This window comes from Dyella sp. (assembly GCF_036746095.1).
Classification (GTDB): Bacteria; Pseudomonadota; Gammaproteobacteria; order Xanthomonadales; family Rhodanobacteraceae; genus Dyella_B.
This window is the reverse complement of record NZ_DAIOEU010000006.1, coordinates 57,672-115,342: the sequence shown is the minus strand read 5'-3', so window position 1 is coordinate 115,342 and position 57,671 is coordinate 57,672. Positions and strand designations below refer to the sequence as shown.

General features: G+C 61.7%; 48 protein-coding genes (2 of these 48 cut by a window edge). 37 read left to right on the top strand and 11 right to left on the bottom strand.

Annotated elements, in window-relative coordinates:
• Both V7M64_RS04890 and V7M64_RS04885 read right to left on the bottom strand, forming a co-directional pair.
• Positions 1–1,319: the 5' portion of an alpha-amylase family glycosyl hydrolase gene (locus tag V7M64_RS04890; protein ID WP_333677457.1), read on the bottom strand. Its footprint begins 250 nt before the window's first position; the window shows 1,319 of its 1,569 coding nt (coding positions 1–1,319); its start codon is at positions 1,317–1,319; the stop codon falls past the left edge of the window.
• Between the two features lie 176 nt (positions 1,320–1,495).
• Positions 1,496–4,384: a TonB-dependent receptor gene (locus V7M64_RS04885; protein ID WP_333677456.1), complete on the bottom strand. Its 2,889-nt coding sequence runs from the start codon at positions 4,382–4,384 to the stop codon at positions 1,496–1,498.
• Between the two features lie 635 nt (positions 4,385–5,019).
• Between V7M64_RS04885 and V7M64_RS04880 the strand changes: the two genes are divergently transcribed.
• The 17 genes from V7M64_RS04880 (at position 5,020) to V7M64_RS04800 (ending at position 29,264) form a co-directional block, all read left to right on the top strand.
• Complete coding sequence (locus V7M64_RS04880) at positions 5,020–6,636, top strand: alpha-glucosidase family protein (protein ID WP_333677454.1); 1,617 nt, start codon at positions 5,020–5,022, stop codon at positions 6,634–6,636.
• Positions 6,637–7,005: 369 nt separating this feature from the next.
• Positions 7,006–8,031, top strand: coding sequence for a hypothetical protein (locus V7M64_RS04875; RefSeq protein ID WP_333677452.1), 1,026 nt, complete (start codon positions 7,006–7,008; stop codon positions 8,029–8,031).
• Positions 8,032–8,535: 504 nt separating this feature from the next.
• A complete protein-coding gene (locus tag V7M64_RS04870; RefSeq protein WP_333677451.1) occupies positions 8,536–10,038 on the top strand; it encodes a hypothetical protein in 1,503 nt (500 codons plus the stop codon).
• Between the two features lie 256 nt (positions 10,039–10,294).
• Positions 10,295–11,614: a hypothetical protein gene (locus V7M64_RS04865; protein ID WP_333677450.1), complete on the top strand. Its 1,320-nt coding sequence runs from the start codon at positions 10,295–10,297 to the stop codon at positions 11,612–11,614.
• A 275-nt stretch (positions 11,615–11,889) separates the two neighbouring features.
• Positions 11,890–13,209 (top strand): hypothetical protein, encoded by a 1,320-nt coding sequence (locus V7M64_RS04860; RefSeq protein ID WP_333677449.1) that lies wholly within the window; start codon positions 11,890–11,892, stop codon positions 13,207–13,209.
• 125 nt (positions 13,210–13,334) lie between these two features.
• Positions 13,335–13,553 (top strand): hypothetical protein, encoded by a 219-nt coding sequence (locus V7M64_RS04855; RefSeq protein WP_333677448.1) that lies wholly within the window; start codon positions 13,335–13,337, stop codon positions 13,551–13,553.
• Between the two features lie 184 nt (positions 13,554–13,737).
• Entirely contained in the window at positions 13,738–16,017 is a 2,280-nt protein-coding gene (locus V7M64_RS04850; protein ID WP_333677447.1) for a 3'-5' exonuclease, read from the top strand.
• A 12-nt stretch (positions 16,018–16,029) separates the two neighbouring features.
• Positions 16,030–16,596, top strand: coding sequence for an FUSC family protein (locus V7M64_RS04845; protein WP_333677445.1), 567 nt, complete (start codon positions 16,030–16,032; stop codon positions 16,594–16,596).
• Positions 16,597–16,713: 117 nt separating this feature from the next.
• Entirely contained in the window at positions 16,714–18,591 is a 1,878-nt protein-coding gene (locus V7M64_RS04840) for a 3'-5' exonuclease (RefSeq protein ID WP_333677444.1), read from the top strand.
• Positions 18,592–18,921: 330 nt separating this feature from the next.
• A complete protein-coding gene (gene kdpF, locus V7M64_RS04835) occupies positions 18,922–19,014 on the top strand; it encodes a K(+)-transporting ATPase subunit F (RefSeq protein WP_115479695.1) in 93 nt (30 codons plus the stop codon).
• The gene (gene kdpA / locus V7M64_RS04830) at positions 19,011–20,813 is read left to right on the top strand and encodes a potassium-transporting ATPase subunit KdpA (protein ID WP_333677441.1); all 1,803 of its coding nucleotides are present in this window, start codon (positions 19,011–19,013) and stop codon (positions 20,811–20,813) included. The genes kdpF and kdpA overlap by 4 nt, the downstream gene beginning before the upstream one ends.
• A gap of 193 nt (positions 20,814–21,006) precedes the next feature.
• A complete protein-coding gene (gene kdpB / locus V7M64_RS04825) occupies positions 21,007–23,079 on the top strand; it encodes a potassium-transporting ATPase subunit KdpB (RefSeq protein WP_333677439.1) in 2,073 nt (690 codons plus the stop codon).
• Between the two features lie 12 nt (positions 23,080–23,091).
• Positions 23,092–23,289 (top strand): hypothetical protein, encoded by a 198-nt coding sequence (locus tag V7M64_RS04820; RefSeq protein ID WP_333677437.1) that lies wholly within the window; start codon positions 23,092–23,094, stop codon positions 23,287–23,289.
• A 64-nt stretch (positions 23,290–23,353) separates the two neighbouring features.
• The gene (locus V7M64_RS04815) at positions 23,354–24,829 is read left to right on the top strand and encodes an outer membrane beta-barrel protein (RefSeq protein WP_333677436.1); all 1,476 of its coding nucleotides are present in this window, start codon (positions 23,354–23,356) and stop codon (positions 24,827–24,829) included.
• A 10-nt stretch (positions 24,830–24,839) separates the two neighbouring features.
• Positions 24,840–25,412, top strand: a complete 573-nt coding sequence (gene kdpC / locus V7M64_RS04810; RefSeq protein ID WP_333677434.1) for a potassium-transporting ATPase subunit KdpC — start codon at positions 24,840–24,842, stop codon at positions 25,410–25,412.
• A 233-nt stretch (positions 25,413–25,645) separates the two neighbouring features.
• Positions 25,646–28,318: a sensor histidine kinase KdpD gene (locus V7M64_RS04805; RefSeq protein WP_333677432.1), complete on the top strand. Its 2,673-nt coding sequence runs from the start codon at positions 25,646–25,648 to the stop codon at positions 28,316–28,318.
• Between the two features lie 247 nt (positions 28,319–28,565).
• A complete protein-coding gene (locus V7M64_RS04800; protein ID WP_333677430.1) occupies positions 28,566–29,264 on the top strand; it encodes a response regulator in 699 nt (232 codons plus the stop codon).
• A 70-nt stretch (positions 29,265–29,334) separates the two neighbouring features.
• Here the strand turns inward: V7M64_RS04800 and V7M64_RS04795 are convergent, their stop codons facing one another.
• Genes V7M64_RS04795 through V7M64_RS04785 form a run of 3 tightly spaced genes read right to left on the bottom strand, consistent with a single transcriptional unit; the run spans position 29,335 to position 32,543 of the window.
• Positions 29,335–30,594 (bottom strand): heme biosynthesis HemY N-terminal domain-containing protein, encoded by a 1,260-nt coding sequence (locus tag V7M64_RS04795; RefSeq protein WP_333677429.1) that lies wholly within the window; start codon positions 30,592–30,594, stop codon positions 29,335–29,337.
• A complete protein-coding gene (locus V7M64_RS04790) occupies positions 30,591–31,706 on the bottom strand; it encodes a uroporphyrinogen-III C-methyltransferase (RefSeq protein ID WP_333677428.1) in 1,116 nt (371 codons plus the stop codon). The genes V7M64_RS04795 and V7M64_RS04790 overlap by 4 nt, the downstream gene beginning before the upstream one ends.
• A 9-nt stretch (positions 31,707–31,715) precedes the next feature.
• The gene (locus tag V7M64_RS04785; protein ID WP_333677425.1) at positions 31,716–32,543 is read right to left on the bottom strand and encodes a uroporphyrinogen-III synthase; all 828 of its coding nucleotides are present in this window, start codon (positions 32,541–32,543) and stop codon (positions 31,716–31,718) included.
• Positions 32,544–32,618: 75 nt separating this feature from the next.
• Here V7M64_RS04785 and V7M64_RS04780 point away from each other — a divergent pair, with 75 nt between their 5' ends.
• The 3 genes from V7M64_RS04780 (at position 32,619) to V7M64_RS04770 (ending at position 34,071) form a co-directional block, all read left to right on the top strand.
• Positions 32,619–33,104 (top strand): YiiD C-terminal domain-containing protein, encoded by a 486-nt coding sequence (locus tag V7M64_RS04780; RefSeq protein WP_333677423.1) that lies wholly within the window; start codon positions 32,619–32,621, stop codon positions 33,102–33,104.
• A gap of 28 nt (positions 33,105–33,132) precedes the next feature.
• Positions 33,133–33,543 carry a hypothetical protein gene (locus V7M64_RS04775; RefSeq protein WP_333677421.1) on the top strand — a complete coding sequence of 137 codons (411 nt, stop codon included), beginning with the start codon at positions 33,133–33,135 and terminating at the stop codon, positions 33,541–33,543.
• Between the two features lie 84 nt (positions 33,544–33,627).
• Positions 33,628–34,071 (top strand): rhodanese-like domain-containing protein, encoded by a 444-nt coding sequence (locus V7M64_RS04770; RefSeq protein ID WP_333677420.1) that lies wholly within the window; start codon positions 33,628–33,630, stop codon positions 34,069–34,071.
• Positions 34,072–34,205: 134 nt separating this feature from the next.
• Here the strand turns inward: V7M64_RS04770 and V7M64_RS04765 are convergent, their stop codons facing one another.
• Complete coding sequence (locus V7M64_RS04765) at positions 34,206–35,273, bottom strand: 2Fe-2S iron-sulfur cluster-binding protein (RefSeq protein WP_333677418.1); 1,068 nt, start codon at positions 35,271–35,273, stop codon at positions 34,206–34,208.
• A 71-nt stretch (positions 35,274–35,344) separates the two neighbouring features.
• Here V7M64_RS04765 and V7M64_RS04760 point away from each other — a divergent pair, with 71 nt between their 5' ends.
• The 4 genes from V7M64_RS04760 (at position 35,345) to V7M64_RS04745 (ending at position 38,481) form a co-directional block, all read left to right on the top strand.
• Complete coding sequence (locus V7M64_RS04760) at positions 35,345–35,785, top strand: hotdog fold thioesterase (RefSeq protein ID WP_333677416.1); 441 nt, start codon at positions 35,345–35,347, stop codon at positions 35,783–35,785.
• A 2-nt stretch (positions 35,786–35,787) separates the two neighbouring features.
• The gene (locus V7M64_RS04755) at positions 35,788–36,735 is read left to right on the top strand and encodes a serine/threonine protein kinase (protein WP_333677473.1); all 948 of its coding nucleotides are present in this window, start codon (positions 35,788–35,790) and stop codon (positions 36,733–36,735) included.
• 23 nt (positions 36,736–36,758) lie between these two features.
• On the top strand, positions 36,759–37,190 hold the full coding sequence (locus V7M64_RS04750) for a hypothetical protein (protein WP_333677415.1): 432 nt from the start codon (positions 36,759–36,761) through the stop codon (positions 37,188–37,190).
• Positions 37,191–37,308: 118 nt separating this feature from the next.
• Positions 37,309–38,481: a class I SAM-dependent rRNA methyltransferase gene (locus V7M64_RS04745; RefSeq protein WP_333677414.1), complete on the top strand. Its 1,173-nt coding sequence runs from the start codon at positions 37,309–37,311 to the stop codon at positions 38,479–38,481.
• 6 nt (positions 38,482–38,487) lie between these two features.
• Here the strand turns inward: V7M64_RS04745 and V7M64_RS04740 are convergent, their stop codons facing one another.
• A complete protein-coding gene (locus V7M64_RS04740; RefSeq protein ID WP_333677413.1) occupies positions 38,488–39,123 on the bottom strand; it encodes a Pr6Pr family membrane protein in 636 nt (211 codons plus the stop codon).
• A gap of 104 nt (positions 39,124–39,227) precedes the next feature.
• Between V7M64_RS04740 and rmuC the strand changes: the two genes are divergently transcribed.
• Positions 39,228–40,586 (top strand): DNA recombination protein RmuC, encoded by a 1,359-nt coding sequence (gene rmuC / locus V7M64_RS04735; protein WP_333677410.1) that lies wholly within the window; start codon positions 39,228–39,230, stop codon positions 40,584–40,586.
• A 148-nt stretch (positions 40,587–40,734) separates the two neighbouring features.
• On the opposite strand, the gene V7M64_RS04730 is transcribed toward rmuC, so the two are convergent.
• Positions 40,735–41,550 carry a shikimate 5-dehydrogenase gene (locus V7M64_RS04730; protein WP_333677409.1) on the bottom strand — a complete coding sequence of 272 codons (816 nt, stop codon included), beginning with the start codon at positions 41,548–41,550 and terminating at the stop codon, positions 40,735–40,737.
• 95 nt (positions 41,551–41,645) lie between these two features.
• On the opposite strand from V7M64_RS04730, the gene folE reads away from it, so the two are divergent.
• The 12 genes from folE (at position 41,646) to V7M64_RS04670 (ending at position 55,076) form a co-directional block, all read left to right on the top strand.
• The gene (gene folE / locus V7M64_RS04725) at positions 41,646–42,245 is read left to right on the top strand and encodes a GTP cyclohydrolase I FolE (RefSeq protein ID WP_333677408.1); all 600 of its coding nucleotides are present in this window, start codon (positions 41,646–41,648) and stop codon (positions 42,243–42,245) included.
• The gene (locus V7M64_RS04720) at positions 42,245–42,571 is read left to right on the top strand and encodes a hypothetical protein (RefSeq protein ID WP_333677406.1); all 327 of its coding nucleotides are present in this window, start codon (positions 42,245–42,247) and stop codon (positions 42,569–42,571) included. Before folE ends, V7M64_RS04720 begins: the two co-directional genes overlap by 1 nt.
• Positions 42,572–42,705: 134 nt before the next feature.
• Entirely contained in the window at positions 42,706–44,052 is a 1,347-nt protein-coding gene (locus tag V7M64_RS04715) for a TCR/Tet family MFS transporter (protein WP_333677404.1), read from the top strand.
• Complete coding sequence (locus V7M64_RS04710; RefSeq protein WP_333677403.1) at positions 44,049–44,555, top strand: DUF1993 domain-containing protein; 507 nt, start codon at positions 44,049–44,051, stop codon at positions 44,553–44,555. The genes V7M64_RS04715 and V7M64_RS04710 overlap by 4 nt, the downstream gene beginning before the upstream one ends.
• A gap of 393 nt (positions 44,556–44,948) precedes the next feature.
• Positions 44,949–47,981 (top strand): TonB-dependent receptor, encoded by a 3,033-nt coding sequence (locus V7M64_RS04705; RefSeq protein WP_333677402.1) that lies wholly within the window; start codon positions 44,949–44,951, stop codon positions 47,979–47,981.
• A 135-nt stretch (positions 47,982–48,116) separates the two neighbouring features.
• The gene (locus V7M64_RS04700; RefSeq protein WP_333677401.1) at positions 48,117–48,770 is read left to right on the top strand and encodes a DsbA family oxidoreductase; all 654 of its coding nucleotides are present in this window, start codon (positions 48,117–48,119) and stop codon (positions 48,768–48,770) included.
• A 234-nt stretch (positions 48,771–49,004) separates the two neighbouring features.
• Positions 49,005–50,654 (top strand): NAD(P)/FAD-dependent oxidoreductase, encoded by a 1,650-nt coding sequence (locus V7M64_RS04695; RefSeq protein ID WP_333677400.1) that lies wholly within the window; start codon positions 49,005–49,007, stop codon positions 50,652–50,654.
• On the top strand, positions 50,644–52,746 hold the full coding sequence (gene dinG, locus V7M64_RS04690) for an ATP-dependent DNA helicase DinG (protein WP_333677399.1): 2,103 nt from the start codon (positions 50,644–50,646) through the stop codon (positions 52,744–52,746). Before V7M64_RS04695 ends, dinG begins: the two co-directional genes overlap by 11 nt.
• A complete protein-coding gene (locus V7M64_RS04685) occupies positions 52,743–53,303 on the top strand; it encodes a HutD family protein (protein WP_333677397.1) in 561 nt (186 codons plus the stop codon). The genes dinG and V7M64_RS04685 overlap by 4 nt, the downstream gene beginning before the upstream one ends.
• Positions 53,304–53,577: 274 nt before the next feature.
• Positions 53,578–54,156, top strand: coding sequence for an NnrU family protein (locus V7M64_RS04680; protein ID WP_333677395.1), 579 nt, complete (start codon positions 53,578–53,580; stop codon positions 54,154–54,156).
• Positions 54,157–54,233: 77 nt separating this feature from the next.
• A complete protein-coding gene (locus V7M64_RS04675; RefSeq protein WP_188797477.1) occupies positions 54,234–54,431 on the top strand; it encodes a hypothetical protein in 198 nt (65 codons plus the stop codon).
• 210 nt (positions 54,432–54,641) lie between these two features.
• Positions 54,642–55,076, top strand: a complete 435-nt coding sequence (locus V7M64_RS04670) for a YchJ family metal-binding protein (protein WP_333677391.1) — start codon at positions 54,642–54,644, stop codon at positions 55,074–55,076.
• 30 nt (positions 55,077–55,106) lie between these two features.
• Here V7M64_RS04670 and V7M64_RS04665 read toward each other — a convergent pair whose 3' ends face one another.
• The 3 genes from V7M64_RS04665 to V7M64_RS04655 all read right to left on the bottom strand — a co-directional run.
• On the bottom strand, positions 55,107–55,862 hold the full coding sequence (locus V7M64_RS04665; RefSeq protein WP_333677389.1) for an NRDE family protein: 756 nt from the start codon (positions 55,860–55,862) through the stop codon (positions 55,107–55,109).
• 445 nt (positions 55,863–56,307) lie between these two features.
• Entirely contained in the window at positions 56,308–57,186 is an 879-nt protein-coding gene (locus V7M64_RS04660) for a methylglyoxal synthase (RefSeq protein ID WP_333677387.1), read from the bottom strand.
• 221 nt (positions 57,187–57,407) lie between these two features.
• On the bottom strand, positions 57,408–57,671 hold the 3' end of the coding sequence (locus V7M64_RS04655; RefSeq protein WP_333677385.1) for a TonB-dependent receptor. Its footprint extends 2,538 nt past the window's final position; only the last 264 of its 2,802 coding nucleotides appear in the window; its start codon lies off the right edge, out of view; it ends in the stop codon at positions 57,408–57,410.

Here is a 57,671-nt window from a genome sequence, read left to right as displayed (position 1 = left end):
GAGCGCCAGCCGATCAACTTGCGATAGAGGTTCAACAGCGACGCAGGATCGGCATCCTGTGCCTGTACCGAAACCGACGCATCATCGCTTGTGCTCCAATCTTTCCAGCTGGCCGTGCCCGGCCCCTTGCCGCTGCGGTACCAGCGCATCGGCTCGCGGATGTTCTCGTCGGGCTTGCTGCCCTGCATGCCGAGTTCTTCGCCGTAGTAAATAAAAGGATGGCCAGGTAGGGTCAGCAGCAGGGCGGCGGCAAGGCGCATGTGCGCCATGTTGTCGTCCAGCTGGCTCATCACGCGTTGCTGGTCGTGGTTGGAGAGGAACGGCGCATCGTCGAATACGCCATGGTCATGCTGGCGATACGCCGCATAGGTGAATTCCAGGCCACGGCCGATGCCAAGATTGCGCTCCTGGCTGACGCTTTGGATCAACTGCGTCGCCAACGGAAAATCAAAGACGGTATTGAGCGGCCCCATGTATGGCGTCAGGTCATCCGGGTTCTGCCGCGCCACTTCACCCACCAGCCACACATGCGGATCGGTCGCCTCCAGCGCATGGCGATATTCGGTCCACCAGCGCACGTTCTTCTGCAACGCGATCGGATCGCTCATGTCGCTGCGCAGGTCGTCGTAGATATGCTGTGCGGCGTCCAGGCGGAACCCGTCCACCCCTTGCCGCAACCAGAAGCGGCCCACGTCGATCATGGCCTTGCGCACGGCGGGGTTGTCGTAATTGAGATCCGGCATGGCGCCGGTGAACGTCCCTTCGTAATACGCACCGTTCGATGCACGATGCCACGCCGGGCCGCCCACGGCGCTGATCGCCTGCAAGTCCGTACCAGGCTTGGCCCACAGATACCAGTCGTGATGCGGATTCTTGGGATCCAAGGCTGCCTTGAACCAGGGATGCTGGTCGCTGGTGTGATTGATCACCATGTCCATCACCACCTTGATGCCGCGCTTGTGCGCCTCGGCCAGTAGCGTGTTGAAATCCTTCAGCGTGCCGTACTGCCGATTGATGCCTTCGTAATCGGTGATGTCGTAGCCGTGATAAGTCGGCGACGGATTGATCGGCATCAGCCAGATGCCGCTGATACCCAGCGACTTGATGTAATCGAGCTTGGCGGTAACGCCGTTGAGATCGCCGATGCCGTCGCCGTTGGTGTCGTAGAACGCGCGAACGAAGATTTCGTAGTAGACGCCGGAATCCTGCGCTGCCGGCTTCGCTGAATCCGCTTTGTCTTGCGCGAAGGACGGGACCGACCATAGCGCCAGCATGGCGCCGATCGCGAAGGAACGGAAAACCGCTCTGAATTTAGACATAGGGTCGCCTCCCGGGAATGGAGTGTCGCTGTCACGGCACGGCCGCGCAACGAGTCGGGGAAACGACGAGGCAAACGGGATCGCGCCGGGAAAAGGCCCGGTCCTGCAATCGTCCACAGGACCGGGGAGGGAGCGCCTGGCGCCGCTCGGAGGCGCCAGGCCAAACACTTGAGCACTTAGATCTTGACGTTGAAGCCCGCGTAAAGCGTACGTCCGAAATACTGGATCGTGCCGGTTTCAGAGGAATTGCCGAAATACGTGCGGGTCGGCTGGTTGGTCAGGTTCAGCACCTGGAACAACACCGAGACATTCTTGGTGACGTTGTATGCCGTCTGCAGGTCCCACACCATTTCCGGCGCGAAGTACACGATCTGATTGGTGACTGCGATCTGCGAGTCGGAGACGAACTTCGAGCGGTAGTTGCCGGTGAGATTGGCCGAGAACAGACCGTTGTCGAAGAAGATCTGTGCACTTGCTACGTTACGCGACAAGCCCGGCAGTGCCTGGACCTGCGGCGGACCACCCAATGTGGAAGTCGCACCGAAGGGACTCTGCGTGAAAGCATAGTTGGCGCCGAAGCCCAGCCCGGACCAGATGCCCGGCAGGAAGTGCGTCTTTTGGAACGAGAATTCCAGACCGCGAATCATGCTGCCTTGCGCGTTATAGGCGGTCGTGTACGAGCCATTCAAATAGGGCTGGCCGGTCGAAGGATTGTTGGGCACCGTGATGCCGGCCGACGCAAAGTTGAAGTCGTTATACGTCACGTTCGTCTGCACGAATGTGTCGACGTGCTTGACGAACACGCCAGCCGTGAACAGACCGCTGGAATTGTCGAAGTAGTGCTCGTAATCCAGGTCGTACTGCATGGCGGTCAGCGGACGCAGCAGCGGGCTTGTGCCGCCCCAGACGTTGTACTGGCCGTTCGTGACGTAAGAGCCTGCGCCGGCCAGCATCGAATCGATCGGCGGACGCGACAACACCTTGGCGACCGAGAAGCGGGTCTGGTCGTTGTCGGTCCAGTGATAGATCAGGTTCAACGACGGCAGCCACTTGGTGTATGACATGCCAACGTTGATCGGGATGAAGTCGGTGGCAACGTAGCCGAACCCGTCCGTCATCGGCACGCCCTGGCCGGGCTCCACCTGCTGGATACCGGAGCTGCCTTGCGAGGTGTGCGACACGCGCAAACCGATATTGCCGGTCAACTCATGGTTCCACAGCGTAGTGTCGATATCACCCATCAAGAACAGATCGCGCACCTTCTCATGCACCGTGCCGCTCTGGATGCCCGACCAGCTGTTGTTGTCCAAGTCGAGCTGGGGATTGGGACGGACGCCGTACTGAGAAAGAATCGCCGGCGCATTGAGTTTCAGGAAACACGGCAGGCCGCTGAACTTGCCTTTCCAGCAAACTTCCTGCGTATCCGCACTGCTGAGCGGCAACGGCGGCTCGCCGGTTACCGGGTAGGAATTCCACTCTGAACCATAGACCCACACGGTACGGTTGGCCTGGAACGTGTGGTTGTTGAGGTAGATGCCAGCCTGGATATCGGTGAAGATCGGATTGCTTTCCAGGTCGTACTGCACGGCAGTGCGGAAGGCCCTGTAGCGATCGTGATAGATGTACGGATAGACGCCGTAACGCGATAGCGCCATATCGTTGGGATTGGTGTAGACATCAGGATTGGAAACCGTTGCCGAACCGACGTTGAGCCCATTGAGCGCGTACGTCACCGATTGGTTCATCAGGGTTGGATTGGCTGTGCCCAAGCCGTTGTAGGCGTCGGCCGTGGTGTCCACGTTGATCTCGTTGCTCTCTGCATGCGAAAGCGACAAATCGGATTCGACGTGCCAGGGACCGCTGTTCCATTTCAGATTCAGGCCGCCGGAGAACACGCCCGTCTTGGTGGTGTAGTTGTCGGCCGTCGTCTCGTTGGAAAACTGCACGTTGCTCTGGTTCGGATTGGTGCTGACGGTACCGCCAAGCAGGGTGTTGCCGACACCGAGAATCGGGTTGGTGATGACCGCGTTATTTTGGTAAAAGTTCTGCGACCGGAAACCGTAGCCGAAGTAGTCGTTGTCGAACTTCGAGTAATACATGTCGCCGGTGATCTGCAGATGATCCGTCGGCTTCCACACAACAGTCGACAGATAACCCGTGCGGCGCTCGGTACCGCCATCTTGTTGCAGCTGGATACCTTCCGGCACGTAGGCCTGGGCGCTGTTGGGATTATTTGGGTTGAGCGACTGCAATCCGCCGAACGCCTCGCCCACGAACTGTTCGGAAATATGCGGCTGGTAAAGCTGTGCAAAGCCAAGGCCGATACCCAGCGTGTTATCGAGGAACTTGCCTTGGTAGGCAACGCTGGCGCGATAGCCGACCGGGTTGTCGCCGACGATGTCGTGCGCCTGGCCGTCATAGCTGCCGCGCGCATCGATGTTCAGCGATTGGTCCTTGGTATTCTCCAGCGGATTGGCCGTCTGCATCGCGATCGTGCAACCCACGCCACCTTCGATCAGCGATGCCTGCGAGGATTTGTAGACCGTCGCCATGTTGATCAGCTCAGACGGATACTGATCGAACTGGATGTAGTTGCTGCCGCTGGTGGCAGGCTGCTCGCGGCCGTCCAACGTGGTTTCGATGAAGTTGCCGGACAAGCCACGGCAGTTGATCTGCGAGGCTTGGCCCGCAATACGCTCCGCCGAAACACCGGGCAGGCGCGTCAACGCATCGGCGATCGATTGGTCAGGCAGGCCGCCGATATCGGCAGCTGTCACGACGTTCTGGATCGTGTCGGCGTAACGCTGATAGTCGATCGACTTCTCGACACTGCTGCTGAAGCCGGTCACGGTCACCGTCGACAGGCTCTTGGCCAGCTCCTTCTGGCTCTTCGAATTGGTCGTCGCCTGGCTGCTGCCGGCGTCAGTGCTGGCCGTGCTCTGCTGCTGCGACGTACCGGGCGTCGTCTGCGCCCCTGTGTCACCGGTCGCGGCCTGCACCCCAAAAGCCATGGTAAGGCCCGCCGAAGCCAGAGCCATCACCAGCAAATTACGCTTGAGTATCACTTTCCCCTCCTCCCCAAAACCATTTTTTGTAGGCGCATCTTCTTGACCGCTTGCCGCGACGTCGCTTGCTGTCGGCTGCAACGGCAACTTGCATGCAGGCTTCAGGCCTGCCGCGTGGAATGCATGGTAGGGCGCGCTTTTCCAAGCAGAGCACATCATGCATACGTATTCATATCCGCCCATGCATGACGCTCATCGCAGCGCAGCAAAGGCCTGCCGTGCGCCTGCGTGAAGCTGTCGAAGCCCCGGAAAACGGCGGTAATACGAGAATTCCATGCGAGATTCAGTCAGCCATGCACCCAGGCGCGAGCATTTGCCCCACGATCCATGCCGCAACCGCAGCACGAATGAATACGTATGCACATCCTGCGAGCACGCAGAACTGCGCGACTAAGCTGCACCACGCCGACAAGCTTTGCTTTCTACCCGGGAATGTCCGCCTGGTGGATGGGGAACCCTTGTGTCGCCGTCATTCCCGCGCAAGCGGGAATCCATTTATCCTCCAGCGGAAAACAACATGGATTCCCGCTTGCGCGGGAATGACGGCAAGAAAGGGCTACGCCTCATCAGGTTTTTCATCAAGGGAACGAAGCAGGTCCGGCGAGTTTCGGATTCACTAAGGAAAGCGTTTTCACATGACCGATGCATCCTGGTGGCGCGGCGCCGTCATCTATCAGATCTATCCACGCAGTTTCCTGGATACCAATGGCGACGGCGTGGGCGACCTGCCGGGCATCATCCAGCGTCTTGACTACGTGGCGAGCCTGGGCGTGGATGCGATCTGGATCGCGCCGTTCTTCCGTTCGCCGATGGCCGATTTCGGCTACGACATTGCCGATTACCGCGACGTCGACCCATTGTTCGGCACGCTGGCGGATTTCGATCGCCTGCTCGACAAGGCGCATGGCCTGGGCTTGAAGGTGATGATCGACCAGGTGCTCAGCCACACCTCCGACCAGCATGCGTGGTTCAAGCAGAGCCGCGAAAGCGCCAGTAATGCGAAAGCGGATTGGTACGTGTGGGCCGATGCCAAGCCCGATGGCAGTCCGCCCAACAACTGGCTGTCGATCTTCGGCGGCTCGGCGTGGCAGTGGGAGCCGCGGCGCGGCCAGTATTACCTGCACAACTTTCTCGCCTCGCAACCGGATCTTAATTTCCATAACCCGCACGTGCGCGCAGCGGTGCTGGACAACGTGCGCTTCTGGCTCGACAAGGGCGTGGATGGCTTGCGCCTGGATGCGATCAATTTCTGCTTCCACGACAAGCAGCTGCGCGACAATCCGCCCAAGCCGAAGGAAAAACGCGTCGGCCGCGGCTTCAGCCCGGACAATCCGTACGCGTTCCAGTATCACCTTTACAACAACACGCAGCCGGAAAATCTCGATTTCCTGCAGGACTTGCGTGAGTTGCTCGATCGCTATCCCAGCGCGGTGACGCTCGGCGAAATTTCCTCGGAGGATTCGCTGGCGACGATGGCCGAATACACGCGCGGCCACCGCCTGCATATGGGCTACAGCTTCGAATTGCTCAGCAGCGACTACAGCGCCGCGTACATTCGCCAGACGGTCGCGCAGCTGGAAGCGCAAATGAGCGAAGGCTGGCCGTGCTGGGCCATTTCCAATCACGACGTGGAACGCGTGCTCACGCGCTGGGGCAATGGCAATGCCTCGCCGCGCCTGGCAAACCTGCTTACCGCGATGCTGTGTTCGTTGCGCGGTTCGGTGTGCGTGTATCAGGGCGAAGAACTCGGCCTGACCGAAGCCGAGGTGCCATTCGAGGCACTGCGCGATCCCTATGGCATTACGTTCTGGCCGAACTTCAAGGGCCGCGATGGCTGCCGCACGCCGATGCCGTGGAACGACAGCTCCTTCGCCGGCTTCAGCAGCGTGGCGCCGTGGCTGCCAGTCGACGAAACGCACAAAGCGCTGGCCGTGTCGCACCAGGAAGCCGATCCAAATTCCGTGCTGCAGGGATTCCGCCGTTTCATGCGCTGGCGTGCAGCGCAACCTGCGCTTCGACACGGCGATATCCGTTTCCTGGACGTGCCCGAGCCGGTGCTGGCCTTCGTGCGCAACGATGGCAGCGAACAGGTGCTGGCGGTGTTCAATCTCGGCAAGCAGGCGCAGACGGTCGCGTTGCAGGAGTTCGGCGCCGCCACGCCGCTGGAAGGGCATGGCTTGCAGCAAGGCGTATGGCAAGACGGGCGGCTTGAATTGCCCGGCCATGGCGTCCTGTTCGCGCGGCTCCCATAGGCTGGATGAAATCCAGGCTTTCTTGAACTCTCCATGCTGGAAATTCACGTCGCCCCACGCGGGCTTTTTCCCAAGAATCAAACCACTTAACCGTCTAAATTCACGGCTTCGTCACGTTTCCGAGCCTAGGCTTTCACGCGTGTAAACCGCCGGATACAGGGGCCGGCGGGCAGGTCTGCACCGCATCCCCTTGGATCACTTGGCGACGCCTCCGACCAGGCGCCGGATGAACGCTATACGTGATATCGCTGCCCGGGCCGGCTGCTTTCCGCCCGCAATTCAAATATCGGCAGCGGATCAAGACGGATTTTCTTGCAGCACTTTGCCGGTCATGCCGTTGCGCCCGTTTCTCTCACGGAGAGAGCCGCCATGAATTACAGCGAATACCTGAGGCCCGTCAGTTCAGCATTTGCAGCGCCTGCCGAGCGCGCATCGACCGGATTGCACATGCCGACCCTGCACTATCCCTGGGCCAGCGCCTGCTCGCCGCACGCGCCGTTCGTGGAAGCCCGCATGCATCAATGGCTGGTGCAATACGGCCTGATTCCCAATGAGCATTACCGCGCACGCCTGGCGCGGGCGAAATTCGGCTGGCTGGCGGCGCGCTGCCATCCCTATGCGTCGATGGAACGCTTGCAGACGATCGCCAATTTCTACGCCTGGTATTTCCTGGTCGACGACTGGTTCGTGGGCAATACCGAAAAGGTCTCCACGTACACCATTTCCAATCTCACCGCGGTCATCGACGTACTCGACGCCGGCCGTACCAGCGGCGAGCCGGTCTATGGCGAAGCCGCCTGGGCGGACATGTGCCGGGATTTACGCTTGAGCATGTCGGGCGCGCAGTTCGAACGCTTCGCTCATACCATGCATTTGTGGGTAGGCATGGCCGGCTTGCGCATGCTTGAACACACGCATGCGCAAGCGCCTCGGCCGCATCGGCGCGAAGCCATCCTGCGCCACGCCGGCGGCTTGTATCCCTGCCTTTACCTGATCGATTTCGCCAATGACCTGCCCTTGCCGCAGGAAGAATACGATCGGTTGAACGTGCAGCAGTTGCGCCGGCATACCAACCGCATCGTGTGCTGGAGCAGCGACGTGCAGCACCTGGGCATGGACGTCCGCCAATCGGCGCCCCGCCGCAACACGGTGGCACGCTACACCAGCCAGGGTTATTCGCTGCAACACGGTGTGGACCGCGTCAGCGAGCGCATCCGCATGGAACTGGACACCTTCATGCGCACCGCCGCAGCAGTCAAGGAAAGCGCCGGCCCTGCGCTATCGAACTACATCAGCGGACTGAAGCACTGGATGAGCGGCTACCGCGATTGGCTGGCCGCGCAGCACAGCACCCGGCCCTTTGCGGAACCGGAGGCGGTCATCAGCGCCTGGTAGCACGCCATTTGCGATGCGGTGCAAAAACGCCTTAAACCAACTCGGGCGGCACGCTCGAGGTTCGCGAGGAGGGTCCCCCTCCCCGCATGCTGGGGAGGCGAGGGATAGCCATGGCGTCCAACAACTCCGCCAGATGTGCTGCGCGGCGCGCGGCGGACTGGCTACCCGTTCCAGCCGCTCGCCTGCAGACCTGCTGGGCGTCGCGCCTCATCTTTTAAATTCAGCACGTTGGGGCCGCACTGCATGCGCGGCGGCGTGTGCGTGCATGGACCGGAGCATCCTTATCGGATGCATGTGCAACCAAAAGTCGACTCGCTGAAAGCTAACGTGGTTAAAATCTTGTAGTTCGGCCGGGCGCGCGCCTACCCCTGCCCGGGCGGTTTCAATCGTTTCAAGGAACCGTCCTGCCACGCGCCCTCCATGCCTCCGTCACTTGCGCGCGGCAAGCGTGCATGGCGAAGGCGTGGCGTCCGAGTTGTTCCGACACCATCGAGGACCCAGCTTTTGAATACAGCGAACGATACGGCAGCACGACGCAATCCTGGCGTGAGCGGCATGAGCCTGTACGTGCCCCGCCCGCGCGTCTCCCTGCGTGACTGGTGCGAATGGACGGGAAATTCCTGGGACAAAGTGCAGGCCGTGGTCGGCCGCAGCTTCCGCCAGCCGGCGCCGTATGAAGATGCATACACCATGGCGGCCACCGCCGTGCTGCGCCTGATCCAGCAATACGACATCGATCCGCGCAACGTCGGCCAGCTCGCGCTGGGCACCGAAAGCAGCAAGGACAACTCTGCCGGCGCCGTGATCGTGCGCGGCATGGTCGATCGCGAACTCGAACGCCTGGGGCTGCCGCGCCTGTCGCGCCAGATGGAAGTGCCCGAGTTCAAGCACGCCTGCCTCGGCGGCGTCTATGCGCTGAAGAGCGCGCTGCGCTACGTGGCGTTCGATGCCAACGGCCGCCAGGCGATCGTGGTGTGCAGCGATATCGCCGCCTATGAGCGCGGTTCCAGCGGCGAGCAGACGCAAGGCGCCGGCGCCGTGGCGATGCTGGTGGAAGCGCAGCCGAAGCTGTTCGAGGTGGATCTGGCGCACGCAGGCAGCGCATCGGATTTCCGCGGCCCGGATTTCCGCAAGCCGTTGCTGCGTTACTTCCATCATGAATACGGCCAGCGCCATCGCCGCCTACACGATTTCCCAATCTTCAGCGGCAAGTACTCCACCTTCGCCTACCTCGATGAAGTGGGCCAGGCGACGGATGCGATGATCCAACGGCTGGGTGTGTCGGATCTTGAATTCCTCGACGACGCCAAAGGCCTGTTCTTCCATCGCCCGTACCACATGATGCCGCTGCAGGCGCTGGCCTTTATCTACGCCCGCGCCCTGGCACGCGCACCGCAACCCAACGCCGATTTCCAGGCGCTGTGCGAGCAGGCCGGCGTATCGGCCGAAGGCGTGATCGCCGAATGCCGCAACACGCCGGACCTGTTCGGCGAATTCCTCAGCCAGGGCGCCCATGCCGAAGCGCCGCAAGATGCGCATCCGCTCACCACCAAGCTCTCGGGCGTGGCGCGCAAGAGTCCCGCGTTCCAGCAATTGCTGGCCACGCGCGTGAACCTGGGTACCGATTGGGCGATGGAACTGGGCAATCTCTATACCGCCGCACTGCCGGCATGGATTGCCGCCGGCTTCGAACAGGCACTGGAAAACAACGTCGAGTGGACCGACGCCAAGCTGTACGCCATCGGCTACGGCAGCGGCGATGCCTCCGAGGCCATTCCGTTGCGTGTGGTGCCGGGTTGGCGCGCAGCCGCGGCGAAGATCGGCTTCCGTGCCGCGCTGGCCGAGTCCACGGATCTCACCCGCGAGCAGTACGAAGCGATGCACGACGGCCAGGACGTGGCGCTGGATTGTCCGCCGGTCAACCAGTTCGTGATCGCCCGCACCGGCGATACCTATGAGGCGGCGTTCCAGGACCTGGGCGTGGATTACTACGAGTTCGCGCAGTAATTCGGTGCATCGCGTCGGTTGGGGGAAGCGAACGCGAACCCCAACCTTGGCATGTCGACCAAAGTCATCAAGTTAGGGTTTACACCCGACCTACAAATACACCGGCCTTTGGCTAGACTCCGCCCGTCCCTCACCACGCGGCGCCGGCATGTTCAAGCTCAAAGGCATCTTGCCCCTCCAGGCCGGCGACCAGGCGTTGGCTTGCATAACGTCGGGGATCGGCTTGGCGCGGATCACTTTGGACGGGAAATCGGGCATGTTGAAGCGACAGGCGCTTGCCGCCGCCATGGTGGGACTGCTTGCGGCGAGCGGCGCCGCGCACGCGGATGGCGACATCTTCAGCGACGGCCACGTGGACGGCGACCTGCGCCTCTACAACTTCAACCGCCTCTACGCCAGCAAGACCACGCCGAACACCAGCGCGTTTTCCGTAGCGGCGCTGATCAATGCGCAAACCGGCAGCTTCCTCACCGGCTTCAGCATCGGCGGTTCGTTCGCCACGGCCAATTCGCTGGGCACGCATTCGAACGAACTGGCGAAGATCGACACCACGCTGGCCGGCCCTAACAACTCGATCGGCACCTTCAGCCAGGCCTATCTGCAATACCAGCACGGCATCTTCCTGTTTCGCGGCGGCTATCAATACCTGACCGACGATCCGTGGATGGGCAACAACGATTCGCGCATCATTCCCTCGTCGTACAACGCACTGAAAGTGCAGATCACGCCGCTTGCCGGCTGGAGCCTGTTCGCCATCCGCGAATACAGCTGGAAGAGCCGCACCTCGGGCGGCATGTTTCCGGACAACCTGTACTACTCGTCCAAGTACGACGGCGATTCGATGTACGGCAACAACGGTTCTCTGCCCTTGCATGCGCGCTCCGCGCCCGGCACCTGGGAAGGTGGCAGCACGTACGTGCATGGCGGCTTGAATGCGCAGCTGCGCTATTACGACTTCATGCACTTCGCGCGCACCGCCTATGCGGTAGGCAGCTACGTGTTCGACACCGGCACGGGCTTCAATCCAGTCGTCGGTGCGCAGTACGTGGCGCAAAACGCAGGCACGGACAACCGCTTTGCCGAAACCAACACCAAGCTGTTCGGCGTGGCCGGCGACCACGTGAAAAGCCGCGCCATCGGCGGCGATCTGGGGTTGGTGATTCCCAACGGCCGCTTCGACCTCTACTACAACAAGGTGGCGCGCGAAGAGGGCGCAGTGGGTGGCGGCGCACTGATTTCACCCTACACCGCCAACTACGGCACCGATCCGCTGTTCACCACCTCGATGATCCGCGGCCTGGTCGAAGCCGGCCCCGGCCGCGCCTGGAAAGGCAAGTTCACCTACGACCTGTTCGACAAGCAGCTGCAGCTGACGGCCGCGTATGCGAAATACATGACCGATTACCGCGGCAACAGCCACGACCTGTATGTCGACGTGATCTACCATTTGGACGGCTATTTGCGCGGCCTGACACTGCGCGACCGCTGGGAACTGTCCAACGGCGGCATCGACAACCTCAACCCGACCAACAAGACCTTCGTCTACAACCGGGTGATGATCGATTACAAGTTCTAAGTGCATCGGGCTGCCCGGCGCTGCCGCGGCCCGCGAAGCGGCCTTTGGTGCTCCAAATCCCCTATTAAGACGCATCGCACAAATGGCGTGGCGGCACTCGGACAGCCAAAAAGACCCTAAAAATGTCCCATAAAGACAGCATTCCTCCCTTTGGACCCCTTGCGATTTTGTGCAAACGCACATAAGAATGCCGTAACGCCCCTGCGGGAGAGGGAGCGGCCGGTGACGGCCAGCATCAGGGGCGTCCAGTGCCATTACAACCAGGGGAGTCTCGCATGTCCAAACGATGGGCAGTGGCTATCGTTTTAGCCGGTTTTGCCGTGGCCAGCACCCATGCATGGTCGGACGATGACATTTTCAGCAGCGGCCATGTGGATGGCGACCTGCGTCTCTACCATTACGATCGCCTTTACGCCAGCAAGACCACGCCGAACGCCAGCGCGTTTTCCATCGGCGCGCTGATCAACGCGCAGACGGGCGACTTCCTTACTGGCTTCAGCGTGGGCGCCTCGTTCGCCACCGCCAATTCGCTCGGCACGCATGCGGAGCAGCTGGCAAAAATCGACACGACCCTCGCTGGCCCGAGCAATTCCATCGGCACCTTCAGCCAGGCCTATCTGCAATACCAGCGCGGCATCTTCCTGTTTCGCGGCGGCTATCAATACCTGGCCGACGATCCGTGGATGGGCAACAACGATGCGCGCGTCATTCCTTCCTCGTACAACGCGTTGAAAGTGCAGGTCACGCCGCTGACGGGCTGGAACCTCTTCGCCGTGCGCGAGTACAGCTGGAAAAGCCGCACATCCGAGGGCATGAATGCGGACAACCTGTATTACCCGTCCAAATACGACGGCGATTCGATGTACGGCAACAACGGCTCGCTGCCGCTGCATGCGCGCTCCGCGCCGGGCACCTGGGAAAGCGGCACGACCTACGTCGGCCATGGAGTCAATGCGCAGTTGCGCTACTACGACTTCATGCACTTCGCGCGCACCGCTTTCGCCATGGGTAGCTACGTGTTCGATACCGGCAGCGGTTTCAATCCAGTGGTCGGCGCGCAATACCTCGCGCAGGACTATGGCGCGGACAATCGCTTTACCGAAACCGGCACCAGGCTGTTCGGTATCGCGGGCAATCACGTCAAGAGCCGCGTCGTCGGCGGCGACGTGGGGGTAGTGATTCCCCATGGCCGCTTCGACCTCTTCTACAACAAGGTGGCGCATGAGGAAGGCGCCGCCGGTGGCGGTGCATTGATCTCGCCTTTCACTACCAATTACGCCAGCGACCCGCTGTACACCACCTCGATGATCCGCGGCCTGATCGAATCCGGCCCGGGACATGCATGGAAAGGCAAATTCACTTACGACCTCATCGACAAGAAGCTCGAACTAGCCACCGCCTACGCCAAATATTTCACCTACTACCGCGGCAACAGCCACGATCTTTATGTCGACGTGATCTACCACCTGGATGGCGTGCTCAAGGGCCTGACGCTGCGCAACCGCTGGGAGCTGTCCAATGGCGGCATCAACAACCTCAACCCGACCAACAAGGCCTTCGTCTACAACCGGCTGATGATCGACTACAAGTTTTAAGGCAACACTGATCAAGTATCGCCTTAATCAGGTTTTAAGCGCGCATGAAAGGAAGGCGGCCACCGCCTTCCTTTTGCCCGATGCCAGCACCTATGATCGGGCCACCTTTTTTCGCGGAGCGAACCATGCGCGCCATTCTGATCATCCTGGGACTCGTGCTGCTGGTCGGCGGCCTGTGGGTCGTGTTCGGCCACGGCAGCTATACGCAGACCGACACCCTGCTGCAGATCGGCTCGGCCAAGTTCACGGCCAAGCATGACAAGGCGATTCCGGAGTGGGTCGGTATCAGCGGCATCGTGGTGGGAGCGTTGCTGGCGATGGGTGGGTTGTTTTCGAAGCGCTGAGTGCACGCAATCGCCGTCCAAGGAGGGTTGCCTGCGTACTCCCCCGCGGCCGTCATCCCCGCGAAAGCGGGAATCCATTTCCATGGATGCATCAAGTCAAAATGGATTCCCGCTTTCGCGGGAATGACGGCAAAAGAACGGCCTGAACAGGAACATCTCATCCCCACCCGCTACAATCCCGCGGATGGATGTCTCCCACCTGATCGACTCGCTCAACGACGCGCAACGTGAAGCCGTCTGCGCATCACCCGGCCATTACCTGGTCCTCGCCGGTGCCGGCTCCGGCAAGACCCGCGTGCTTACCAACCGCATCGGCTGGCTCAACCAGGTCGAGCGCGTGCCGCCGTGGGCGATCCTTGCCGTCACCTTCACCAACAAGGCCGCAGGCGAAATGCGCGCGCGCCTGGACAACCTGATTCCGGGCGGCACGCAAGGCCTCACGGTCGGCACCTTCCACGGCATCGCCCACCGCCTGCTGCGCCGCCACTGGCGTGAAGCCGGCCTGCCGGAAAGCTTCCAGATTCTCGACGCCGACGATCAGCAGCGCATGGTGAAACGCGTGATCGCCGGGCTAGGGCTGGACGAAGCCCGCTTTCCGCCGCGCCAGGCCGCCTGGCAGATCAACAGCTGGAAGGACGAGGGCAAGCGCCCGGAGAACATCGAGCATCACCAACATCCGGTCACGCGCACACTGGTGCAGATCTACCAGGCTTATGAAGACGGCTGCCAGCGCGCCGGCCTGGTGGATTTCGCCGAGCTGCTGCTGCGTGCGCACGAGCTATGGCTGAAGCAACCCGCCGTGCTGGAGCATTACCAGCAGCGCTGGCGCTATTTGCTGATCGACGAATTCCAGGACACCAACGCGCTGCAATACGCGTGGATTCGCGTACTGGCCGGCCGTAGCGGCCAGGTGTTCGTGGTGGGCGACGACGACCAGGCCATCTACGGCTGGCGCGGCGCCAAGGTGGAAAACGTGCAGCAGTTCCTGCGCGATTTCCCTGGCGCGCGCACGATCAAGCTGGAGCAGAACTACCGCTCCACCTCCACCATCCTGAAAGCCGCCAATAGCGTGATCGAACGCAACGGCAACCGTCTCGGCAAGCAGTTATGGACGGCTGGCGAGGAAGGCGAGCGCATCGCCGTGTATGCCGCGTACAACGAACAGGACGAAGCGCGCTTCGTGATCGAACGCATTCGCGAATACATCGCCGAGCATGGCGATGCGAAGGATTGCGCCATTCTCTATCGCTCCAATGCGCAGTCGCGCAACTTCGAAGAACAGCTGATCCAGCACGACGTTCCCTATCGCGTCTATGGCGGCCTGCGCTTCTTCGAGCGCGCGGAAATCAAGGATGCGCTGTCGTACCTGCGCCTTACCGCCAATCGCCATGATGATGCGGCATTCGAGCGCGCGGTGAATACACCGCCGCGTGGTATCGGCGACCGCACACTCGACGTGCTGCGCCGACGCGCACGCGGCGAAGCTACGTCGATGTGGGAGGCTGCGCTGAGCGAGCTTACCAACAGCAATGAATTGGCTGGCCGTGCGAAGAATGCGGTAAAGGTGTTTCTGGCCATGATCAATGACATGGCGCGCGCTTTCGCCCCCTCTCCCCTCCGGGGAGAGGGCTGGGGTGAGGGGCAGCTCTTGCCCGAAGCCCCCGCTCCGGACAGCCCTCCACCCAACCCTCTCCCCGGAGGGGAAAGGGCTTTGAACCTCGCCGAACAGATCGACCACGCCATCAGCCAATCGGGCCTGCGCGACTTCTACGAAAAAGACAGCCGCGGCAACGCCGAGTCGCGCGTGGAAAACCTGGACGAACTGGTCAACGTGGCCAGCCGTTTCGAACTCACGCTCGACGATATTGAAGCAGGCCTGAGCGAGCTCTCCGCGTTTCTTTCGCACGCCGCGCTGGAAGCCGGCGAAGGCCAGGGCGAATCCTGGGACAACTGCGTGCAACTGATGACGCTGCATTCGGCCAAGGGCCTGGAGTTTCCGCTGGTGTTCCTGGTCGGCGTGGAAGAAGGCCTGTTCCCCAGCCAGCGTTCCGTCGAAGACGAAGGCCGACTGGAAGAAGAACGTCGCCTTGCCTACGTCGGCATCACGCGCGCGCGCCAGCGCCTGTTCATCACGCATGCCGAATCGCGTCGCATGCACGGTACGGAAATGCTTTCGCGTCCCTCGCGGTTCCTCGCCGAAATACCGCCTTCGTTGCTCGATGAAGTACGTCCGCGCGTGCAGGTAAGCCGTCCGCTCTATGCCGGCCGCTTCAACGAACCGGCGCCTTCGTTGCAAGAAGACTTGCCGGTCAAGCTCGGCCAGCGCGTCAGCCATCCCAGCTTCGGCGAAGGCGTGGTGGTGAGTGCCGAAGGCAGCGGAGCACACACGCGGCTGCAAATCAATTTCGAAAGCGCCGGCAGCAAATGGCTGGTGGCGGCTTACGCCAAGCTCACGCCGCTGTAGGATGCTGCAGCGATGAACGAGCGTCCCATTCGCGAACTGCGACGCGAACTCGGCAGCTTCCATCAGCAGCTGCAGGACCTCTATCAACGCCTGCCGTGGAGTCACCGCCTGGTCAACGGCTTGTCCCTGGCCATGCAGGCCCTGGCCGCCGCCAGCCTCGGTTACGGACTGGGCTTGCTGCTGCATACGCAACAGGCGTTCTGGGGCGCGCTCACCGCCATCGCGGTCACGCAGCAGAGCTACATCGATACGCGCAAGTCGTCGATCGACCAGGTGCTTGGCGCGGTAATTGGCGCCACCATCGCCATCATCGGCTCGTACCTGGCGCAGGACAATTACCCCGTCTACGCCATCACCATGGCCATCTCCATCGTGCTGTGCTGGCTGTTCAACCTCGGCAGCGCCGGCAAGTTGAGCGCCACCACCGTCACCATCGTGATGCTGGTGCCGCACAACGGCCCGTTCTGGACCATCGCGCTCACGCGTCTGGGTGAAGTCACTATCGGTATAGCCAGCGCCTTGCTGGTGACGTGGATCGCTAACCGTTTGGAAAAGCTCTGGCAACGCAAGGCTACGTAACTGTGTAAGCTGGGATGCAATCTCAGAATCGTCTTGCCCATGAATGCTGTGATTGCATCCCAGCCTACTTGCTGTTCTATGATCGACAGAAACATGGGTCGAATCAGGAACGCACGGATGGCCAAATTTATTCCCAGCCGCAGCAACAGTCTTGGACGCATGACGCCTGGAGAGAGGCGCTTTTCCGAACGACTGGATCAGAAGCTCGAAGACAATTACCTGGTGTGGTACGACGTACCGATCGGCGGCCAACAGCGCCATCCTGACTTTGTCATCGTCCATCCCGAACAAGGACTGTGGGTGTTGGAGGTCAAGGATTGGAAGCCGGAAAACATCATTCAGGCCGACAAGACGCAGTTCACCTTGATTGACCACGGGAAGGCGGTCAAGAAGAACAACCCCCTGGAGCAGGCACGCCAGCACGCCTTGCGCGTCAAGGAGCAACTGGAACGCGACCCTGCACTAATCAATCCGGAGGATCACCACCACGCTGGCAATCTAATCATGCCATGGACCTATGGCGTGGTGCTGACCAATATCAAGCGCAAACAATTCACTGACGGTGGTCTGGAAGATCTCATTCCCGCACATCGAGTGATTTGCAGCGATGAAATGTACGAGAGTACCGATGCTGAAGCTTTTCAGAAACGGCTGCACGAGATGTTCCCCTATATTTTTCCCTGCAAGCTGGCGCTACCGCAGATGGATCGCATCCGCTGGCACCTGTTTCCAGAGCTGCGCATGGAACCCGGCGAGGGACAATTCGGCTTGCCCTTTGGCAGCGATGCCAATGCGGCGGCACTCGTGGATATCCCGGACATCGTTCGCATTATGGACATGCAGCAGGAGCAGCTAGCTCGCACCATCGGCGACGAACACCGCGTTATCCATGGTGTGGCGGGTTCCGGTAAAACCATGATCCTGGGCTTTCGCGCCATGCATTTGGCGCGCACAGCATCCAAGCCAATCCTGATCCTGTGTTATGCCAAACCCCTGGCTGCGCGATTGGAGCAGCTCATGGGCGAACGCGGCCTAGCGGGCAAGGTGCAGGTGTACAATTTTCACAAATGGTGCAGCAGGATGCTTAGAACTTACGGCGTGCTGCCGCCGCCGCAAGGGCAAACCAGTGCGGACTTTTTTGAAGCGCAGGTTGAACGCGTCATCCATGGCGTCGAGCACCAACAAATCCCACGCTACCAATACGGTGCCGTGCTAATAGATGAAGGCCATGACTTCCAACCGGAGTGGTACCGTCTGATCGTACAGATGATTGACCCTGCCACCAACTCACTATTGGTGCTTTACGACGACGCGCAGAACATCTACGGCAAAGCCAATCGGCCGGCATTCACCTGGAAGAGTGTTGGAGTACAAGCACAGGGACGTACCACCATCCTCCGCATCAATTACCGCAACACCACGGAGATCCTCGCTGTGGCGTATCGCTTCGCACGAGCACTGTTCGAGGAACGCTCCGGCGATAGCGAAGATGTACCGTTGATCGCTCCCGAAAGCGCCGGTCGACGCGGTCCTGTTCCCACCCTGATCCGAACCGATGACTCAGCACACGAATGGCGGGCTGTAGTGGAGCGCATCCGCGATGAACAGCACCACGGACGTATGCTCTCCGCGATAGCGGTTCTTTTTTTTAGTAAATGGCAAGGTGAAAAAATTCATCAGGTATTGGAGCAGGCGGGCATCACGAGTCATCTTGCAGATGACGCCGGAAAGACCTCGCTATTCACCTCCGGCAACAATGTCAAACTGATCAGCATGCATTCCAGCAAGGGCTTGGAGTTTCCCGTCGTCATCATCCCCGGCTTAGGCCGGTTGCCGCGATCAGAGCAAGACGAAGCGGAGGACGCCCGCCTGCTCTATGTGGCCATGACCCGCGCCACCGAGCAATTAATCCTGATTCACCATGAAGAATCGGTATTCACCGCCCGTATCCGCGCCTCAATCAACGACATCCAGGCACAGCTTGCAGGCATGTAGGTTGGGGTGAGGCGCGGCCGAACCCAACACGGTTACACCCGACAATGTTGGGGTTCGCGCTCCGCTCACCCCAACCTACGTCCGTACTGAATTCCCTCGCGGCACAAAAATTTACGCGTTCTTTATGCAACGCCCCCTTTTCGCTACCCGCTTCTTATACGCCCCTGCCTAAAGTGCGCAGCTCAAGAGGCATCGAGCGACACCATGGATTTTGTCTATCTACTTTTCGGCTTCGTGCTGGCGGCGGCCACGCTTGGCTTTCTGTTGCTCTGCGACCGCCTGGGGCCACGTTGACCGTATTCGCGGCGACTTCATAACGGAGCACATCCCATGAACTTCTTCTACGGATTGGCTGCCGCGATCGCGGTGGCTTTGACGGTTTACCTGTGCGTGGCCCTGCTGAAGCCGGAGTGGTTCGAATGACTGCCAACGACTATCTGCAGATTGGCATCTACCTGGTGGTGCTGTTGCTGCTCATCAAGCCGATGGGCAGCTATATGGCGCAGGTGTTTGCCGATGAGCCGAACCGGATCACGCGCATCGGTGCCGGTTTCGAGCGCCTGCTGTATCGCCTGTGTGGCATCGACGCCCGCGAAGACATGGGGTGGAAGACGTACGCCATCGCCATGCTGCTGTTCAACGTGTGCGGCATGGTGCTTGTTTACGCGTTCCAGCGCCTGCAGGGTCATCTGCCGCTGAATCCGCAGCATTTTCCGGCGCTGAGTCCGGACTTGTCGATCAACACCGCCATCAGCTTCGTCAGCAACACCAACTGGCAGGCTTATTCCGGCGAGTCGGCGATGAGCTATCTCACGCAGATGGCGGCGCTGGCGGTGCAGAACTTTTTGTCGGCCGCGACCGGCATTGCGGTGGCCATTGCCGTCATCCGCGGCTTTGCGCGCAAGACGGTCAAAGGCATCGGCAATTTCTGGGTGGATTTGACGCGCACCACGTTGTACTTGCTGCTGCCGATCTCGTTCGTGCTTGCCTTGCTGCTGGTGTCGCAAGGCGTGATCCAGAATTTCAAAGCCTACGTGGATGTGCCGGTGGTGCAGACCAGCACCTATGCCAATCCCGTGACCGATGCAACTGGCAATGCGGTCAAGGATGCCTCAGGCAACGCCGTGACCAAACCTGCGCCGCTCACCACCGAGACGCTGCCGATGGGGCCAGCCGCATCGCAGATCGCAATCAAGATGCTGGGCACCAATGGCGGCGGTTTCTTCGGCGCGAACTCGGCGCATCCGTATGAGAACCCCACGCCGCTCTCCAATTTTCTCGAAATGCTGGCGATCCTCCTGATCCCCGGCGGCTTGTGCCTCACCTTCGGCGAGATGGTGGGCGACAAGCGTCAAGGCTGGGCGATCCTCGCCACCATGCTGGTGATCTTCATTCCGCTCACGCTTGGAGTAACAGCTGCGGAACAGGCCGGCAATCCCATCCTGCACGCACTGCCGATCGACCAGCACGCTTCGGCGCTGCAATCGGGCGGCAATATGGAAGGCAAGGAAACACGCTTCGGCATCGCGGCCAGCAGCCTGTTTACCGCCATCACCACGGCTGCATCGTGTGGCGCGGTGAACAACATGCACGATTCGCTTACGCCGCTCGGCGGGCTGGTGCCGATGTGGCTGATGCAGTTGGGTGAAGTGATTTTCGGCGGCGTCGGCTCCGGTTTCTACGGCATGCTGGCGTTTTCGGTGGTGGCGGTGTTCATCGCCGGCCTGATGGTGGGCCGCACGCCGGAATACATCGGCAAGAAGATCGAAGCGTATGAAATGAAGATGGCCAGCCTGGCCGTGCTGATTCCCTGCGCGCTGGTGGTGATTTGCACGGCCATTGCGGTGATGACGCCAGCAGCCACCGCGACGGTAGGCAATCCCGGCGCGCATGGCTTCAGCGAAATCCTCTACGCCGTCACCTCCGCGAGCAACAACAACGGCAGTGCGTTCGGCGGCCTGTCGGCGAACATCCCCTTCTGGAACGTGATGCTGAGCGTGTGCATGTTCTGGTCGCGCTACATGCTGGCGATTGCGATGCTGGCGATGGCCGGTTCGCTGGCTGCGAAGAAACACGTACCCGTTTCGGCCGGCACGCTGCCGACGCACACACCTTTGTTTGTGACGCTGCTTACCAGCGTGGTGATCGTGGTGGGCGCCTTGACCTTCCTGCCTGCATTGGCACTCGGGCCGATTGCCGAGTACCTGATGTCGGTGCATTGATGCTCTTACTCCCTTCCCCTGCTTTTGTGAAACGTCGAGACGCTCAACTCGTCATTCCAGCGAAAGCTGGAATCCAGTGCCTTAGCTCCAAAGCAAAGTCACTGGACCCCAGCTTTCGCTGGGGTGACGGATCGGGGGTGCCGCCACTACCGCGATTGGGAAAGGAATCAAAGAAAACCGGAGCTTTCAGAACATGACTTCCCACGCCCATGCAGTCCGCACGTTCGACCGTACGCTGATCCTGAAAGCGGTAACGGACGCCTTCCGCAAACTTTCACCGCGCATGCAATTCCGCAATCCGGTGATGTTCGTGGTGTTCGTGTGCAGCGTGCTCACCACGTTGCTATGGATCCAGGCGCTGACCGGCCACGGCGAAGCGCCCACCGGCTTCATCTTCTGGGTGACGGTGTGGCTGTGGTTCACGCTGCTATTCGCCAATTTCGCCGAAGCGCTGGCCGAAGGCCGCGGCAAGGCGCAAGCGGCCGCGTTGCGCAGCACGCGCAAGGACGTGATGGCAAAGAAGCTGGCCGAGCCGAAGCGCGATGCAGCGATAGCGTTCATGCCATCGAGCGAACTACGCGCCGGACATATCGTGCTGGTCGAGGCCAACGAACAGATCCCCGGCGATGGCGAGGTGCTTATCGGCGCGGCGAGCGTCGACGAAAGTGCCATCACCGGCGAATCCGCGCCGGTGATCCGCGAAGGCGGCGGCGACCGCAGCGCCGTCACCGGCGGTACGCGCGTGCTGTCGGACTGGCTGGTGATCAGGATCACGCAGAACCCCGGCGAGAGTTTTCTCGATCGCATGATCGCGATGGTGGAAGGCGCCGCGCGCCGCAAGACGCCGAACGAGATCGCGCTAACCATCCTGCTGGCCAAGTTCACGCTGATCTTCCTGCTCGCCTGCGCCACCTTGCTGCCCTACTCCATCTACAGCGTGCAAGCAGCCGGCAAGGGCAACCCGATCACACTCACCGTGCTGATCGCCTTGCTGGTATGCCTGATCCCCACCACCATCGGCGCGCTGCTGTCGGCGATCGGCATTGCCGGCATGGATCGCATGATCCGCGCCAACGTCATCGCCACTTCCGGCCGTGCGGTGGAAGCGGCTGGCGACGTGGACGTGCTGTTGCTGGACAAGACCGGCACCATCACGCTCGGCAATCGCCAGGCTTTCGCGTTCCACGCGGCGCCGGGTATCGAGGAGCGCACACTGGCTGACGTGGCCCAACTGGCTTCGCTCGCAGACGAAACACCGGAAGGCCGCAGCGTGGTCGTGCTGGCGAAGGAGCGCTTCAACCTGCGCGAGCGTGAACTGGAATCCATGCACGCGGAGTTCGTGCCCTTCACCGCGCAAACGCGCATGAGCGGCGTGGACATCGGCGAGCGCCGCATCCGCAAAGGTGCGCTGGATGCGGTGGAGCGTTACCTCGACAGTCTTGGCAGCCATCTGCCGCCAGCCGTGAAGCGCATGGCCGAAGACATCGCACGCCGTGGCGCCACGCCACTGATCGTGACCGAAGGCGATCGGGCGCTGGGTGTGATCGAGCTCAAAGACATCGTGAAGGGCGGCATCAAGGAACGCTTCGCCGAGCTGCGCCGCATGGGCATCAAGACTGTGATGGTGACCGGTGACAACCCGCTCACCGCAGCAGCTATCGCCGCCGAAGCCGGCGTGGACGATTTCCTCGCCGAAGCGACGCCGGAAGCCAAGCTGAAACTGATCCGCCAGATGCAGGCCGAAAGCCGCCTGGTGGCGATGTGCGGCGACGGCACCAACGATGCACCGGCGCTTGCGCAAGCCGACGTGGCGGTTGCCATGAACACCGGCACGCAGGCGGCAAAGGAAGCCGGCAACATGGTGGATCTGGATTCCAACCCCACCAAGCTGATCGAAGTGGTGGAGATCGGCAAGCAGATGCTGATAACGCGCGGCTCGCTCACCACGTTCTCGATCGCCAACGACGTGGCCAAGTATTTCGCGATCATTCCGGCAGCGTTCGCCACCACCTACCCCGCGCTCAACGCACTGAACGTGATGAAGCTCGCCACGCCGCAAAGCGCAATTCTGTCGGCGGTGATCTTCAACGCGCTGATCATCATCTTCCTGATTCCGCTCGCGCTGAAAGGCGTGAAATACCGGCCGCTGGGTGCGGGCCAGCTCTTGCGCCGGAACCTGCTGATGTATGGCTTGGGCGGCATCGTGGTGCCGTTCCTCGGCATCAAGTTCATCGACATGCTGCTGGTCCTGTTTGGTCTCGCCTGAGGAGGCGTTGCTATGCAAACCGTAAAACTCTCCCTGTCACTGCCGGATGCCACTCACCCGAACATGCAGCTGCATGTTTGTGCCGAGGAGACGGACTGTGATGTGGTGATCGAACTGCCGGTACGCGCCAGAGGGGGCGTCACTCGCACGACGGATACGCCCATGACGGCAGAAGACGACTACGTGCTCGGCGGTTACGCCGGTATCTGATATCCCCACATCGGCATCGCTTGCTGGGCGATGCCGTCCAGTAACGACGCTTCGAGAGGAAGGTATGTATTACAAGAAGGCTCTAGCTGCAGCGATTCTGTTGACTGCTGCACCGGTGTTTTCGCAAGCGATGGCGCAATCCACCGACGTCAGCAACATGCCCGCAAGCAGCAGTCTGCCGGCATCGCGAGTTGCCACGGCCAGCAGTGATTGCAGCCGCGGTTTCTTCTCGCGGTTTGCGGCGGCCTACCGCGAGGATGCCCAACCAAGCAACACCAGCTCCCCCGCACTTGCACGCCGTGCAATGGATGCACCTTTTGATTCGCCCCCCTTCCCCAACGGGGAATGGCAGATGGGCGGTGTGCCCGCGCCGATCGGCGTGCCGGATACCAACAGCACCTATCCGTTGGAGAAAGCGCTTGGCTGCACCAGGCTCGGCCAGTGGATGCAGCGCAACCGCATCGAGATCTTCGGTTGGTTGACGCCAGCGGCCAACGCGAGCACGTCCAACTTCTCGAACTATCCGCTTTCCTACAACACGCGCCCCAATCGCGTGGAATTGGATCAGTTCGTCACCAACATCATGCGTGTCGAAGACACCGTTCAAACCGATCACATCGATTGGGGTTTCGACATTTCCAATCTCTACGGCTACGACTATCACTACACCGTCAGCAAGGGTGTCTTCAGCAACCAGCTGCTGAACAACCCCGCGCCGAACCAGCCGCTCAACGGCAAGATCTACGGCGATGACCCGATGCTGTTCTACTTCGACCTCTACATTCCGTGGGTCGCGCAGGGGATGGTTGTCCGTGCGGGACGCTGGCTGTCCTTGCCGGATATCGAGGCGCAGTTTTCGCCGCAGAACTACCTGATGACGCACTCGATCCTGTACACGGCGGATCCATATACGCAGACCGGGGTGATGACCACCACGCGGCTCAGCCAGCAGTGGACGTTCCAGATCGGCATCAACGCCAGCAACGACACGGCGCCGTGGAACCGTTCGGCACGCCCCTCGCTGCAGACCTGCGTGCGCTGGGTGTCGGCCGACAACAACGACATGCTCTATCCCTGCATCAACAACTGGAACAAATCGGATTACAACTACAACAACGTCCAGATGTACGTGGCCACCTGGGGCCATCGCTTCAGCCAGCATTTCCACATGTTGACCGAGGCCTACCGCATGTATGGCCGTAACATCCCGGGCTTTGGCCCGGGATGGACGCGCGAGGCCGCTTCGTCGCTGCCCGGCACGGCGGGCGAGTTCGGTATCGTCAATTATCTGAACTTCGAGTTGGACCCGACCAACATGCTGTCGGTCCGCAACGAGTTCTACAACGATGAAAAGGGCCAGCGCACCGGCTACGCCACGCGCTACAGCAGCCATACTATTGGCCTGACGCACTGGGTTTCGCAGGACCTGGAACTGCAGCCGGAACTGCGCTACGAGCATGCGTACGACACGAATGCGTACAACGCGGGCAGGAAGAGTTACCAGGCAGTGTTCCTGGTCGACGCGATCATTCACTACTGAGGCAATCGCCATGAGCCGACTTGTTCGCAACGCCGTATCGATGTTGCTGGTGATGACCGTCATCACCGGCTTCGCCTACCCGCTGCTCGCCACCGGCGTGGCGCAGGTGCTGTTTCCGCATCAGGCCAACGGCAGCCTGATCGAGAAGAACGGCAAGCCGGTCGGTTCCGCATTGATCGGCCAATCCTTCGACGACCCCAAGTATTTCTGGGGGCGTCCTTCCGCCACTGCACCACAGCCGTACAACGGCACGGCGTCGAACGGCTCCAACCAGGGGCCGACCAACCCGGCGTTGCGCGATGCCGTACAACAGCGCATCGATGCCTTGCGCAAGGTCGATCCAGGCAATACCGCGCCAGTGCCGGCGGATCTGGTGATGGCATCTGGCAGTGGGCTTGATCCGGAGATCAGTCCGGCGGCGGTGCAATACCAAGTGGCGCGTGTGGCGCGTGTGCGTCATCTGGATGTTGCGCAGGTGCAGGAGTTGGTGGCGCAGTCCACGCAAGGCCGGCAGCTTGGTTTTCTGGGCGAGCCGCGGGTGAATGTGTTGGCGTTGAATTTGGCGTTGGATGGGGTGAAGTAGGTTGGCGTGCGAACCGCCATGTGTCCAAATGCCACCTGATCCATAAGCTCCCTCTCCCCTTTGGGGAGAGGGCCGGGGTGAGGGGCGAATCTTGCGAAAGACCTACATCACTGCTGTAGTGAAGATCATCAAAAACTGCGAGAAACTTAGGTTTATGGCAAGCCCCACCCCTCACCCCAACCCTCTCCCCGGCAGGGAGAGGGAGCTGATCACGCAAGCACATTGATCCGGTCATGACCGACACCTCCCGTGACGCCCGCGCCGATGCCCTGCTCGATGTCGTGCGGGAAGAACACAGCCGTCGATTGAAAATCTTTCTCGGCGCGGCGCCAGGCGTGGGCAAGACCTACGCCATGCTCTCCGCCGCGCGCGAGCTGAAGCGGGAAGGCGTGGATGTCGTCATCGGCCTGGTGGAAACACACGGCCGCGCCGAAACGGCGGCCTTGCTTGAAGGCTTGGAAGTATTGCCGCGCCTTAGGTTGAACTACCAAGGTCGCGAATTCACCGAGTTCGACGTGGATGCCGCGCTCGCGCGCAAACCCGACATTATGCTGGTCGACGAACTTGCCCATCGCAATGTGCCCGGCAGCCGCCATGAACGTCGCTGGCAGGACATCAACGAGTTGCTCGATGCGGGGATCGAGGTATACACCGCGCTCAACGTGCAACACCTTGAAAGCCTCAACGACCAGGTGCGCCGCATCACCGGCATCACCGTGCGCGAAACCGTGCCGGATGCCTTTCTCGATCGCGCACGCGACATCGTGCTGGTCGACCTGCCGCCACGCGAGCTGATCGATCGCCTGCGGCAAGGCAAGGTGTACGTGCCGGAAACGGCTGCGGCAGCGCTCGACGCTTTCTTTTCGCCGACCAATCTTGCCGCCTTGCGCGAACTGGCGGTGGATACGGTTGCCGGCCACGTCGACAGCGATCTGCGCGAGCACATGCTTGCGCGCGGCGGCAAGATGCCGGTGCGCCGGCGCGTGATGGCCGCCATCGATGGCCATGCACAAAGCGAATATCTGGTGCGCGTGGCCCGCCGTATCGCCGAGCGCCGCGGCGCGCCGTGGACGGTGGTGTTCGTCGACACCGGCGCCACGCTGGATGAAGCGCGACGCGAACGCGTCGACACGGCCATGCGCCTGGCTCGCCGGCTGGGCGGCGATGTCTCGGTACTGCGCGGGCATGCGATTGCCGACGAACTATTGGTCCATGCTGATCGCGAAGGCGTCGGCCAGATCATTCTTGGCCGCACGCGCGAACGGTTTATTGCACGCATGCTTGGACGCTCGCTGACGCAACAATTGCTACGCCGTGGCGCGCATCTGGAATTGACCATCATCGCTACGCCCGTCGAGCGCGTACGGGCGCGCAAACGCCTGCGCCTGATGCCGATATACGGGCGTCGCGACCAATATATCTACGCCACGGTCGTCACGGCCATCGCCATGGTCCTGGCGTTCATTGCCGACCGCTACCTGTCGGTGGCCAATCTCGCGCTGATCTTCCTCACCGCCGTGATGGTGGTGGCAGTGCGCACGCGCATGATCGTGGCGGTGTATACGGCGACGCTGTGTTTTCTTGGCTACAACTTTTTCTTCGCGCCACCGCGCTACACGCTGGTGATCGCCAATTCCGACGACGTGCTGACGGTGACGTTGTTCTTTGCGGCGGCGCTGATCTGCAGTCGGCTGGCGACGCGGCTGGCCAGCCAAGTGGAGTCGCTGCGCGCCGCGCACGATTACTCGCACGCCTTGCTCACGCTGGGGCAACGCCTGTCAGCGAGTACGGATGCCGATGGCATTCGCCATGTCGGTGCCGCCGCCCTGGCGCACGCCTTGCGCTGCGAGGTGGCGATTCTTGCGCGCGACGTGGAGCGTCGCTTGCAAATTGCCGCCAACAGCTCGCGTACGTTGACGCTGACCACGCAAGACCTGGCCGCTGCGGAGTGGAGCGAACAGCATGCCGAGGCGGCCGGCCGTTTTACCGACACGCTCAACGCGGCACGCTGCTGGGTGCTGCCGCTGGGCACCGAGGAACATCGGTTCGGCGTGGCGGCGTTGCGCTTCGAGAACCACGTTTCCCCAGATATTGAACGGCGCAGCCTCGCCTTGGCGATGGTGCAGGACATTGGCCAGGCGTTGGAGCGTGCGCGGCTTGCGTCCGAGCTGGAAGGTGCGCGCGTGCAAGGCGAAACCGAGCGCTTGCGCAACGCCCTGCTCTCTTCCGTCTCGCATGATTTGCGCTCACCGCTGGCCTCGATGATCGGCTCGGCCGGCACGCTGTCCAACTACTGGCGACAGCTTCCCGAACACGAACGCCAGGAACTGCTGGATGCCATCCTCGGCGAAGGCCAGCGGCTGGATCGCTATATCCAGAACCTGCTGGACATGACGCGCCTGGGCCATGGCCCGCTCAAGCTCAACCGCGATTGGACCGACAGCGCCGAAATCGTCGCCTCGGCCATCATGCGCGTGCGCAAGCTGTTCCCCGAACTGCGTGTGGATTCGACCCTGCCAAATGAAACCGTGTTGCTGTTCGTGCATCCGGCGCTGATCGAGCAGGCGCTGTTCAACATCCTGGAAAACGCGGCACGTTTCTCGCCGCCTGGCGAAGCGGTGCAGGTGATCGTGCGCGTGGCCGGCGATCGCCTGTTCATCGACGTGGTCGACCGCGGCCCCGGCATTCCCGAAGACGAACGCGCGCGCATCTTCGACATGTTCTATTCCGTGGCGCGTGGCGACCGCGCGCCGCAAGGCACCGGCCTGGGCCTGGCGATCTGCCGCGGCATGATCGGCGCGCATGGCGGCAGCGTGGAAGCCTTGCCGGGCAACGGTGTTGGTACCACCATTCGCATCAGCCTTCCGCTACCAATGCCAGGGGATGCTCAGGTTCATTCTGCGTAGGTGGCATGATGACCAGAAGGCTCGCAGCGTGTGTTGCGCGGCGCAGGGAAGACTGGCCGTCTTGGCAAGACGCGCGGCGCACGCTGCGGGCCTTCTGGTCATCACCCTCCGGGCCGGCCCTGTCTGTCCGCATATCTTCGGCCCATCGTCTCGACAGACGGCCAGTCTGCCTTCGCCGATGGGCCTGTGATCTGCGAACAGACAGGGCCGGTGACACCCACGCAGAATGAACCTGAGCATCCCTATCATGACGACTGCCAATCCATGCGTGCTCGTGGTCGATGACGAGGCGCAGATCCGCAAATTCCTCGATATCGGTTTGCGCGCCGAAGGCTATGACGTGTTGCTTGCCGCCAACGCGGCCGAAGGGCTGGCGCTGGCAGCCACGCGCAACCCGGATGTAGTCATCCTGGACATCGGCTTGCCGGATCGCGAAGGCCACGAGGTGTTGGCCGAATTGCGACAATGGACGCAGGTGCCCGTGCTGATGCTTTCCGTGCGCGATGCCGAGAAGGAAAAAGTGAGAGCGCTGGATGCGGGCGCGAACGACTACATGACCAAGCCGTTCGGCATCCAGGAATTGATGGCGCGCCTGCGCGCCTTGCTACGCAACCGCGTCACCACGGCCGAAGCGCTGCCGCGCTACGCCGACGATCGCTTGCATGTCGACCTTGGTTTGCGCGAGGTGACGCTGGATGGCGAGCTGCTCGCCTTGACGCGCAAGGAATACGCCGTGCTGGCCATGCTGGTACGGCATGCCGGCCGTGTCGTAAGCCAACAACAGCTATTGCGCGAGATCTGGGGCGGCACGCACGTGCACGACACGCATTACTTGCGCATCGTGTTGGGCAAGCTGCGGCAGAAATTGGGCGATGATCCGGCGTCACCACGCTGGTTGAAGACGGAGCCAGGCGTGGGGTATCGGTTTCTGGCAGGAAATGGTTGAACGTGGTGTGCAACACCGGAAACCGTTGAGGTTCGCGCTCCGCTCAACCTCAACCTACGCAAGAAGCGCATTATTCTTTCAACCGCGGCACACCATGCACATCGCGCTCTTCAATCGCGATCGGCCGCGTATCCAGCTTTCCACCCACGACAACGCTTTCAGGCAGCGGCTCGATCGCCTCGCCGCGGGTTGTCGCCATGGCATTGCGATAGCAACGCTGCGCCAGCGCCGCATCGCCCATGCCGGCATAGGTATCGCCCAGGCTTTCCCACGCATTCGCACTCGGCATGAGCGCCAGCGCGCGCTCCAGGTACTGGCGCGCCTTGCCCCAGAATTGCAGGCGCACCGACATGCGGCCCAGCGCCAGCAGCAGGCTCGGATCGTTGGGATGCGCATCGAGCCAACCCTCAGCCCGGCGCAGGCGTGCATCGAGATCATCGCCGGTCAGCATGCCGTAGGTTTCCACCAGCTGCGGCGACCACTCGCGGCGCAATGCCGATTCCACTTCATCCATCGCCGGCAGCATCAAGCCGTAACGGGCGGCCTTGCGCGCATAGGCATCGATCACGGCCGGCGCACGGCGCTGCGCCTTGGGCAGTTGCGACCATAGCGTGTTGAGCACGGCACCATCGCCGGCGGCTTGAATGCTGGCTACCAGCACCACGGCTTCCAGTGCGTTGTAGGCACGCGCACTCATGACGCCGCTTTTCTGCAACGGTTCCAGCGCGTTGCGCGCACGACGGGTGTCGCCGGCGGCCACGGCGGCGAGCACCAGTTCGCGCCAACCACCAGGACTCAGGTTGCCGCTGTCGGCTTCGGGGGTGAGCAAGGCCAGCGCTTCGGCAGGTTTGCCGTCACGGCGCAACACGCGGGCGCGCACGACGCGCGCGGCACGCGGTGCCACTTGCGAGGCCTGGTCCAATGCTTCCAGTGCGCGAGCATGTTCGCCGCGGCGCGAAGCTGCTTCCGCCGCTGCCAATAGCACGGGACCGCGCAAGGTATCCAGGCGCGACGCGCGATGCAGGTCGCGCTCGGCATCGCCGTGGCGGCCTTCCATCAAAGCGACCAGCCCATCCGCCAGGCGCTGCCGGCTGGTGCGCTGATGGCGGCGCGAATACGCGCCAAACGGCCAGCGCACGGCGCGCCACAACGCGGCAATCACGATCCACGCCAGCACCAGGATGACCACCGCCGCCAGCAGGCTGGTCTGTACGGTGTAGCCATGGAAGCGCACCAGTACGTAGCCGGGATCTTGCGCCACCCAGTGCCAACCGAACGCGGCCAGCGCGGCGACGATCACCAGCGCCAGGATCCAGCGCCACAACTTCATGGCTTGGCTCCGTTGGCAGGCGCGTTGTCGGCGCTCGGCTTGAGGGTGTGCACGGCGCGCAGGTTGCGCAGTTCACTCAGCGCCGCACCCAGTTTTACCGGCACAACCGGCTTGAGCTGCGCCAGCAACGCGGCGATCCGCTGGTGCGCCTGCTGCACGGCGGGCGATTGCGCGTCGAATTGCGCCGTCAAACCGGCATCCGCGCGTTGCAGCGACGCGGTGGCAGCGCCCTGGTCCCACGCCAGCAATGCAGCTTGCGCCTGCGCAAGATCGAGCGCCATCAGTTCGCGCGCGATGCGCGCATCGGCCACGTCGATCGGCGCGCCGTTGTCGCGGTGAATCTGCACGACGCCGCGCAGCGCACGCCAGATGCGCGACCACGCGCTTTCGTTAGGCTGTGCAGCCGGTTCGTCCAACGGCTTTAACGGCAGGTTGGGCACGTCGTTGCGCAGTTGCATCACGCTGTCGAGCTGCTGCGCGGGGTCAAAGGCCTGGCTCTTGACCAGTGCTTCGTGCTCGGCGTCGATGCCTTGTTGCACGGCTTTGAAGGCATCGTCGGTGACGCCGGCAAGCGTCTGGTTGGCGAGCGCGAACGCCTGCGCCGCGCCTTGCGCATCGTGGAACAGGTTGTAGCGCTCGGCGCCCATGCGCAGCAGGGATTCGGTTTCATCCAGGCGCATGGCGTCCTGGCCGGAAAGCGTTTTCTCGGAGAGCTTGCCGACGGCCTCTTCCAGGTCGCGCATGCGCGCATCGTGCGACAGCAATTCTTCGCGCAGGGAGCGATTGACCTGGTCGGCATCGTTCAGGCGCTGCAGCAGCAGGTTGCCCTGGCTGGTGGTGGTGGACAGCTGGTGCTCCATGCCGTTGACCCGCTCTTGCAACGTGGCGGTGGTGCGCAAGGCCTGGGCGTTGATGTGCAGCAATTGCCACTGCCGCCAGGCGATGTAGCCCACGCCGACGATGGCGAGCAAGGCCAGCAGCAGTGCCAGCGCCACGGCGCCACCGCCGGGGCGTGCCGGTGGCGCGGGTCGGCTGCTGCCGCGCGCAGGGTCGGGAGGCGTGCCCATGCCGGGCGTGGTGCGTACGTCGGAAGTGAGATCGTCCTGGCTCATGGGCGCATGCTAGCAGTCTGGAACACCCGCTTCGTAGGACACGCGTGAATGGATGTCACAGGCACCGGCCAGCAGGTCGGCCTGATTGGCCGATGCCGCCCGATGGATGCGCACAAATCCGGCAGCGCGCGCTGCCTGCCCGATGCGGTCGCTACTGACGACCGCCGTGACGCGACATAGCCGCGTCCAAGCCGCCGGAGACAACTGGCCCCGCAGGTTTTGCAGCGCCTCGGCGCTGGAAAGCAGCACACAGGCCGCGGCGGGCAATTGCCTCACAGCTTCCTGATGCCGACTGGTCAGCCGTGACGCGGCCCGCCGATAGACCGGCACCTCGCGCAGCACTGCACTGCGTTCGGCCAGTTGCTGGTGCATCAGACCGCGTCCGCCCGGCGCGCCGACCAGGGCGATGCGTTTGCCTTCCGGCCGTTGCAGCGGCGCCAAGCCCAGCACGCCTTCGCTGTCCTGGCGCGAGGCCGGGACTAGCGCAGCGATGCCGTGCCGCTGCAACGCACGCGCCGTGCCTTGGCCGACGGCGATCACGCTGCCATGCGTCTTCGCCAAGGGCGCGAGCGCCAGCGCATAACGCACGGCAGCAGGACTGGTGAAGATCAGCACATCATCGCGCTGTGACGCGAGCCATTGCATCCCTGCATGGTGCGGATCGGCAGCGCCACGCAAGGACAGGCCGGGCAGCAGCAGCGGCGTGCCACCGAGTGCGCGGACCTTTTTCGCCAGCGACGTCCCCGTGCCGGCAGGGCGCGTGATGACCACGGTAAGGCCATCGAGCCGGCGAGGTCGCTCTCCTTTGCCATGGTCTGGATGGCTTGCGCGAGTCATTTACCTGATTCTCAATCCCGGTATACCCCGAGTGTAGCGTCTACACTGTTGCGCCCTTCCCCATGCAATCCCCCGATGAACCAAGCCCGCCCTCACACCACCGCCGCACAGGCCCTGGTGACCTTCATTCGTGACAGCATTCCTCTCGCCCGCACCATGGGTCTGGAACTCGGCAGCTACGACGGCGAAAAGCTGGTGCTGAACTGCCCCCTGGCACCCAACGTGAACGACAAGGGCTGTGCTTTCGGCGGCAGCCTCACCAGCTTGATGACGCTGGCCTGCTGGGGCGTGGTGGAACTGGCGCTGCGCCAGCGGGGCGAGGATTGCGACGTGTACGTGGGCCAATCCACGGTGCGCTATCTCGATCCGGTCTGGGGCGATTTCCAGGCCGAGGCGCAGCCTGCCGAGGCGGCAAGCTGGGAAGCCTTCTTCGCCACGCTTTCCGCCCGCAGCCGCGCCCGCATCGCAGTGAGCTGCCAGGTGCCCGGCGAAGGGGGTAAACCGGCCACCACGCTTGAGGCGCAGTTCGTGGCGAAGCGCCGCAAGACTGCGGCAGAATAAGCGCTTGCTTTTGGAGGGGAATGACTTTATGCGTCGCATCGTCGGTCCGATTCTGCTGTCGGGCATGTTGCTGCTGTCCGGCTGCGCCACCGACCGGCGCAACGATTCGCTCGCCCACACCATGATTGCCTACGCCAACGCGGTGCGCTGGGATGGATTCGAAGCAGCCCAGCTGTTCGTCGACCCCAAGGTGCGCGAAGCCCACCCCCTTACCGATCTTGATCGCGAGCGCTTCAGCCAGGTGCAGGTGAACGACTACGACGACGGCAACGGGCCGCTTCCCGCCGGCGAAAACGAGGTACGCCAGACCGTCCACATCGGCTTGACCAATGTGCACACGCAGGCCGTCCGCACCATTGTCGACCATCAGGTGTGGCGCTACGACGCGGACAAGAACAAATGGTGGCTGGAAACCGGGATACCGAATCTCAATCAGTAGCCGCATGGCGGGGCCCGGAAACGGCAATCGCGCCAACTGGCCTATAATCCGCCGTTTACCTTCAGCCCCGACACCGGTAGCCCCATGAATGACGTTCTCCACAAACTGCCCCAGTTCCTGAGCAACCATTGGGAATTGTCACTGCTGTTCGTGGCGCTGGTCATCGCGCTGCTCGTCACCCAGGTCATGGTACTGCTGCGCAAGTACAAGCAACTGACGCCGGCCGGCCTTACCCAGCTGATCAATCGCGACACGCCGCTGCTGATCGATCTATCGGCCATCGCCGATTTCGAAAAAATGCACGTGCCCGGCGCAAAGCATGTGGCCATGAGCCAGTTCGATCCGGAGCACAAGGACCTGGTCAAGGCGCGCGAATTGCCGGTAGTGGTGATGGACAAGGATGGCCGCACCTCGGACGGCGCGGCGCAGCGCTTGATCAAGGCGGGCTTCACCCGCGTGTACACGCTCGGCGGTGGCGTGCTCGCGTGGCAGCAGGCGCAGTTGCCGGTGGCGAAAGGCAAGAATTGATTGGTAACCCCGTGACCGTGCCGGACAGCAGTGCGCTTTCGCGGAAATGACGGCTATACATAGGCTGCCAAGCCAATCCCGGCCTCGTGAGACCAAAAGAAGGCTGTGAGTTCATCCGAGCCTGCGGCGCTTGCTCAACGCTCCGCCGCAATACCCGCGCGACCGGCAAGGATCTGCGCCAGCACGTCAGGCGCGTATTCGAACGAGTCGAAATACAGGCGATCTTCCGGCAAGCCCGCATCCACGAACAATCGGCGCCCGGCATCGATCATCGCCGGCGGCCCGCTCATATAGACATCGTGGCCGAAGAGATCCGGATGATCGTCCAGCACCGCTTCGTGCACCAGACCTGCACGCAGTCCAGCCATGGCGGCTTGCTCGGCATCGGACAACACCGCGTGGAAGCGCAACGCATGCGCCGCAGCGGCCCATTGCTCGGCATGCGCACGCATATACAGGTCCGCCGCGCTGCGCGCGCCCCAGTACACATCGATCGTGCGCCGCGTATCCAGCGCAAGAAAATGATCAAGGATGGCCTTCACCGGCGCGAAGCCCGTGCCGCCCGCCATGAAGATCATCGGCCGCTCCGAATCCTCGCGCGGCACGAACGTACCCAATGGCCCTTCAATGCGCAGCGCGTCGCCCTCTTTCAGCACGTCGCTCACCCATGAGGTGAAACCGCCACCGGCCACATGGCGCACGTGCAATTCAATCATGCCATCGGCCTGCGGTCCGTTCGCGATGGAGAACGGACGGCGGCGTCCTTCATCCAGCAATACGTCCAAATATTGCCCGGGCAGCCAGTTCAGGCGCAGCTCGCCTGGCGCAGGCTGCAAATGCAGGCCGATCACATCCGGCGCGAGTTGCCATTTGCGGCTCACCTGCACGTCCATTTGACGGCGCGCGATGTCCTCCACCGAGGTTACCTCGCGCGCCTGCACCAGCAGATCGGTGAGGGGGACGGCCTGGCACAACAGCACCGCGTGCTGCACGCGATCGCGCGCATCCAGTGCCGCCGGCGGATTGCGCGGATAGTGGCAGCGCCCTTCGATCAACGTGGCCTTGCAGCTGCCACACACGCCCGCGCGGCAGGAATACGGCAGGGCGATGCCGGCGCGCTGCGCGGCCTCCAGCACGGTTTCGCCGGATTGCACGGGGAAATGACGCCCATTTGTAAGAGTTACCTTGAACACGGGGCGCATTGTCGCCGCTGGGGTGGTCGGCGGACAATGCGGGCTTCGCAACCGATATCAATACGGGATATCAATACCCCATGGCCATCTGGAAGCAGGACACCAGTCTCGAACACCTGAACGGCTGGAGCCGCCACACCCTGATGGAAGCACTGGGCATTCGCCTGACCGCCCTCGGCGACGACTGGCTGCAAGGCACGATGCCGGTGGATCACCGCACGCACCAGCCATATGGACTGCTGCACGGCGGCGCCTCGGTAGCCCTGGCCGAAACGCTCGGCAGCACTGCGGCGATGCTCACGCTGGATGCGGAGAAAGAACGCGCGGTCGGGCTGGATATCAACGCCAATCATATGCGCGGCGTTACCAGCGGCAGCGTGACGGGCACGGCGCGTCCACTGCACCTCGGACGATCGACGCAGGTATGGGAAATTCGCATCGAGGATGAAGCCGGCAAGCTGGTATGCATCTCGCGCCTGACGATGGCGGTGGTGCCGGCGACGGCAGTGGGCCCGCGCTGAGCATGCCCGACGAAACACCGTACGCGCGTCTCACCCCCGACCTGGTGCTCGATGCCATCGTTGCCTGCGGGCTATGGCCGGACGGTCGATTGCTGGCGCTGAACAGCTACGAAAACCGGGTATGGCAAGTCGGCCTGGAAGACACCCGGCCGGTGATCGCCAAGTTCTATCGCCCCGGACGCTGGAGCGATGCGGCCATTCTGGAAGAACACGCGTTTGCGCGTGAATTGGCCGACGCCGAACTGCCGCTCGTTGCGCCGCTGTCGTTCGCAGGACGCACGCTGCTGCATCACGACGGGTTTCGCTATACCTTGTCGCCACGACATGGCGGCCGCGCACCATCGCTGGAATCGGCCGATCAATTGGAATGGCTTGGACGCCTGATTGCGCGCATGCACAGCGTTGGTGCGCGCGGCACCTTCGCGCATCGCGGCCGTATCGATCGCGAGACCTTGATCGCACAACCGATGCGGAACGTGCTGGCCTCCACGCTGCTCCCTTCGAGCTCGCATGATCGGTATCGCCATGCCGTCGAGCGCATCGATCGACTGGTCGCGATGCGCTTGGACGCCGTCGGCCCGGTACGCGCACTGCGCCTGCACGGCGATTGCCATCCCGGCAATGTGTTGTGGACCGATGACGGCCCGCACTTCGTGGATCTCGATGACGCGCGCATGGGGCCGGCGGTGCAGGATCTGTGGATGCTGGCCCACGACGAGCGCGCGATGGACGCGCTGCTGGAAGGTTATATGTCGATGCGTGACTTCGATCACGCCGAACTTGCCTTGGTTCCTGCGCTGCGTGCCATGCGGCAAGTGCATTATGCTGGCTGGATCGCCGCGCGCTGGCACGATCCTGCGTTTCCAGCGGCATTTCCGTTCGCCGCCGAACCGCGCTGGTGGGAACAGCACATCACGGACCTGCACGAGCAGGCCGACGAATTCGAATAATTGTTTTTCCTTTGGGGTATTGCATGCGTCAAATCCTGTTTCGCCTGATCGGTATCCTGGAAGTGGCCGGCGGTTTCTACGGCATGGTGCTGCTGTTGCCGGGCTTGCTGGCGTTCGGGCCGTTGCGCAGCGCGGCGATCGGGCTGATCGCGTTCGCGCTCTATGCCTTCGTGCTGGTGGCCGGCGTGCTGCTGCTGGAAAACAGCGAGCGCGGCATTCATCTGTCCAGCATCGCACAGTTGTTGCAGCTGCCGGTGCTCGGCACCCCGATCTTCAGCTACGGACTGCATTGCGGCGGCTACATCAACCTGTTCACCACCATCCATCTGCATCCGGAACTGGCCTGGCATTTCGGCAGCCAGGGGTTGCGGTTGGCGTTTGGCGGGCCGTCGATGTCGTATTTCGGCGTGAATCTGCTGGCGCTGCTGGCGTGGATGGTGCTCAAGTTGCGCTGAGGGTTCTGGGCGAGGCGCGAACCTCAACATTTCTGCTCACCCCTGCATGGCGATGCCGGGGTTTTCGACCCATGTCGCTTCCGTGAGGTTGCTGGGTACAAACCGCTATCATTGCCGGATGAATACCCCCGCCGCCCTCCCCGTTATCCGCCTCAAATCCGACCGCACGCCCGGCCATCCCTGGGTCTGGTCGGCGCAGGTCCATAAGCCCGAATCGCGCCTTCCGCCGGGTAGCGTGGTGGATGTGGTGGATGCGAAAGACCGCTTCGTGGGGCGCGGTTTCTGGAACGGGCATGCGCGCATCGCGCTGCGCCTGCTTACCTGCGACGCAAATGAAACCATTGATGCCGCGTGGATCACCGCACGCATCCAGCGTGCCGTGCAATTGCGGCGGGAGCTGTTGCAGCTCGACACGGTTACCGACGCCTGGCGCGTCGTGCACAGCGAAGGCGATGGGCTGTCCGGGCTGATCGTGGATCGCTACAACGACATCCTGGTGGTGGAGTATTTCGCCGCCGGCATGTGGAAGTTCCGTGATGCCATACATGCCGTGCTGCTGCAGCAGTTTCCCGGCGCGCGCCTGTACTGGTTCGCGGAGACGCACGTGCAGAAGCAGGAATCCTTCGATTGCCGGCCCATGGAAGCGCCCGCACCGGTAGAGGTGCACGAACACGGCCTGCGTTTCCACGCCGCACCCGGTTACGGACATAAAACGGGCTTCTTCGCCGACCAGCGCGAAAATCGCCGCCGCTTTGCCGAACTGGCGCGCGGCCGGCGCGTGCTGGACCTGTGCTGCAATGCCGGTGGTTTTGCGGTGCATGCGATGGCTGGCGGTGCGCGCGAAGCGGTCGGTGTGGATATGGATGCCGGCATTCTCGACATTGCGCGCGCCAATGCCCAGGCCAATCGTCTTTCCATTCGCTTCGAGCAGGCCGACATTTTTGAATGGTTGCGCCAGGCGGTTGCCCACGGCGAACGATACGATGCCGTGATCCTCGATCCGGCCAAACTCACGCGTGATCGCACCAAGGTAATCGATGCGCTGAAGAAATACTTCGCGATGAACCGGCTGGCGCTGGACGTTATTCCACCGGGCGGTTTGTTGCTGACATGCTCCTGCACCGGATTGGTCAGCGAAGCGGATTTCCTGGAAATGCTGCGTCGTGTCGCGCTCAATGCAGGGCGTGAAATCCAGATTCTGGAAGTACGCGGTGCCGGCGCGGATCACCCGGTGCGTACCGATGTGCCGGAAAGCCGTTACCTCAAGGCCATCATCTGCCGCGTGGATTGATTTGGATCACCCCGCTCTTCGCCACAACAGCATCAACCCGTACGACAAGCCCAGGAACGCCGCCAGCAGCACCACGGCATTGCGCAAGACAAGCGCGTAACCCAGCTGGGAAACGTCGATGAAATGATACGGGTAGCGCCCGATCGATGCGCCGCGCACCAGCACGTACGCGAAATAGCCAATCGGGTACAAGCTCCACCAAAGCGGTGACGTCCAGCGCAAGGGTGCATGCCTCAACGCCGTCACGCTGTAGATCACTACAAGCGCTGGCACGACGTAATGCATCACCACATCCGCCACGAGCTGCAGGCCCTGCGGATTCCACACGTGCCGCAGCAACACGAAATAGGCGATACCCACGAAGGCGATGCTGGCCGTGACCCATCCGATCGCCACCGGCCGCACGAAGAAATCCGAGCATGCCGATGACGGCGCCACCAGCGGCCATGTCATCGCTACGCCAACCAGCAGGTTGGTGAGCACGGTGAAATAACCGAGGTAGATCGCCATGCCCCACGCCAAGCTCATACCCATCGCGCCGGTCAGGCGCAGCGACAGATACAGCTGCAAGAACACGCCAAACCAGGCGATAACGGCGATCAGCGCAGCCAGCGGCCGCGCCCTGACGGTTGATGCGTGCACGCAGGCTCCCGTGAATGACATGGCGCGGATACTACCCTGCCCGGAAGTCTCAGCGATTGATACCGCTGCGCGTAAACTGTGCACCTGTAGCCTTGGAATCAGCCATGCCCGTCATCGACATTTCGCTAGCCTTGCTTGTGCTCCTGCTGATCTTGCAGGTGATCGTTCTGCTGCGTGGACGCGGTGATGCCGGCCTGCAGGCACGCCTGGACAGCTTGAAGGACGACCTCCGCCACTTGCGCGAAGCGCTCGCCCAAGAACACCGCGCCGGGCGCAACGAGCAGAACCAGGCCCTGGCACAGTTCGGCCAGCGCCTGGATGCCTTGACCGAACGCACGGATACAGGCCTGCAGACGCTCTCGCAGCGCCTGATCGAAGAGGCGCGCCGCGGCCGCGAAGAACTGGCCAGCACCCTCAAGCAGCTTGGCGACCAGCAGAAGCAGCAGTTGGGAACACTCACTGCCGACAACGAAAAGCGTCTCGGCGAAGTACGCACCACACTGGAAACCAAGCTCACCGCGATCCAGCAGGACAACGCCGCCAAGCTGGAGCAGATGCGCGCCACGGTGGACGAAAAACTGCAATCCACGCTGGAAACGCGACTCGGCCAGTCGTTCAAGCTGGTGTCGGAGCGGTTGGAAGCCGTGCAGCGCGGCCTGGGCGAAATGCAATCGCTGGCCAGCGGCGTGGGCGATCTCAAGCGCGTGCTGAGCAATGTGAAAACGCGCGGCATCCTGGGCGAAATGCAGCTGGCTGCGCTACTGGATCAAATGCTCACGCCCGAGCAGTACGCCGCCAACGTCGCCACCGTGCCGGGTTCTGACGAACGCGTGGAATTCGCCATCCGCCTGCCCGGCGGCGATCGCGACGACCAGGTGTGGCTGCCGATCGACGCGAAATTCCCGCGCGAAGATTACGAACGCCTGCTCGATGCCCAACAAGAGGCAGACGTGGAAGCGATGGAACGCGCCGCCGCCGCGTTGGAACGTCGCGTGCGCGATGAAGCCAGGACCATCCGCGCCAAATACATCGCCCCGCCCACCACCACCGATTTCGCGATCCTGTTCCTGCCTACCGAAGGCCTGTACGCGGAAATCATCCGCCGGCCCGGACTGTTCGACAGCCTGCAACGCGAGCAGCGCGTGATCGTCGCTGGCCCCACCACGCTCTCGGCCATTCTCAACAGCTTGCAGATGGGCTTCCGCACGCTGGCGATCCAGAAGCGCAGCAGCGAAGTGTGGCAGCTGCTGGGTGCGGTGAAGAGCGAGTTCGGCAAGTTCGGCGACGTGCTGACGATGGTGCGCAAGAAACTCGATGAGGCCAGCCGGCATATCGACAAGACCGCGATACGTACGCGCGCGATCGAGCGCAAGCTGCGTGATGTGGAAACGCTGCCGGGGGAACAGGCGCAGCAGTTGTTGGGCGAGTCGATGAGCAGTGACGAGGAAGTGGTGGAGGATTGAAGCCAGTCGCCCTTTAGCGCAGGCCCTCGTCGACCTCCAGGCGGGCAAGTCTTGCTTGTCGTCATTCCGGCTTTCGCCCGAGTGACGGCAAGGCACGAATGGACTTGACCAAAAGCCACGCAGGTATCCCTACCTCATTCTGAAACCATCAACTCAACGCATGCTCTGCCGCACGTGCGATCAACACATCATCCGGCCGCACGCCGGTATACAGCACAAACTGCTCCACCGCCTGCAACACGATCACTTCCGCACCGGTAATCACCGGCTTGCCCAGCGACCGCGCCAGCTTGATCAGCGGTGTTTCCGCCGGCAACGCGACCACGTCGAACACGGCTTTCGCGCGCTCCACAGCGTCTTGCTGGAACGCAAATTGATCGCTTTCGGGCCCTTCCATGCCAATCGGCGTCACGTTGATCAACAGATCGGCTTGCACACTCGACATATCAGGCACCCAACCGAAGCCACTGGTTTGCGCGAGGTTTCGCCCTGTCGTTTCATTGCGCGCCACGACATGTCCTTGCCTGAAGCCGGCATCGCGAAACGCACAAACCACCGCCTTCGCCATGCCACCGCTGCCACGCAAGGCCAGGTGCAAGTCAGTGCCAAGGCCATGCTGTTCGATCAGGCTGCGTACGGCGAGGTAATCGGTGTTGTAGGCACGCAGGTGGCCATCGTCGTTGACGATGGTATTGACGGAAGCGATCGCCGCGGCTGAATCGTCGATGCTGTCGACCAGCGTCATGCATGCCTCCTTGAACGGCATCGATACCGCGCAACCGCGAATGCCCAGGGCACGGATGCCGCCGATCGCGGCGGGAAGGTCGTGCGTGGTGAACGCCTTGTAGACATAGTTCAAGTCCAGCGCTTCGTACAAATAATTCTGGAAGCGCGTGCCGAAGTTGCCCGGACGGCCGGACAGGGACATGCAGAGCCGGGTATCGCGGTTGATGGATCGGGTCATGGGAGTCCTGGTGGGGAGTCAGGCAGGCCCGGAACCCTATCATCTTGACGCGAGCGTTACACTTGGAGGCTCGAATCCGCATCAAGGAAAGCCGCATGAGCGAGCACGAGCCCACCGACGTCACCCGCGAACAAGCCGAAGAGGCGGTGCGCACCCTGCTGCGCTGGGCCGGCGAGAATCCGCAACGCGAAGGCCTGCTCGATACGCCGCGCCGCGTCGTCAAGGCCTATCGCGACTGGTTCAGCGGCTACCAGATCGATCCGGGCGAATACCTGCGGCGCACTTTCGAGGAAGTGGCCGGCTACGACGAAATGGTCGTGCTGCGCGACATCGAATTCGAAAGCCATTGCGAACACCACATGGCGCCGATCATCGGACGCGCGCACGTGGGCTATCTGCCCACCAACCGCGTGGTGGGCATCAGCAAGCTGGCACGCGTAGTAGATGCATACGCGCGCCGCTTCCAGGTACAGGAAAAGATGACCGCCGAAATCGCGCGCTGCATCCAGGAGAACCTCCATCCCGCCGGCGTCGCCGTGGTGGTGGATGCCAGCCACGAATGCATGACCACGCGCGGCGTGCACAAGCGCGGCGTATCGATGGTCACCAGCCAGATGCTTGGCGCCTTTCGCGAGGACGCCCGCACCCGCGCCGAGTTCCTGGATTTCATCGGCATCCACGGCGGCCGGCGCTGATGCGCTTGAACCGGTGGCTTCTGCTGCTGGCGCTGCCTTGCGCGGCGCTTGCGCAGCACACGGCGGCCGGCCTGTTCCAGGCCATGGACAGCAACGGCGACGGGCGCGTCAGCGAGGCCGAATACGTGGCCTACATGAGTGAGGGCTTCCATCGCCGCGATCTCAACCATGATGGCGTGCTGGAACCGGACGAGCTGCCCGGCGGGCACGGCAGGGCAATCGCGCTCAAAACGTGGCAGGACAACCTGCGCGGGGAGTTCCATCGGCTGGACCGCAACCATGACGGGTACCTGAGCCCGCAGGAATTGATGCAGCCGCCACGGTGATGCTTTGAGCCCCTCCCGGAGGGAGCGGGCAGAAGACCCGCGACATTTCCTCCACTTCCCGCCCATGCCAAGCAACACGGCATCGGCTATCGTTGCGGCTTTGGCCCTACACACTGGCGATCCGCGCTCCCCGCATGGACTCTGCACCCTCCGCTCCTCCTTCTCGCCAAAAAGCCGCGTTCGCCTTCATCTTCGTGACGGTGATGCTGGACATGCTGGCCTTCGGCATCATCATCCCGGTACTGCCGCACCTGATCGTGGAATTGATCGGCGGCAGCATGGCGCAGGCAGCCGTATGGGTGGGTGCGATCAGCACCACCTTCATGCTGATGCAATTCATCTTCTCGCCGGTGCAAGGCACCTTGTCGGATCGCTTCGGCCGTCGCACGGTGATCCTGATCTCCAGCTTTGGCCTGGGGGTCGATTTCATCGTGATCGCACTGGCGCCGACGGTATGGCTGTTGTTCGTGGGGCGCCTGGTATCGGGCATCTGCGCGGCGAGCTTCTCCACCGCCAACGCCTACATTGCCGACATCGTGCCGCGGGAAAAACGCGCCGCGGCCTACGGTGCATTGGGCGCGGCGTTTGCCATCGGCTTCATTACCGGTCCCGCGCTGGGTGGCCTGCTTGGCCACCTCAACATCCGGCTGCCGTTCTGGGTGGCAGCCGGGCTTTCATTGATCAACTTCTGCTACGGCTTCTTCGTGCTGCCGGAATCGCTGCCGCCGGAACGCCGCAGCAAGCGCTTCGATTGGAGCCATGCCAATCCGTTCGGCGCACTCGTGCTGTTGCGGCGCTATCCGCAAGTCTTCGCGCTGGCCTCGGTGTATTTCCTGATCAACCTGGCGCAGTTCTCGCTCAACTCCACCTATGTGCTCTACGCCGATTACCGCTACGGCTGGGGCACGCAGGCAGTGGGATACACGCTCGCCTTCGTCGGCCTTTGCAGCGGTATCGTGCAGGCCGTGCTGGTGCGCCGCTTGATGCCGAAACTCGGCGAGCGGCGCCTGATCATGATCGGCCTGCCGCTATGCGTGGTCGGCTATCTGTTCTTCGGCTTTTCGCCGGTGGGGTGGATGTTCCTGGTGGGCATTCCGTTCCTCTGCCTTGGCGGGCTCTCCGGGCCGCCGGCACAGGCGCTGATGACCCAGCAAGTGGATCCGCACGAACAAGGGCGCCTGCAAGGTGCGTTGAGCAGCCTGGCGAGCCTGGCCGGCATCTTCGGCCCGGCGCTGTTCGCCAACCTGTTCGGGTTGTTCATCAGCAACCACGCCCCCATGCATCTGCCTGGCATCGCTTTCGTGCTGGCCGCGGTGTTGCTTGCCGCCGCGACCGTCATTGCCGGCTATGCGATCCGCCATGTTCATCCCACGCAACCGTCGGACGCGCAGCCAGCGCCGTCGCCTAGCGAACTGTCACCCGTAGCTGACGTATGTACGCACGATCATCTCCCGCATCATCAACCGGAGTCATCCCCATGAGTCTCTCGATGTACCAAGCCTCCGTACCGCTGTTCGTACGCGCACTGACCAACCTCAACCACGTGCTCAAGCTCGGCGAAAAACACGCCAAGGAAAAGAACGTGGAAGGTTCGGTAATGCTGCAAACCCGCCTCATCCCCGACATGCTGCCACTGGTCAAGCAGGTGCAGATCGCCACCGACATGGCCAAGAACGGCACCGCGCGCCTGGCCGGCGTCGATCCGCTGAAGTTCGAAGACAACGAAACCTCGTTCGACGAACTCTATTCGCGCATCGAACGCGCGATCGACTACATCAAGAGCTTCAAGCCCGAGCAGGTGGACGGCAGCGAAACGCGCGCCATCACCATCAAGTCGCGCAATGGCGAACAGCATTTTGAAGGACAGGCTTATTTGCTGCACTTCGTGATTCCGAATTTGTTCTTTCATTGCACGACGGCGTACGCGATCCTGCGTGAGGCTGGTACGCATATCGGCAAGCAGGATTTCATCGGCAAGCAGTGAACCTGCTCTTTTTGCGAACAGGGCGATGTTGTCGCCCTGTTCTTTATCCCCAAGCTGTCGCACCGCTTTCCCGACACGCTGATTGATCTCCCTCTGACCGATCTCACTCTAGTACGCGTACGTGCTGCATTGCGCGTATCCGCTTTATCGGTCAACTTCAATCGCATTGAAGTCATCCCTCACATCAAATTAAGCGCTATCCGATTGTTACCAAATCGTTGTCAGCTAATTTGATCGCTGCGGTTCGCAAAGAACGTCCCGCCTTAAGGGGCTGAACCGTACACGCGCGACTGTCGCACCTAGGCCATGTACCACGGGCGTGACCTTCGCACTTTGTCATGCGCCGACTCTTGCACCGTTAACGATGGACGGCGACTCCAGGGAGAGATCAACTTGAAAGCGAGAAATACCTTTAATTATTCATTGCTGGTGTTGGCATGCGCTGCTGCGTTGGCCAACACGGATGTACTTGCGCAATCCACCACCGGCACCATCACGGGTCAGGCACAGGCAGGCGCAACGGTTACCGCCACAAGTAACACCGGCGTGATGCGCAGGACCACCGTGGACAATTCCGGGCACTTCAACATCACCAGCCTTCCTGTTGGCAATTACACAGTTACACTCCAGCACGAAGGCACCGTAGTCGCCACGCGCAACGACGTACAAGTTGTAGTGAACTCAAGCGCCGATGCTTCATTCATCGCATCCGGCAACAAATCGCTGGAAACCATTTCTGTAACCGCCAATGCCATTGCCCCCATCGACGTGACCACAGTCGATTCGCGCACCGTCATTACCGCTAAAGATCTCGACAAACTCCCTCTCGCGCGCAATGCAGAAGCCATCGCCATGCTCGCGCCTGGCGTTGTTGCCGGTAGTGGCTACTTCTCTGGCCCCACCGGCAACGCGCTAGTGTCGTTTGGAGGCGCTTCCGTTTCCGAGAACGCCTATTACATCAATGGCTACAACACCACCGACCCTCTCAATGGCCTTGGCGGCATAGGGCTACCTTATGGAGCCATCGATCAGCAAGAAATTTTTACCGGGGGCTATAGCGCCAAATACGGTCGCTCGACCGGCGGCGTAATCAATCAAATCGGCAAACGCGGCACCAACGAATGGCATTTCGGTGTCCAGGCTCAATGGGCGCCTAGTTCCCTTGCCTCCGATCCCCGGAATACCTACTACCCCGACGCTGCGCTGCCTGAAAATTACGGTTACGACAATCCAAATCTCCCGGGAACGATCAATCGTTCACGCAAAGACAATAAGAGCACTGTGACCACTTACGACGCTTATCTAGGCGGGCCGCTGATCAAAGACAAACTGTTTCTGTTCGCAGCCGTGGAAGCACAAAAGCAGGATAGTAGAGCGACATCCAGCATCGCTGCCTCGCAGCCTTTCGTTAACAACTACAGCTACACAACGCCCAAGCACTACGTCAAGCTGGATTGGAACATCAATGACAGCAACATCCTTGAACTGACCAACATTTCCAACAAAAACTCGTACAACAGCAATGAGTACGCATACAGCTATGCAACCGGCGCGAAGGGCGAACTGATCGGCCACGACTTGGAGACCAAAACGGGATCCGACATATATATCGGAAAGTTCACCAGCTACCTCACCGATGATCTGACGTTTTCAGCAACCTACGGCATCAACAGGGCCATCGATTTCAGCCAGATCCCAGGCGTGGACCCCACTCTTCCATATCTCAAAAGCGTACAGAGCCAGGACCCTGGCATCACAGGCGGCCAGCCTATTGGCAACAACAATAACGTTGGCTACATAACACCGCCTAACGCAAGATATCAAAGTCGCGGCCTACGACTCGATCTGGAGTACAAACTTGGCGATCACTTGCTGTCCGCAGGCATCGACAATATTAGTAGCTCGGCCACCGACGAAGGCCAGCAAGCCTCCGGCCCTGGTTACTGGTGGATTTATGGCAAATCGGCGAATCCAAATACTCCGATTAGCTCGCACTTTGGCATAGGTGCACCGGGCGGCGAAGGCTATTACGTATCTAGATACGTAAACAGCAATGCAACCAATATGTCGGTTGAGCAAAAAGCTCAGTACATCGAGGATCAATGGCAAATCAATGACCGTTGGCTGTTGAACATCGGCCTTCGCAACGATCAATTCACCAACTACAACAATGCCCACCAGGCCTTCGTGCACAACACGAACCAATGGGCTCCTCGCCTTGGCTTCAGCTGGGATGTGTTCGGTGACTCCACCTTCAAGCTCTTTGGCAACCTCGGCCGCTACTATCTCGCCCTACCCAATAGCGTAGCGATTCGCGCGGCTTCTGCGTCCACGATGACCTATGAATATTTCACCTATACGGGCATCGACTCCGCGACAGGGGCTCCGACCGGCCTGAAGCCTCTTGGGCCGGTTTTTTCGCCCAATGGCGAATTTGGACAGGCTCCGGATCCCAAGACAGTAACGGCCACAGATCTACGCTCACAGTATCAAGATGAAGCCATTCTTGGGTTCAACAAAATGCTAGGTGAGCACTGGGTATACGGCGCAAAAATCACGATGCGAAAATTGCAGGCTGCCATCGACGATGTTTGCGACGTAGATGCCTTGGCAACCAAAGCCATCGCACAGGGCATCGATCCAGACAGCGTAGCGTTCCCTTCCGGTTGTTTGATTTTCAACCCAGGGAGAACCAATACATTCTTGCTCCCAAACGCTGACGGCAACGGATATTCCCAAGTCACCATGAGCAACCACGATTGGGGCTTCAACAACGGTGCGAAACGCAAATATTACGCGCTGGACATGTTCCTGGAACATCCATTCGACGGTAAGTGGCAGGGTCGCCTCGACTACACCTTCTCGCGCAACTATGGCAATACGGAAGGTCAAGTGCTGTCGACTGTCGGCCAGGAGGATATTTCCAAAACGCAGGACTGGGATTATTGGCAGCTGATGGAAGCCAGCAACGGTGTGTTGTCCAACGATCGAACACACCAGTTCAAGGCGTACGGTGCCTATCAAATCAATCCCGAATGGATGGTGTCCGGTTCATTGCAGGTCGCATCCGGCGCGCCCAAGGTCTGCATGGGCTATTACGCAGGGCCAGGAAGCGATCTAGACAATGATCCGGCGGGTTACGGCTCCTCCTATCACTACTGCAATGGCAAGGCCACGTCGCTGGGTAGTTTTGGTCGCCTGCCATGGACAAAGACCGTCAACCTAGGTGTAACGTACCGTCCTTTGTTCGTAGACAAGAAGCTGGCGCTCAATCTCGACATTTTCAATGTATTGAACGAACGGCGACCCACAGCGTTGGATGCCACGTATGAGACCGTCTCCGGCACGGTTTCCAACACATACGGAATGCCTCTATATATGCAAACGCCAAGGTATGTCCGCCTTTCAGCTTCATACGATTGGTAACCGGTTGGCGTATTGGGGGGCAAACGGGGTCGGCAGTGCCGACTCCGTTTTTTTATCCCCAATCAACATCACCATTGATTTGATGCAAAGCGTCCTTATCCACGGGTGTGCCCGCTACTCCTATCGGAATATGTAATGACCACTCCCACCCATCTCAAAATCGACTTCGTCTCCGATGTCGTCTGCCCGTGGTGCGCCATCGGCCTCAAATCGCTGGAACAGGCACTACAGCGACTCGATGGCGAGGTAGTGGCCGATCTGCATTTCCAGCCCTTCGAACTGAATCCGCAGATGGGGCCGGAAGGCGAAAACGTGGCCGAGCACCTGGCGCACAAGTACGGCAGCACGCCGGAGCAGATGGCGAAGAACCAGGAGGGCATCCGCCAGCGCGGGGCCAGCCTTGGCTTTGTGTTCGACATGGACAAGCGCAGCCGCATCTACAACACCTTCGACGCGCATCGCCTGCTGCATTGGGCGGAATTGGAAGGCAAGCAGCCGGCGCTGAAGCTGGCTTTGCTGGAGACGTACTTCAGCAAGGGCGAGAACGTCAGTTCCCACGACGTGCTGGTGCGGGTGGCCAGCGAAGTCGGGCTGGATATCACGCAGGCACGCAAGGTATTGGCGGAGAACCGCTATGCGGATGAGGTGCGCCAGCAGGAGCAGTTCTTCCAGTCGCAAGGCATCCGGGCGGTGCCGTCGGTGATCATCAATGGGAAATATCTGGTCCAGGGTGGACAGCCGCCGGAGGTGTTCGAGCAGACGCTGCGGCAGGTGGCCGCCGAGGGGTGAACCCGCGTAAGGGGCGGCGACCGGCGCGGGATTGCGGGGCTTCGCATTCGCTCATCCAGCCCAGGAGCGCGGTGGGCTGCAAGTAGTCTGGGGTGCAAATCCCGGCTTGCGGAGCGCTGCGGGGATTTCATTTCAGCCTGCAAAGCCCCGACGTGGCGCGGGAAAAGCCATATAAAGCGGCGCGACGCGGTCAGCTTTGCGACAATAGCCTGCCGTTTATCCCGCCCTGCCCGCATGCTGCGACTCACCGACATCAAGCTGCCCCTGGATCACCCCGAGGAAGCGCTGGCCGCGGCCATCCGCGCCAAGCTGCATGTCGGCGCCGCCGCCATTCGTGGCTATAGCGTGTTTCGCCGCGGCCATGACGCCCGCAAGCGCGGGGCGATCCAGCTGATCTACACGCTGGATGTGGATGTGGCTGACGAAGCCACGCTGCTGGCGCGTTTTGCGGACGATCCGCATGTGCGCCCCACACCGGATACGAACTACCACTTCGTAACGAAGGCCCCGGCCACGCTGGAACACCGGCCGGTGGTGATCGGCCTGGGTCCATGCGGGCTGTTCGCCGGCTTGGTGCTGGCGCAGATGGGCTTTCGGCCGATCATCCTGGAACGCGGCAAGGCCGTACGCGAGCGCACCAAGGACACCTGGGACCTGTGGCGCAAGCGCAACCTGCACCCGGAGTCGAACGTGCAGTTCGGCGAGGGCGGCGCTGGTACGTTTTCCGACGGCAAGCTGTACAGCCAGATTTCCGATCCCAAGCATTACGGCCGCAAGGTACTGACGGAATTCGTGAAGGCTGGCGCGCCGGAAGAAATCATCTATGTGAGCAAGCCGCACATCGGCACCTTCCGCCTCGTGACGATGGTCGAGAACATGCGCAACACCATCGAAGCGCTGGGCGGGGAAATCCGTTTCCAGCAGCGCGTGGATGATCTGCTGGTCGATACCGATGCGGAAGGCACACGCCACGTGCGCGGTGTCGCGTTGTCGAACGGCGAGCAGATTCGCACCGATCATGTCGTACTGGCGCTCGGCCACAGCGCACGCGACACCTTCGAGATGCTGCACAGACGCGGCGTGTACCTGGAAGCCAAGCCGTTCTCGATCGGCTTTCGCGTGGAGCATCCGCAGTCGATCATCGATCGCGCGCGCTTCGGCCCGCAGGCCGGCCATCCGTTACTTGGCGCCGCGGATTACAAACTGGTGCACCACTGCCGCAATGGCCGCTCGGTATACAGCTTCTGCATGTGTCCGGGCGGCACGGTGGTGGCGGCCACCAGTGAGCCGGGGCGTGTGGTAACCAATGGCATGAGCCAGTATTCGCGCAACGAACGCAATGCGAATGCGGCGATCGTGGTGGGCATCGAGCCCAGCGACTTCACCCCGTATGACGATAGCGGCAGCCCGCTGGCCGGCATCACATTGCAACGCCATCTGGAAAGCCGCGCATTCGAGCTGGGTGGCGGCACGTACGAAGCGCCAGGCCAACTGCTGGGCGATTTTCTCGCCGGCAACGCATCCACGGCACTGGGCGAGGTGCAGCCTTCGTACAAGCCCGGCGTACACCTGACGGATCTGGCGCCCGCGTTGCCGGATTACGCAATAGCAGCCATTCGCGAGGCGATGCCAGCCTTCGATCGCAAGATCAAGGGCTTCGCACGGCCCGATGCGATCTTTACCGGCGTGGAAACACGCACCTCGTCGCCGGTGCGCATTCGCCGCGACGATGAAAGCTTGCAGAGCCTCAACACGCGCGGCCTGTTTCCGGCCGGCGAAGGCGCCGGTTATGCAGGCGGCATTCTTTCGGCCGGTGTCGACGGCATTCGCATCGCCGAAGCCGTCGCACTGAGCATCACGCGCCAGGAAGCCCATGCTTACTGACGAACTCAAGGACCGCATTCGCGACGCCTATGCCCGCATGAAAGAAGGCCTGCCGGGTTTTCGTGCGCGCGCAGCGCAAACGCGCATGATTGCCGAGGTCGCCAAGGCATTGGCGCAAGCAGGTGGCGCGGCAGTGATCGAAGCACCCACCGGCACCGGTAAATCGATGGCCTATCTCATTGCCGGCGTGGAAGCGGCGAAGGCCTTGAAGAAGAAGCTGCTGATCGCCACCGCCACCGTCGCGCTGCAGGAACAGCTGGTGGAGCGCGATATCCCGCTGTTCCTGAAACTCTACGGCCGCGAGATGAAAGTGGCGCTGGCCAAGGGGCGCGGCCGCTACGTGTGCCCACGCAACCTGCGCATGGCGGGCAGCAGCGTGGCCGAAAGCGCACAGATGGGTTTGGGCCTGGATGCCGATCTCGCGTTGTGGAGCAAGCCGCCGGCCGAGCGCGACAAGCAGGTATTGCGCAAGCTTACCGACGCCTTCGATCGCAACGAATGGAACGGCGACATGGATGCCGCGCCTGAAACGCCCGGCGACATGTTGCGCGGCATGATCACCACCAGCACGGGCGGTTGCACCGGCCGCCGCTGCGCGTACTTCATGCTCTGCCCGTTCTTCGCGGCGCGTCGTGCCGCGGCGGATGCCGACATCATCGTCGCCAACCAGGACCTGGTGCTGGCCGATCTCACGCTGTCCAGCGGCGAAGAAAGCTGGGGCGGCGTGTTCCTGCCCAAGCCGGAAGAAACGCTGTACGTGTTCGACGAAGCGCATCACATGCCCGCCAAGACCATCGACCGCGGCGCGTCGGAAGTGGCGCTCAACTTCGCCGTGCGCCAGATCAGCCGACTCGGCCGACAAGTGCACGCGGCTTATTCGCTGACCGACAAAGAAGTGATCGGCAAGCTCACCCTCGATGCCGGCGACGAAAAACTGCAGGAGCTGAGCGACGCGCTGGAAGCGCTGGAAAAAGAGATTCGCCAATCGTGGCTGCCCGATCCGGCGGAAGCCGAACCGGTCTATCGCGGCTCGCTGGGTCAGTTGCCGGACAACTGGGTGCATCACGCCACGCTGCTCTACATTACCAGCAGCGAGGTGCAGCGCTGGCTGACCGCCGTGCGGCGCACCGTCACCGAGATGAGCGAAGGCGGCCCGACGCAGGAAGCGTTGTCGCGCGAATTGGGCATGGCCATGGAGCGCATCGATCGCCAGGTGCGCACGTGGCGCGCATGGTCCAGTGATGATCCGGAACATGCACCGCCACTTGCGCGCTGGGTCACGCTATCCAACGACCAGCAATTGGTTTGTCATGCGTCGGCCGTTTCCGCCGGGGCACTGTTGCGCAGCATTCTCTGGGACAACGCCAGCGCCGCCGTGATGACGTCCGCCACCTTGAGCGTAGGCGGCAACTTCCGCGGCTTTGCCGATGCCGTGGGGTTGCCGGACGATGCGGTGACGGTGAGCCTGCCTTCGCCGTTCGATCTTGGCGCCCAAGCGCGCCTGGAAATACCGGCCCTGTCCGCCTTGCCCGATGCACGCGAACAACACGCACAGGAAATCACCGACTGGCTGGCTGACAACCTGGATTGGAATGCCGGCAACCTGGTGCTGTTCACCTCGCGCGCAAAGCTGGAACGCGTGCTGCAACGCCTGCCGATCGACAAGGTGCGCAAAGTGCGCGCGCAAGGTTCGTTGGGCAAAACGCAATTGATTGCCGAACACGTTCAAGCCGTCGAAGCAGGCAAGGGCAGCACCTTGTTTGGCCTGGCGTCTTTCGGCGAAGGCTTGGATTTGCCCGGCAAGTTGTGCGAGACAGTGGTGATCACGCAATTGCCTTTCGCCGTGCCGACCGACCCCGTCGGCGCCACGTATGCCGAGTGGCTGGAATCGCGCGGACGCAACCCCTTCATGGAAGTCGCCGTGCCTGAAGCCACACGGCTATTGATTCAATATTGCGGCCGCCTGATCCGCAGCGAAACCGATCGCGGCCGGATCGTGCTGCTGGATCGCCGTGTCATTACGCGGCAATACGGCAGCCAGATGCTTAAAGCCCTGCCCCCTTTCCAACGCGTGATCGAGCGTACCGCATGAGCATCATCCGCCTGCGTGATTGTGCGGCCGTGCCGTGGAAGAACGGCATGGGGCGTACGCGCGAATTGGCCGTCTATCCGGCTGGCGCAAGCATGGACGACTTTGCGTGGCGTATCAGCGTGGCGGAGGTGGATAGCGCCGCGCCGTTTTCGGCCTTCGATGGCGTCGATCGCACCATTGCGCTGCTGGAAGGCGCCGGCTTCACGATGACGCTGGACGATGGCCGCAGCCATGCGCTTACGACGCCGTTCGCGCCCTTTGCGTTTGCAGGCGAATCGAAAGTGACGATTGCGCTGCATGGCGGTGCGACGCGTGACCTGAACCTGATGCTGCGGCGGTCGAAGGCGCGCGGTGAATTGGTGACCTGGGAAGATCCCGGCCGCCAAGTGGTGGATGATGCGGTGGCGCTGATCTACTGCGCGCGTGGGCATATCGATACGTCGGATGGACGCATGCAGGCGGGCGATGCCTGGTTGCCAACGCCATTGACGGGGCGTGTGACGTTGGATGACGGGGCATTGGCACTTGTGGCGAGGGTGGAATTGCTGGGAGATTAAGCGCGCGGCAACGCCTTGCTCGTCATTCCGGCGAAGGCCGGAATCCAGTTGAAAATGACGTGCGTAGCACACGACATATAGGGTTTTGAGTGCTTCGCACGGCGTGTTTAAACTGGATTCCGGCCTTCGCCGGAATGACGAAGTGTCGCTTTACGGAACATTGAAGCACATAGGCTGGGATTTCATCCCAGCCTATGTCGCTACCATGATGGTGAGGGATATAAGCTTTACAGGTAGCTGAAGTCATCATTTTTTTCTGCTTGAGGCTCCCGCCATGCCCGTGCTGATCCTCGGCCTGATCATCTTCCTCGGCCTGCATTCCATCCGCATCGTCGCCGGCGACTGGCGCAGTCGCCAGATCGAACGCATCGGCCTGAATCGCTGGAAGGCGATTTACTCCGTCATCGCCGCCATCGGCCTCGTGCTGATCGTCGCGGGTTTCATCATGGCGCGGCGCCATCCGGTGATCTTGTACATCCCGCCGATGTGGCTGCGGCATCTCAACGCCTTGTTCATGCTGATCGCCTTGATCCTGTTCCCGGCAGCCCGCGTGCCGAACAACATGATCAAGGCCAAGCTGCACCATCCGCAGGTACTGGCGGTAAAAACCTGGGCGTTCGGCCATCTGCTGGCGACCGGCATGCAATACGACGTGGTGTTGTTCGGCGCATTCCTGGTATGGGCTGTGGTGCTGTTTGCCGCCGCACGCCGCCGCGACCGGCGCCTTGGCACGGTGTATCCGCCAGGTACCGTGAAGGGCACGGTGATAGCCGTCGTGGCAGGTATCGTGCTGTGGGCCGTGTTTGCGTTCTGGCTGCACAACTGGCTGTTCGGCGTGAATCCGCTGGCGTAGACGGTGCCGATAGTCATCTACGCCCGACCAGTAGCCTGCGCTACAGTCGAGCCGTTCAATCGCAGGAGGTAACGCCCATGGTCGGTTTTCTGCTCTGGTTGGTGCTGCTGGTGTTCTGCTGGCCGCTCGCGCTGCTTGCGCTGGTGCTCTACCCCATCGTGTGGCTGCTATTGCTGCCGTTCCGCTTGGTCGGCATCACCATGCATGCCGTCTTTGCATTCCTGAAAGCACTGCTGATGCTGCCGGCGCGCGTGCTAAGCGGACGGCCGGTTTGAATAGCGCCTACTGACGCGCGGTTCTCGATTACGCGAAATACTGTCCCCTCCCCGGCTACCGCAGGGGAGGGGTGCGTCATGGTGGACGTGACGGCACGCTCGAGCGCGAACGAGTCATGTCACCGCCCGACGCCACCGGCAAGCTGATAAAGCTCGCACGATCCAGCGCGTGCCGCACTACCTCTTGCATTTGTGCGCGCCCGGCGCAGGATGGGGGCCGTGTTTTTTTGCCGGATCCAAGCCTTGCAAGCAATCGACACCCTCACGCCCTGCCCTTGCGGCAACCACTCCCGTTACACGCGCTGTTGCGGCCCACTGCACGAAGGTGCCCTTGCACAAACCGCCGAAGCGTTGATGCGTTCACGCTATAGCGCTTATGTGCTCAAGCGCGAGGACTATCTGCTCGCCACCTGGCATCCCAGCACGCGTCCGGCCAGCCTGAAACTGGCGTCGCAGCATCCCGCGCCCACCTGGCTGGGACTGGACGTGAAACGGCATCGGGAAGAAGGCGAGCAAGCCACGGTGGAGTTCATTGCGCGCCTGCGCTACGGCGGTGGCAAGGCCCAGCGCATGCATGAGGTCAGCCGCTTCGTGCGCGAGCAAGGACGCTGGTATTACCTTGATGGGCAGTTTCCGGACGCCTGATGCAGCTGGGATTTCACCCTAGCCTGCGCGTCAGAACGACAGTTCGCTCTCGCCTTCAAAACGTCCTGCCGGTCCAAACCGCCGCTCGATAATCAGGCCTTTGCCATCATGCCCAATCGCCACGATGGTACTCGCGCGCGTGCCGTAAAGTTCGCCGCGGATGAACGCGGAAGACAACCAGCGCTCGCGCTCCAGGCCGATACCCGTATCGGGTAACCGTTCATCGGACGCCTGGTGTTCATCCGCCAAGGCGCGGAACAGCGGGGCGAAGTCGATTTCATGGCCGGCGTCCAGCCAGGCTTGCAAACGCTGCATCAAGGCGCGCGTCTTCGGCCACGGCGTATTGAAGTCTGCATTGGATAGACCATGCACGCCCGGCTCGATCGGCTGCGCTTTCGAGGACGGGCGATTGCCGATGTAGAAACCATGCCCGGCATCGAAAGTGAGCAGATTGAAAGGACGATAGCCGGGCGCGAGCGCCAGCAACTTGCTTGCGTGACCTGTTGCGCCGTCAACGCCGGCCAGGTAATCCGTGGCAAGCAGGCCGCGCGACGTGCCCTGCTGCGGATCGCTGGGATCGCGCACGTTGGTAACGACGCAGCACCGCCCGGCATGGGTGACGCCCAGCCACGTACCCCCAGCTTCGAGATCGCGACCGCCGATGATGGGCATGTCCGCCCAATGCGATAGCGGTGCGCTGGCGCGCGCGTGGAATTCATCGCGGTTGCCGGCGAGCAGCAGGCGCCAGCGGGGATGGGATTGCCAGGCGAAGGCGATCAGGCACATGAGAAGAAGGCTACCTTATGAATACATCTCGCGTGATGTTTGACTTGCCAACGATGCGCCCCCTCCCCTGCTTGGCAGGGGAGGGCTGGGGCCGAGGTATCCCCACGTTTTTCGACTATGCATGAAAACACTCCGAGATCGTCATTCCAGCGAAAGCGGGAATCCATCTTTGCCTTTGCATCAGAGCAACATGGATTCCCGCGTTCGCGGGAATGACGGCCAGGTAACGTAGACGATCACCGTAAAGTGGCTGACGTTCTCATTTCTTTGAAATTGCAGGGCAAAAAAACGTGGGGATACCTCAGGGGTTGAGGTGGGCTTGCATGGGCTTGCCGCATCATTTGAGTTCGTCGCGAGGTTGCCTCACCTCGCCCCACCCCAGATCTCCCCTGCTACACGCAGGGGAGGGAGCTATTTCCGCCGAGCATGGAGGATCATCGTTGAATTATCTCTGCTGCGCAGCACGCTTGCGCACCGCATCGGCCCAGCGCGCCGCCACGCGCGGCGAGGTCATGCACACCGTCTCATCCGTCACCGTGGTCACCGCACGCTCCAGCAATTGAATATCGGCTTCGTGCTGGCGCGCCACGTGCGGGTCTTCAAAGAAGATCGCACGCTGGCAACGCCGCTCCAGCACCAGGTCGGCAATCTGCGCATCGCCGCCCATCGGGCCGCTCTGGTAACGCTCGACCCAGTTCTCGCCTTGCGGCCATCCGCGGCTCCATGCCAGTTCGTTCAATTGCTGGCCGGTGGTGCCGGTGGCGACACGTCGCGCGAAACGCGCAAGCACATCAAAGTGATCCGCGGCATACGCCATCATCTGCGGCTTCATCGCATCGTGTGCGATCAGGGCAATGGTCTGCTTTTCCAACGCATGCAAGGCATCGGCGCCGGGATCGGGGGCAAAGCCGGCCTGGATACGCTCCATTTCAATCCAATCGCGCGCCGATGCCACGGTGGAAACGAACGGCTTCTGATGGATCACGCACTGGCGCTTCAATGCGACGGCTTCGGGAAAGATGGACGACGGATCCACCGGATCGATCAGATAGATCGCACCATCCAGCGTACGCGGCGGCTCGTGCATGCCCACCACTTCAGCCACCAGCTTCATCAGGCCACCATCGCGGCCATAAGGGTAATGCAGCAACCCAGGGTAATCGGCGAGATAACCGTTCCGCTCAATGGCTGCATGGGTGCGCCCTACGGCATGCAAGTGAAGATTCAACTCGCGAATGCCTTGCTCACATACTCGTAGCCAGCGAAACAGCGCCGCATCGTCGTGATCATGATGAAGCGCGTTGGCAGCAAGACCCATCCGCATGTTGCTTTTCCCCTTGTTGAAAATTCAGCCCAGGCACTGAATAACATGCCGTAAACGGCATGGCGCAAAACCGTCACCTGCCGCACGCGACACCATGGCATTGTCCACGACAACCCGTGCGCGGGACCAGCTTATTTCCGCTTATGCCAACAAAGAAAAAGGCGCGCCGGTTATACGGCGCGCCCGGGGCAATCACTGAACCGCTTGTATGCCGGCTGGGCCTACAGCTTGAACTTCACCCCGACGTTCCAGAAGCGGCCGATGATGCCGGCGTAGTCGTAGGTCGGGTTGTACAGGTTGGCCGCGTAGTTGAGCGGATCGATGGGCGGTTTGCGGTCCGTCACGTTGTCTACCGATGCGGTAAACGTGATGTGGTCGTTCAACTTGTAACTACCGACAAGATTGCCGTAAGTGAATGACGACAGCGTACAGTTGTTGGCCAACGGACCACCGTTTGGCCCTAACGCATCGAAGCAAGCCGTGGT

Coding starts and splice junctions, on each gene's coding strand:
- V7M64_RS04880 (WP_333677454.1), top strand. CDS start 5,020: ATGACCGATGCATCCTGGTGGCGCGGCGCCGTCATCTATCAGATCTAT.
- V7M64_RS04875 (WP_333677452.1), top strand. CDS start 7,006: ATGAATTACAGCGAATACCTGAGGCCCGTCAGTTCAGCATTTGCAGCG.
- V7M64_RS04865 (WP_333677450.1), top strand. CDS start 10,295: ATGTTGAAGCGACAGGCGCTTGCCGCCGCCATGGTGGGACTGCTTGCG.
- V7M64_RS04860 (WP_333677449.1), top strand. CDS start 11,890: ATGTCCAAACGATGGGCAGTGGCTATCGTTTTAGCCGGTTTTGCCGTG.
- V7M64_RS04855 (WP_333677448.1), top strand. CDS start 13,335: ATGCGCGCCATTCTGATCATCCTGGGACTCGTGCTGCTGGTCGGCGGC.
- V7M64_RS04850 (WP_333677447.1), top strand. CDS start 13,738: ATGGATGTCTCCCACCTGATCGACTCGCTCAACGACGCGCAACGTGAA.
- V7M64_RS04845 (WP_333677445.1), top strand. CDS start 16,030: ATGAACGAGCGTCCCATTCGCGAACTGCGACGCGAACTCGGCAGCTTC.
- V7M64_RS04840 (WP_333677444.1), top strand. CDS start 16,714: ATGGCCAAATTTATTCCCAGCCGCAGCAACAGTCTTGGACGCATGACG.
- kdpF (WP_115479695.1), top strand. CDS start 18,922: ATGAACTTCTTCTACGGATTGGCTGCCGCGATCGCGGTGGCTTTGACG.
- kdpA (WP_333677441.1), top strand. CDS start 19,011: ATGACTGCCAACGACTATCTGCAGATTGGCATCTACCTGGTGGTGCTG.
- kdpB (WP_333677439.1), top strand. CDS start 21,007: ATGACTTCCCACGCCCATGCAGTCCGCACGTTCGACCGTACGCTGATC.
- V7M64_RS04820 (WP_333677437.1), top strand. CDS start 23,092: ATGCAAACCGTAAAACTCTCCCTGTCACTGCCGGATGCCACTCACCCG.
- V7M64_RS04815 (WP_333677436.1), top strand. CDS start 23,354: ATGTATTACAAGAAGGCTCTAGCTGCAGCGATTCTGTTGACTGCTGCA.
- kdpC (WP_333677434.1), top strand. CDS start 24,840: ATGAGCCGACTTGTTCGCAACGCCGTATCGATGTTGCTGGTGATGACC.
- V7M64_RS04805 (WP_333677432.1), top strand. CDS start 25,646: ATGACCGACACCTCCCGTGACGCCCGCGCCGATGCCCTGCTCGATGTC.
- V7M64_RS04800 (WP_333677430.1), top strand. CDS start 28,566: ATGACGACTGCCAATCCATGCGTGCTCGTGGTCGATGACGAGGCGCAG.
- V7M64_RS04795 (WP_333677429.1), bottom strand. CDS start 30,594: ATGAAGTTGTGGCGCTGGATCCTGGCGCTGGTGATCGTCGCCGCGCTG.
- V7M64_RS04790 (WP_333677428.1), bottom strand. CDS start 31,706: ATGAGCCAGGACGATCTCACTTCCGACGTACGCACCACGCCCGGCATG.
- V7M64_RS04785 (WP_333677425.1), bottom strand. CDS start 32,543: ATGACTCGCGCAAGCCATCCAGACCATGGCAAAGGAGAGCGACCTCGC.
- V7M64_RS04780 (WP_333677423.1), top strand. CDS start 32,619: ATGAACCAAGCCCGCCCTCACACCACCGCCGCACAGGCCCTGGTGACC.
- V7M64_RS04775 (WP_333677421.1), top strand. CDS start 33,133: ATGCGTCGCATCGTCGGTCCGATTCTGCTGTCGGGCATGTTGCTGCTG.
- V7M64_RS04770 (WP_333677420.1), top strand. CDS start 33,628: ATGAATGACGTTCTCCACAAACTGCCCCAGTTCCTGAGCAACCATTGG.
- V7M64_RS04765 (WP_333677418.1), bottom strand. CDS start 35,273: ATGCGCCCCGTGTTCAAGGTAACTCTTACAAATGGGCGTCATTTCCCC.
- V7M64_RS04760 (WP_333677416.1), top strand. CDS start 35,345: ATGGCCATCTGGAAGCAGGACACCAGTCTCGAACACCTGAACGGCTGG.
- V7M64_RS04755 (WP_333677473.1), top strand. CDS start 35,788: ATGCCCGACGAAACACCGTACGCGCGTCTCACCCCCGACCTGGTGCTC.
- V7M64_RS04750 (WP_333677415.1), top strand. CDS start 36,759: ATGCGTCAAATCCTGTTTCGCCTGATCGGTATCCTGGAAGTGGCCGGC.
- V7M64_RS04745 (WP_333677414.1), top strand. CDS start 37,309: ATGAATACCCCCGCCGCCCTCCCCGTTATCCGCCTCAAATCCGACCGC.
- rmuC (WP_333677410.1), top strand. CDS start 39,228: ATGCCCGTCATCGACATTTCGCTAGCCTTGCTTGTGCTCCTGCTGATC.
- V7M64_RS04730 (WP_333677409.1), bottom strand. CDS start 41,550: ATGACCCGATCCATCAACCGCGATACCCGGCTCTGCATGTCCCTGTCC.
- folE (WP_333677408.1), top strand. CDS start 41,646: ATGAGCGAGCACGAGCCCACCGACGTCACCCGCGAACAAGCCGAAGAG.
- V7M64_RS04720 (WP_333677406.1), top strand. CDS start 42,245: ATGCGCTTGAACCGGTGGCTTCTGCTGCTGGCGCTGCCTTGCGCGGCG.
- V7M64_RS04715 (WP_333677404.1), top strand. CDS start 42,706: ATGGACTCTGCACCCTCCGCTCCTCCTTCTCGCCAAAAAGCCGCGTTC.
- V7M64_RS04710 (WP_333677403.1), top strand. CDS start 44,049: ATGAGTCTCTCGATGTACCAAGCCTCCGTACCGCTGTTCGTACGCGCA.
- V7M64_RS04700 (WP_333677401.1), top strand. CDS start 48,117: ATGACCACTCCCACCCATCTCAAAATCGACTTCGTCTCCGATGTCGTC.
- V7M64_RS04695 (WP_333677400.1), top strand. CDS start 49,005: ATGCTGCGACTCACCGACATCAAGCTGCCCCTGGATCACCCCGAGGAA.
- dinG (WP_333677399.1), top strand. CDS start 50,644: ATGCTTACTGACGAACTCAAGGACCGCATTCGCGACGCCTATGCCCGC.
- V7M64_RS04685 (WP_333677397.1), top strand. CDS start 52,743: ATGAGCATCATCCGCCTGCGTGATTGTGCGGCCGTGCCGTGGAAGAAC.
- V7M64_RS04680 (WP_333677395.1), top strand. CDS start 53,578: ATGCCCGTGCTGATCCTCGGCCTGATCATCTTCCTCGGCCTGCATTCC.
- V7M64_RS04675 (WP_188797477.1), top strand. CDS start 54,234: ATGGTCGGTTTTCTGCTCTGGTTGGTGCTGCTGGTGTTCTGCTGGCCG.
- V7M64_RS04670 (WP_333677391.1), top strand. CDS start 54,642: ATGGGGGCCGTGTTTTTTTGCCGGATCCAAGCCTTGCAAGCAATCGAC.
- V7M64_RS04665 (WP_333677389.1), bottom strand. CDS start 55,862: ATGTGCCTGATCGCCTTCGCCTGGCAATCCCATCCCCGCTGGCGCCTG.
- V7M64_RS04660 (WP_333677387.1), bottom strand. CDS start 57,186: ATGCGGATGGGTCTTGCTGCCAACGCGCTTCATCATGATCACGACGAT.